General features: G+C 40.6%; 32 protein-coding genes and 4 tRNA genes. 3 read left to right on the forward strand and 33 right to left on the reverse strand.

All coding sequences use genetic code 11. From position 1 onward, the window contains the following. The coding region (locus AC2SLL_RS11215) for an IS3 family transposase (RefSeq protein WP_486531810.1) at positions 1-94 on the forward strand (94 nt) is incomplete at its 5' end. A 223-nt stretch (positions 95-317) separates the two neighbouring features. On the opposite strand, the gene AC2SLL_RS11220 is transcribed toward AC2SLL_RS11215, so the two are convergent. Beyond that, a complete protein-coding gene (locus tag AC2SLL_RS11220) occupies positions 318-695 on the reverse strand; it encodes a hypothetical protein (RefSeq protein ID WP_486531780.1) in 378 nt (125 codons plus the stop codon). A 70-nt stretch (positions 696-765) separates the two neighbouring features. Then, positions 766-3,576: a preprotein translocase subunit SecA gene (gene secA, locus AC2SLL_RS11225; protein WP_486531781.1), complete on the reverse strand. Its 2,811-nt coding sequence runs from the start codon at positions 3,574-3,576 to the stop codon at positions 766-768. Between the two features lie 425 nt (positions 3,577-4,001). On the opposite strand from secA, the gene mutS reads away from it, so the two are divergent. Both mutS and fdxA read left to right on the forward strand, forming a co-directional pair. Next, positions 4,002-7,301 (forward strand): DNA mismatch repair protein MutS, encoded by a 3,300-nt coding sequence (mutS, locus tag AC2SLL_RS11230; protein WP_486531782.1) that lies wholly within the window; start codon positions 4,002-4,004, stop codon positions 7,299-7,301. Between the two features lie 334 nt (positions 7,302-7,635). After that, on the forward strand, positions 7,636-7,959 hold the full coding sequence (gene fdxA, locus AC2SLL_RS11235; protein ID WP_486531783.1) for a ferredoxin FdxA: 324 nt from the start codon (positions 7,636-7,638) through the stop codon (positions 7,957-7,959). A gap of 180 nt (positions 7,960-8,139) precedes the next feature. Here the strand turns inward: fdxA and AC2SLL_RS11240 are convergent, their stop codons facing one another. The 31 genes from AC2SLL_RS11240 to tuf all read right to left on the reverse strand — a co-directional run. Continuing rightward, entirely contained in the window at positions 8,140-8,577 is a 438-nt protein-coding gene (locus AC2SLL_RS11240) for a prepilin-type N-terminal cleavage/methylation domain-containing protein (protein ID WP_486531784.1), read from the reverse strand. 607 nt (positions 8,578-9,184) lie between these two features. After that, positions 9,185-9,676 (reverse strand): type IV pilin protein, encoded by a 492-nt coding sequence (locus tag AC2SLL_RS11245; protein WP_486531785.1) that lies wholly within the window; start codon positions 9,674-9,676, stop codon positions 9,185-9,187. Continuing rightward, positions 9,670-10,203 carry a type IV pilin protein gene (locus AC2SLL_RS11250; RefSeq protein ID WP_486531786.1) on the reverse strand — a complete coding sequence of 178 codons (534 nt, stop codon included), beginning with the start codon at positions 10,201-10,203 and terminating at the stop codon, positions 9,670-9,672. Before AC2SLL_RS11250 ends, AC2SLL_RS11245 begins: the two co-directional genes overlap by 7 nt. A 2-nt stretch (positions 10,204-10,205) precedes the next feature. Continuing rightward, entirely contained in the window at positions 10,206-14,159 is a 3,954-nt protein-coding gene (locus AC2SLL_RS11255) for a pilus assembly protein (RefSeq protein ID WP_486531787.1), read from the reverse strand. 351 nt (positions 14,160-14,510) lie between these two features. Next, positions 14,511-15,332: a PilX N-terminal domain-containing pilus assembly protein gene (locus AC2SLL_RS11260; protein WP_486531788.1), complete on the reverse strand. Its 822-nt coding sequence runs from the start codon at positions 15,330-15,332 to the stop codon at positions 14,511-14,513. Between the two features lie 2 nt (positions 15,333-15,334). Then, entirely contained in the window at positions 15,335-16,453 is a 1,119-nt protein-coding gene (locus AC2SLL_RS11265; protein WP_486531789.1) for a prepilin-type N-terminal cleavage/methylation domain-containing protein, read from the reverse strand. Between the two features lie 3 nt (positions 16,454-16,456). Further along, positions 16,457-17,068: a type IV pilus modification protein PilV gene (pilV, locus tag AC2SLL_RS11270; RefSeq protein ID WP_486531790.1), complete on the reverse strand. Its 612-nt coding sequence runs from the start codon at positions 17,066-17,068 to the stop codon at positions 16,457-16,459. Next, positions 17,065-17,604: a prepilin-type N-terminal cleavage/methylation domain-containing protein gene (locus AC2SLL_RS11275; protein ID WP_486531791.1), complete on the reverse strand. Its 540-nt coding sequence runs from the start codon at positions 17,602-17,604 to the stop codon at positions 17,065-17,067. The genes pilV and AC2SLL_RS11275 overlap by 4 nt, the downstream gene beginning before the upstream one ends. 642 nt (positions 17,605-18,246) lie before the next feature. After that, positions 18,247-19,083 carry a ComF family protein gene (locus tag AC2SLL_RS11280; RefSeq protein WP_486531792.1) on the reverse strand — a complete coding sequence of 279 codons (837 nt, stop codon included), beginning with the start codon at positions 19,081-19,083 and terminating at the stop codon, positions 18,247-18,249. Further along, positions 19,068-20,405, reverse strand: coding sequence for a phospholipase A (locus AC2SLL_RS11285; protein WP_486531793.1), 1,338 nt, complete (start codon positions 20,403-20,405; stop codon positions 19,068-19,070). Before AC2SLL_RS11285 ends, AC2SLL_RS11280 begins: the two co-directional genes overlap by 16 nt. A 196-nt stretch (positions 20,406-20,601) precedes the next feature. Beyond that, the gene (locus tag AC2SLL_RS11290) at positions 20,602-21,201 is read right to left on the reverse strand and encodes a DUF3465 domain-containing protein (RefSeq protein WP_486531794.1); all 600 of its coding nucleotides are present in this window, start codon (positions 21,199-21,201) and stop codon (positions 20,602-20,604) included. A gap of 343 nt (positions 21,202-21,544) precedes the next feature. Continuing rightward, positions 21,545-23,938 carry a cytochrome c biogenesis protein CcdA gene (locus tag AC2SLL_RS11295; protein WP_486531795.1) on the reverse strand — a complete coding sequence of 798 codons (2,394 nt, stop codon included), beginning with the start codon at positions 23,936-23,938 and terminating at the stop codon, positions 21,545-21,547. 292 nt (positions 23,939-24,230) lie between these two features. Further along, positions 24,231-24,677, reverse strand: a complete 447-nt coding sequence (gspG, locus tag AC2SLL_RS11300; RefSeq protein WP_486531796.1) for a type II secretion system major pseudopilin GspG — start codon at positions 24,675-24,677, stop codon at positions 24,231-24,233. 123 nt (positions 24,678-24,800) lie between these two features. Continuing rightward, positions 24,801-26,006 carry a type II secretion system inner membrane protein GspF gene (gene gspF / locus AC2SLL_RS11305; RefSeq protein ID WP_486531797.1) on the reverse strand — a complete coding sequence of 402 codons (1,206 nt, stop codon included), beginning with the start codon at positions 26,004-26,006 and terminating at the stop codon, positions 24,801-24,803. A gap of 165 nt (positions 26,007-26,171) precedes the next feature. Next, positions 26,172-27,170 carry a hypothetical protein gene (locus AC2SLL_RS11310; protein WP_486531798.1) on the reverse strand — a complete coding sequence of 333 codons (999 nt, stop codon included), beginning with the start codon at positions 27,168-27,170 and terminating at the stop codon, positions 26,172-26,174. A 238-nt stretch (positions 27,171-27,408) separates the two neighbouring features. Further along, positions 27,409-27,484: transfer RNA gene (locus AC2SLL_RS11315), tRNA-His, on the reverse strand. Between the two features lie 72 nt (positions 27,485-27,556). Then, positions 27,557-27,633 (reverse strand) — tRNA-Arg (locus AC2SLL_RS11320). 123 nt (positions 27,634-27,756) lie between these two features. Next, positions 27,757-27,833, reverse strand: a tRNA-Pro gene (locus AC2SLL_RS11325). 148 nt (positions 27,834-27,981) lie between these two features. Then, positions 27,982-29,481, reverse strand: a complete 1,500-nt coding sequence (locus AC2SLL_RS11330; RefSeq protein WP_486531799.1) for a 5-methylcytosine restriction system specificity protein McrC — start codon at positions 29,479-29,481, stop codon at positions 27,982-27,984. 103 nt (positions 29,482-29,584) lie between these two features. Further along, positions 29,585-31,036, reverse strand: coding sequence for an McrB family protein (locus AC2SLL_RS11335; RefSeq protein ID WP_486531800.1), 1,452 nt, complete (start codon positions 31,034-31,036; stop codon positions 29,585-29,587). 254 nt (positions 31,037-31,290) lie between these two features. Further along, positions 31,291-31,800, reverse strand: coding sequence for a DUF6586 family protein (locus AC2SLL_RS11340; RefSeq protein WP_486531801.1), 510 nt, complete (start codon positions 31,798-31,800; stop codon positions 31,291-31,293). Between the two features lie 518 nt (positions 31,801-32,318). Continuing rightward, positions 32,319-36,548 carry a DNA-directed RNA polymerase subunit beta' gene (gene rpoC / locus AC2SLL_RS11345; protein ID WP_486531802.1) on the reverse strand — a complete coding sequence of 1,410 codons (4,230 nt, stop codon included), beginning with the start codon at positions 36,546-36,548 and terminating at the stop codon, positions 32,319-32,321. Positions 36,549-36,748: 200 nt separating this feature from the next. Next, positions 36,749-40,867 (reverse strand): DNA-directed RNA polymerase subunit beta, encoded by a 4,119-nt coding sequence (rpoB, locus tag AC2SLL_RS11350; RefSeq protein ID WP_486531803.1) that lies wholly within the window; start codon positions 40,865-40,867, stop codon positions 36,749-36,751. Positions 40,868-41,428: 561 nt separating this feature from the next. Next, complete coding sequence (gene rplL / locus AC2SLL_RS11355) at positions 41,429-41,803, reverse strand: 50S ribosomal protein L7/L12 (RefSeq protein ID WP_486531804.1); 375 nt, start codon at positions 41,801-41,803, stop codon at positions 41,429-41,431. Between the two features lie 91 nt (positions 41,804-41,894). Continuing rightward, the gene (rplJ, locus tag AC2SLL_RS11360) at positions 41,895-42,422 is read right to left on the reverse strand and encodes a 50S ribosomal protein L10 (RefSeq protein WP_486531805.1); all 528 of its coding nucleotides are present in this window, start codon (positions 42,420-42,422) and stop codon (positions 41,895-41,897) included. A 422-nt stretch (positions 42,423-42,844) separates the two neighbouring features. Then, positions 42,845-43,546: a 50S ribosomal protein L1 gene (gene rplA, locus AC2SLL_RS11365; RefSeq protein WP_486531806.1), complete on the reverse strand. Its 702-nt coding sequence runs from the start codon at positions 43,544-43,546 to the stop codon at positions 42,845-42,847. Further along, positions 43,547-43,978, reverse strand: a complete 432-nt coding sequence (rplK, locus tag AC2SLL_RS11370; protein ID WP_486531807.1) for a 50S ribosomal protein L11 — start codon at positions 43,976-43,978, stop codon at positions 43,547-43,549. An 87-nt stretch (positions 43,979-44,065) separates the two neighbouring features. Further along, positions 44,066-44,596, reverse strand: coding sequence for a transcription termination/antitermination protein NusG (gene nusG, locus AC2SLL_RS11375; RefSeq protein WP_486531808.1), 531 nt, complete (start codon positions 44,594-44,596; stop codon positions 44,066-44,068). Positions 44,597-44,740: 144 nt separating this feature from the next. After that, on the reverse strand, positions 44,741-45,214 hold the full coding sequence (gene secE / locus AC2SLL_RS11380) for a preprotein translocase subunit SecE (protein ID WP_486531809.1): 474 nt from the start codon (positions 45,212-45,214) through the stop codon (positions 44,741-44,743). Between the two features lie 123 nt (positions 45,215-45,337). Then, positions 45,338-45,413, reverse strand: a tRNA-Trp gene (locus AC2SLL_RS11385). Between the two features lie 284 nt (positions 45,414-45,697). Continuing rightward, on the reverse strand, positions 45,698-46,849 hold a 1,152-nt coding region (tuf, locus tag AC2SLL_RS11390; protein WP_486530168.1), incomplete at its 5' end, for an elongation factor Tu.

Consider the following 46,849-nt stretch of genomic DNA (forward strand, 5'->3'; position numbering starts at 1 on the left):
TCATGAGTACATTCATTATTACAATCATGAGCGTATTCAGCTTAAACTTAAAGGACTGAGTCCTGTGAAGTACAGAATTCAGTCCTTGAGATAGACTTAAACCGTCCAACTTTTGGGGGTCAGTTCAAAGTTGGGGCTCTTTTTTTATAGCCAATTATTGACTAAAAAACGTATACTTCGATGTAATGGATAAAATTCAATAAAATGGTAGAAAACAATAACCAAACAAAACGGCTCATTAAATTAGGGGCAGAGGCTAGTGCTATAAGTGGCATGAAGTGGCATGTGTATATTTACTGACTTAACTATCCACTTAATTAATTGCTTTTTTCATCTTCCGCCCCTTCTAATGGAGGTACGATAGCCTGCGTCTCTTCTTGCACATCGTCAGTCTGTAATGTTTCAGTCTGAACACCCTCTTTAGCATTAGCGCCCTCTACAATATTGGGAGCATCAACATTGGGAGCATCAACCTCACCGCCTACATTGAGCTGTGCATCGGCAGCATCCAAATCACCAGCAACTATTGCAGGGGTCGTATTCTGCGCAGGTTCAGCAGACATTACTACCTCGTCAGTGTCATCCTTCTCAATATCTGCATCAGCACTTTTCTTTTGACATCCCGTAACACTAAAGCTAGCTGCTAATAAAGCTGTCAATAAAGCTGCCTTCGTCTTTTTATTCAATCCTCGCATTATTGACTTTCCTTATTTTATGGTTAATTTAAAGCATGCACTTATTTGGGTTCTATTGATTGTGATTGATTTATATCTTGCCATGACATTGTTTATATTTTAACCCTGAACCACAAGGGCATGGTGCATTACGGCTAATATTCATATCAGCATATGGGTTCTGTTTAGTAGGATCTACCGCACCTACTGCGCTAGCAGATACTTGTTGAACTTGATTGTTAACTTGCATATTAACATTGCCAACACCTTGATTGCGAGCTTCTACTTCTGGCGCATTGTGGTGCTCACCTGTCAAGCTATCGACCTCATCATGTTCAAAGTGCATTTGCTGGCGTTGGGCTTGTGCTAGTCGCTCCGCTTCCATCGCATCTAATTCCTCACGTGTTGGAATGTGCACACGCGATAAATCTTGCACGGTCTCAGACTTAATAGCGCCCAGCATCATCTGGAATAAATCAAATGATTCACGTTTATATTCTTGTTCTGGATTTTTCTGTGCATAACCGCGCAAATGAATGCCTTTGCGCAGCTGATCCATTTGCGTTAGATGTTCTTTCCAATGACGATCGAGGCTTTGCAACATAAAATGACGCTCAAGCTGAGCTGCATTTTCCTCATTCATTAACTCACGGCGTTCATGATAACGGTCTATGGCTGTCTGGATGATTTTTTCACGGAGCCCTTCTTCATCAAGGCGTCGGTCTTCATCCAGCCAATCATTGATAGGCATATAGTATTTAAATTCACTTTCTAACTCATCTTCTAAAGCATCAATATTCCACTGGTCATCGATAGATCCTGGCGGCACGAACTGACTAATTAACGCATCGTAAACATCACGGTGCATCGCCTCAATAGTTTCTTTAAGATCTGCTTCTGCCAGTAAGTCATCACGCTGTGAGTAAATAACTTTGCGCTGCTCGTTTGCGACATCGTCATATTTAAGTAGATTTTTACGCGCATCAAAGTCACGGCTTTCCACTTTACCCTGTGCGTTCTCAATTGAGCGAGATACCATCTTATGCTCAATGGCCTCGTCTTCTTTAAGCCCCATTGCCCGCATCATATTAACCACACGGTCACCTGCGAAAATACGCATTAAATCATCTTCAAGCGATAAAAAGAAGCGCGACTGACCAGGATCCCCTTGACGACCAGCACGACCCCGTAGCTGGTTATCAATGCGACGTGACTCATGACGTTCAGAACCAATAATATGCAATCCGCCCGCTGCGATTACTTCATCGTGCTTTTTCTGCCAAACCGATCTTAACCGATTCATTTCCTCAGGGCTCACGTTTTCAGGATCAACAATTTGAGCTTGCCAATTACCCCCTAATATAATATCTGTGCCACGCCCCGCCATGTTAGTGGCAATTGTCACCGCACGTGGGCTACCTGCCTGAGCAATAATTTCCGCTTCACGCTCATGCTGCTTAGCATTTAATACATTATGTTTAATGCCTTCCTGATCAAGCAAATAAGACAGCTCCTCGCTGGCTTCAATAGTAGCTGTCCCTACAAGTACGGGGGCGCCTTTCTCTTGAATGCCTTTAATCTCACGGATAATACCTTTATATTTACCCAGCTTGGTTAAAAAGATTTGATCATCTAAGTCAATACGGGCAATAGGCTTATGCGTTGGAATAACCACCACATCAATATCATAAGTTGATTTAAACTCTGCCGCTTCGGTATCAGCCGTCCCTGTCATGCCTGATAATTTATCGTATAAGCGAAAATAGTTTTGGAAAGTGGTGGTAGCTAACGTCTGGTTTTCTGCCTTAATTTCAACTTTTTCTTTGGCTTCAACCGCTTGATGCAACCCATCTGACCACCGACGCCCTGGCATGGTACGACCGGTATTTTCATCAACAATAACCACTTCACCTTCATCAACAATGTAGTGGACGTTCTTGACGAAAATATGGTGCGCCCGAATCGCTGCCTGCACATGGGCGAGTAACGGCAATCTAGCAGGACTATACAAACTTTCATTTTCGCCAAGCTCGCCAACACTTACCAAGAAAGATTCTATTTTTTCGTAGCCTTTCTCACTAATTTCAATCTGGCGGTTTTTTTCATCAATCCAGAAATCGCCATCTTCGTTCTCTTTATTCGCCTCTTCATCGGTTGAACGATCCAGCAGCGGAATAATAGTATCAATAAGCGTATAAGTCGCTGCTGAGTCTTCGGCTTGACCCGAAATAATAAGCGGTGTACGAGCCTCATCAATTAAAATCGAATCAATCTCATCGATAATACAAAAATTTAACGACCGTTGTTTTTTCTCGGCTAGACTAAATACCATGTTGTCACGTAAGTAATCAAAGCCGTATTCATTATTAGTACCATATGTTATATCCGCTTGATAGGCCTCTACTTTTTCGTGTGGAGGCTGCTGAGAGTAAATAACCCCTACTGTCATTCCCAAAAAATTAAACAACGGACGGTTTAGGTCAGCATCACGAGCAGCAAGGTAATCATTTACCGTCACAACGTGCACACCTTTACCACTAAGGGCATTCAAATAGATGGCTAAGGTTGCCATTAGCGTTTTACCTTCACCCGTACGCATTTCGGCAATCTTACCTTCGTGCAAAGTAATACCGCCAATAATTTGAACGTCGTAATGGCGCATCCCTAACTGACGCTTAGACGCCTCGCGGCACACAGCAAAAGCTTCTGGTAACAATGAATCTAAGCTCGCGCCATCATCATAGCGCTGCTTGAACTCTGCGGTTTTGTCACGTAACTGCTCGTCAGATAAAGCAGATATTGCATCTTCTTGCGCGTTAACTTTAGCGACAATTTGACGCATACGTTTTAGTTCGCGATCGTTTTTTGTTCCAATGACGCTTCCAATTATTTTTGACAACATATCTTCGTAAACCTAATTCTCGTGTCAGTGATGCACATCATTGCACACCTACTGTAAAATTTTTTTATGTATTATATATGGTAACAGTATTGATAGATACAAGGGCAAATGAATCAAAATTATCATTTAATCAACTGGCTTATGACGCCTCAGTTTAAACCCTTTTTAGCCGCCTATTGATTATCTTGTTGATACTCTATCTAATAGGTAATCAACAAGATAATCTCAAATTGATGAAACCCAACTAAGCGTGGGTATTAGTGGGTTGACAAAACTGCCACTATAAGCAAAAGCTGGCACTATAAGCAAAGGTTACAACCAACCGTTTAGAACGACTTTGACTATATTCTTCTTTATAATAGCAATATAAATATGCTTATAAATGTTAGAATACATACTCACTTTAATACCACTTGATTTACTCTATGAACCACCCTGTTATGCCTACCGCTACCAACCCCGCACAAACTCAACTGTGTTTAGAAGAAAGCGAAAATAATCCCGACATTATTGATATCGCTGGTACTCAATACAATTTAGCCAACCACACACCTATGATGGTGCAGTATTTAACCTTGAAGGCTAAATACCCCCATGCGCTCTTACTATACCGTATGGGGGATTTTTATGAGCTGTTTTTTGAAGATGCACAGCGCGCAGCCGATATTTTAGATATCACCTTAACCCGGCGCGGTAACGACAAAGCAGGTAACAATATTGCAATGGCAGGCGTGCCGTTTCATGCTGCTGAAAGCTATATGGCAAGGCTTATTGCAGCGGGTCAAACTGTCGTTATTTGCGAACAGATTGAAGATATAGAGGACATTAATAGCAAATTAGACGACACCAGTAAACCTACTGCTAAAGGCATTATGCGCCGTGAAGTAGTGAAGACACTCACAGCAGGAACACTGACTGACGATGCACTCATCGCGCCAAATCATACCCCCAGTGTGGTGGCGATAGATATACATACTAATAAAAAACAGCTTAATAAATGGCAAGCAGGGATCAGCCAGTTAGACCTAAATGCTGGGACTATTCGCACTCAAACCATCAAACTTGCCAATATTAGCCCAAATCAACACTATAAAACCACTGAACAGGCGGCAAAGCTCTTACAACACCACTTGTTAACTGTGCTGACTCGCTTTGCACCCAGTGAGGTCATCATTCCTGAAACGATGAATGATGACTGGCGACACTGGTTACAAACGTGTTTGTCGTGTCCTGTTATTAGTGTTGCCGCTAGTGACTTTCATAGCGAGCATGCCAGCCAGACACTGTGCCGTCAATTTGAGGTGCAAACTCTTGAAGGCTTGGGTATTGCCGATAGTATTCTGGCACAAACCAGTAGTGCAGCATTAATTCATTATGCCCAGCAAACTCAGCAGCGCCACACGCCTCAAGTTAGTGAGCTTATCGTAGAGCGTGAGGATGATTATCTTATTATTGACGATATCAGCAGCCGCAATCTAGAGTTATTTGCGCCAGTTAGCCAAAATGGGACCAGTCTACTGACGGTGGTCAATCATTGTCAAACCCCAATGGGAAAGCGTTTATTAGTAAATCAGCTAAAACGTCCTCTGCGTATTGCCTCAGCGTATGACACATTAGCATTGCGTCTTGATGCGGTTGAGTGGCTCAATCAATTATCGTCATCGTCCTTAACAACACTACAAGAAGCCTTCAAAGACATTGCCGATATTGAACGCATTAGCAGCCGTATTGGCTTAAATAGTGCTAAACCACGTGATTTAAGGCGCTTAGCAGACAGTATTTATGCCAGTGAGCAACTATCACTCACTCTAATAAACTTAGGGCTGGATAATTTGCAAACAGGTTTATTGCCCCTGTTAGCCCTGCAGCTTCCCCACCAGCATACTGAGCTATTACAGATAGCCACCCTACTCGATCAGGCCATTGTACCCGAGCCGCCAGCCCATATTCGAGAAGGGGGCATGATAGCCACAGGCTACGATGAGGAGTTTGATAGGCTGGTGCACTTGCATGATAATATCCAAGAGACACTTGACAGCATGGCAGAGGATGCCCGTCAGCAGTACAGGTTGCCGAGTCTAAAAGTTGGCTTTAATAAGGTCAGTGGATTTTATTTTGAGCTGCCAAAAATGCAGGCCACACAGGCACCTACAGAATTTATCCGCAGACAAACCCTAAAAAACAGCGAACGCTTTATAACAGACGCGCTTAAAACGCTTGAGATTGATTACTTAGATGCTCAAACCAATGCCCTAGCCCGTGAAAAAGCACTGTATCAAGCCCTGCTTACCAAACTAAGTGAGCAACTCAGCCATTTGCAGCGTTTAAGCAGTGCAGTAGCACAACTTGATGTGCTGCTTAACTGGGCAATACTTGCTAAAGATAACCGCTGGATACGACCACATTTAAACCGAAATACAGCGGCCAATTTAGACACGTTAAAGGGGCCTTCTCGTCATGATGAGCACTCTACCCATATTGATATCAAGGCGGGTCGCCACCTAGTTGTAGAGGCGATGTCGAAGCCACAATTCAAATCCAAACCCTTAAATGATCATATAAACACAGAAAATACAAGGGCGACACATCCCACAAGCGAGCATTTTGTCGCAAATGATTGCCAGTTAGGGACAGCGAACTATCCTGAACGGTTATTGCTCATTACTGGACCTAATATGGGTGGTAAATCAACCTATATGCGCCAAACTGCGCTCATTATTTTGCTGGCCTGTTGCGGTAGTTTTGTGCCAGCAGACTATGCCTCTATTGGAGATATAGACCGTATATTTACCCGTATTGGCTCAGCCGACGATTTAGCAGGGGGTAAATCAACTTTTATGGTAGAGATGATTGAAACTGCACAAATATTGAACCTAGCGACCAATCGCTCTCTGGTATTGATGGATGAAGTGGGTCGTGGCACTTCAACGACCGATGGGTTGGCTATTGCCCATGCTTGCGCCCTTCAATTATGCGAGATGGGCAGCCTAACGCTATTTGCGACACATTATTTTGAGCTAACAGAACTTGCCCATCAACCAAACCCATCCAACAGCTTGCAAAATGAGTCAAAAAATCAATTAGAACCTCAATTAGAACATAAATTAAAAAATCAAACAGACAATAAATTACCAAGCCTATTAGACAATCAGCTAGAAAACTCATTAATAGCCAATACAAAAGATGAAGTAACACGTAAAAACGCTAAAAGAGCAGCTCAAGGTATAAGAAACGTACATGTCGCTGCTAGCCATATTGATGGTCAACTGTTATTACTGCATAAAATTAAAGAAGGCGCTGCCAGCTCAAGCTTTGGCTTACACGTAGCAAAGATGGCTGGTATACCCGATAGGGTTTTAAATGCGGCACAGTACTATTTGCAACAACATGCTGCCTTAAATCCGCTAAGCAACGTGACAGACAATCCAAAAAACCATACCGATAATCGTTATGCTCAATTAGAGACAGCTTATGCTGATGAGGACAATAAGCGTAATATTGTAACGGATAAATCGCTCACATCGCTGGTAAAAAATCCGCTTAGCTTAGATACATTTAACTCAATGACTGATGAGACTAGACACTTAAAAAACGATGCTAACCCTAGTAATCATAAGGCTACAAAGATCATTGATCAGCTCAAAGCACTAAACCCAGATGAACTAACCCCCAAGCAAGCATTAGATTTCATTTATAGCTTAAAACAAGGCTTATCAACCGACTAGTTAGATTTGTTAAATTCGGCTTAACAAGGTAAAATACGCCCCTAACTTAAATATTGCTTTAATGTTATGTCTTGCTACTCCGTTTAGGTGGCAGATTTTAAATAACGGATTACTGCGCTGATTAAATTAGAATTTGATATAATTTTATAACTCTCTCATAACACACACTTACCCTAGCGGTTCAGCCACTTAACATTTAATATGACTAATATGACTCAATTTTCCATCTCTAATTCGTATCGAAAAGCGCAGTCATTATTTAATTGTTAAGTAGCCACGGTAGCTAATATCAGTACTGCGTTAAGGTAACTTCTATTAAGAAAGGTAGCTCGCTATGACTTTTGTTGTCACTGATAACTGCATCCGCTGCAAATATACCGATTGCGTCGAAGTCTGCCCTGTGGACTGCTTTTACGAAGGGCCAAACTTTTTGGTTATCCATCCAGATGAGTGCATCGACTGCGCGTTGTGTGAGCCAGAATGCCCTGCTAATGCCATCTTTTCTGAAGATGAGGTGCCTAAGGGTCAAGAAGAGTTTATAGAGTTAAATGCTGAGCTCGCCGAAGAATGGCCAAATATTACTGAAATGAAAGGCCCATTACCTGAGGCGGAAAAGTGGGATGGTGCTGAAGGTAAGATACAGTATTTAGAGCGATAGAGATTTAAATATACCTTGAAAGCTAAAAACAAAAAAGGCTGAGCATTTATTGCTCAGCCTTTTTTACATATTTAAAAAATATAATTCATGAGTAAAATTAGGAAAGCCAAACATTCATGTTTGGCTTTATTAGACCCATCCTTAAAAATTTAGAGGTCTGCTATTACATGGTATTCAATCTTAACGACCAGTAATTGATTTGTTTGTTACTTCACAGTTACCACCTTCAGTAATGTTACATTCAACAAATAAATTACCTGGCGCTTTAGGGGTAAATGCAATTTCTTCAGTTGTTAAGGTTAAAACAGTAGCAGGAAACGTGGTTGCAGGATTATTACCATCTGCTGCTGCACTAATTGTCGCACCTGTACAAGCTGAAAAATTAAAACCTGTGTCTAGCTTCAAAGCACTACTAGCGGTAGCTGGATCTTGTAAATCAACTAATATCTTTCCTGTGGCAGATCTAGCTTCAGCCAAACATGCATTATTAGCAGAGCGCTTTGAATAATCCTGATATGCAGGGATAGCAATTGCCGCAAGAATACCGATAATTGCCACAACAATCATTAATTCGATTAGGGTAAAACCTTGTTGCGTATTTTTTGTAGCATTGTTCATAATAGTGCCTTAAATCTATGGTTAAATTCATAAAATAAATATTTTAGATAAATTGAACTCACTTATTAGTTAGTAGCTCAATTAGTGGTTCAATTTATATTCTTTGCCACACCTATGTATATTTAGCTTGTGTAGCATATATATCCTTAAGTTATGTCCATAATAGTGCATTTGTCATGCCAAGTTTTAACATAGCTTTTTCTCTTAAAAAAATATTCATTGAATACAATAACTTAGCTGGTTTATTAAACATTTTTTTATTAATAGCAGCACTATTATTAAATCCTGATTATACCCTTACTATAATTCTGGTATTTAATAAACCTGATTTGTCAACAATGCTCTTTAATAAAAGTACTTAAGGTAACTATATAAGCTTACCACCTGACAATTTATGTCAAAAACTAACATTTTTTGTCTTTTTTAGTATAGCTTTCTTCTTTCCATCGATTTTTTTGGTTTGTTTACACTCTAAGATATTTACATAACTCTTTGTTTTTAAATAAGAATTATTAATGAATAACACCATACATATTAAAATTATTCATTTATTAGTGTAGCCTGTCACTAATCCTATAGCATATGATATACATCTTAATAATTCATTTTATTGACGCCATTCATCACTTTTACCACATTTATCAGCACGACACCTGACACCGGTATAGTCAAGTGTCATAACGCCATCATTTGCCATACGCTCTGTAGCAATTGGTGTAGCAGATAGCTTCCACCGCTCTCCATTTAGTGTAACTGGGGTTTTAGTTGTATCAATTGGGGCGACACTAATTTGATAATACGCCTTATCAGAAGTAGGAAATTTAATACTACCATCAGCCTGTAGCGTCGAAGAAAATATAGCCGTTAAAGGAATTTTATCATAGCGCTTGTAATTTATTTTCTGCGCTTCAATACGACCTGCAACCTGCTGTAGCTCTGCCATAGCATCTGCTCTAATGGCTTTTTCACGATAGCCAAGGTAACTCGGATACGCAATCGATGACAGAATACCAATCACTGCCACCACAATCATTAATTCAACTAAAGTAAACCCGCTAATACCATTATTTATCGGTTTGCTATGCCAGAAATTTACCATGAGAGTTGCCCCGCACCGCAACCAGCATCGGTAATATCAAACGCCACATTATTAACACATCGTAGCCCCTGACTGTTTAATTTAAAATAGCGTTTGTCTGAGTTACTCTCCTTAGGAGCCGCCATCATTACCCAACTGTTTCCTCGCACTTGACCATCATTTAGCGGGACCACACTCACTGATCCTGAATTATCAATGAGCTGACCGATCGTAATAATATATTGCGGATCAGTGGTGGGGTAATTTACCGTGCCCACAGTTGCTGCATAGCCTGACTTGGGTACAAACCCACTATATGACAAGGCTTTTGCACGCCACTGCTCTAATTCAATTGATAAAGACAGTAGCTTATTTTGTAGCTCCGCTTCTCTATTCTTGATCAAGTACGATTGATAATTCGGTATGGCAATTGACGCTAATATAGCCAGAATAGCGACAGTAATCATCAGCTCAATCAGAGTAAAACCATACTGATCAGATCTCGTATTACTCTGCTGGAACAGGTCTTTTCTGATCGTTATACCCACCACTAAAACTCCATCCACTCAAGTGGGTTAAGGCTTTCATCAGTATTGATACTGGCATCTGTTAAACAGCTTAATCCGCTACATTTATTAAATTTACTACACTCACTACCTTCACACTCAGAATCTACTAAAACGTCTTTACAATTACCGTTTGGACAAGTGAGCGTTGGCTGACACTCTGCCCCTACACAATATGCTTTCATACTTGTAAACAGCGGCGTATCATTAAACTGAGTAATAAAGTTATCTGCAATGCCTATACCGCCCAGAGAATAGGCCCTAGGGGTTGCTTTATTATCATCACAAGCGCCATAAGGTAGGCAAGTTCGCTCTCTTTGTGTACTACCAATTACGCCCGCACTACACTCAGCAGCCGTGTTACCCACATCAGGGTTGTAAGAAGAGGTAATCAGTACACTCGCCAGCGCATCTGGTTCATTCATCATTTTAATCTTGTATTTATTACCAGCAACCTCCTCTCCCATCCAATGGGTAAAAGGGAGATACCACCCCTGCGCCTTATTGCTTTTCATTTTGATCTTTATACCATCAGGCCCAATATCACTGTCACTAAAAGACAATTTAGCCAGTTTATTAGAATCCCCTGTATTTTTACCTACTTGTATCGTAGGCGTACGTAGGCCGATATTATTGGCTCTAGAGTGACTATAGTCAAACAAATCGGTACGGGTCACATCTTTATCGATGATACTGTACAGGGCATCTGGAGTACTCCGGACCGATGACACTGGATTACTGCGATCGCCTGTGCCAACAGTCACGAGCGCCATGACGCCTTTATAACTGCCCTTAACATTATTATTGTCTTGAAACGCGTATTCTCCATTATAAAAAGTCACTAAAGGACGCTCATAAAAACGAGGCAGTGCCTCATTATTACTGACCTGATCACTAACATCTAGTATTTTTTGAACCCGATCAACCTGAAAATTATTGGTGTCTTTATTATTATTAATGTCTACTCGCCAAACTTGACCGCCTAAGTCTGCAAAGTAAATGTGGTCTGTTAAGCCATCATAGTTACGATCAATAACACGCACTTGAGTGACAATACTGTGTTTTAAATCATCTGCCTTGGTATATTGAAGCGTACTGATATTACCATTTGTGCTAGCACCGCGGTTACTTGCCCACCATAATAATTTCCCGCTATCTGAACCGCTGGCGAAATAGGTTTTTTTGTTGGCCCGAGATTGCTCCACCCCTACCTGCACCATATAGATGGCATTACCTTGTGCTTGCGCTTTACTATCGCAACTACTGTTTTTATGACCTATCATATTCAATTTAAAGGCAGGGTCTTCGTAACACGCATCATAACCCCCTGGCAAAAAGTTAACCATAACCCGTTTTCCACCACTTTTGACATAGCCAATGGCAGGTTTTGCCCACGTTTGTCCCATACGAGAAAATGCTGTTTGCTCTGGCGTTTGAGTTGCAGCATCCGTATTAATAACGTCATTTTTCACGCCCTGAGCCGTAGCCGTGAGATTCTCAAGCTTATTGGCATAGGTTGAGCCGACGCTATATAGCATTTTGGGCGAATTGACATCTGTAATATCAAGCCCATAGTACATTGAGCCACCCATACGCAAACCGCCCATTGCAAATATTTGATCAGACTTATAGAGGTTTGTCGTGATGCCGTCTTTAGTGTTTGTCTTGGTGGAGTACGAAGTATAGGTCAACCATGGCCCATCCACACCGTAAGGTATACGCCCACTTGCTGTCGTGCCTGATGTGGTTAGCGCTTTGGACTGTAGATCCAAAATTTGTTTGGGTACAAAGTTGAATACCTCTTTACCCGAGGTATCATCTAACATATGCAATGCGCCATCCATCGAACCATAAATTAAATAATCTTTACGGGTACCATCAATAAACTTACCTTCGCCATCCAACTTGATTTCAGTGGTTACAAGCTGAGGGACAGAATGTAAGACGCCGCCTATGTTTTTAGACCATTTATTATGCGATGACTCGAGAGTAGTGCCATTATTTATATCGTTTGCAGTAGGCTCTGTGTATCCCAAAAAATGCAATAAATTAAGCTTATCTTCATTATCATATCGAGCTGATAACTCAGGCGTAAAGCGAACAGACTTATTTGCATCCACCTTTAGTCTGACCAAACTGCCAGAACTATTGACAAATAAATTGCGCGAGCCAGTAGCACTCGTGCTTGTATTATTCTCAAAAACCTGTTGGAATGCACCACCAACTTGAGGCAAGCCTTGATCAGGTCTTAACGCGTCATTCGGAATGTTATCAAGATTATTACCTTCAGCGTCCGTATTGCTTCTTGAAGTATCTTCAATAGTATTCCAAATATCCCATGTGCCTGTAGAAAACTGTCCTTTATTATCTTTAAAAACTAGGCTGTTATTAGCCCCTTCTAAAGTTGCATTCACGATGTTATACTTTTTTAAGTTACCCAACCAAAGCCCAGATTCATTAAGCTTTGGCTCTAGAATAGGCACATAAGCAAGTTTACGTGATTTAAAAGTGCTCAAGCTATCTAAAGGCACAGACATATTGCCCGTTGATACGGGTTCAATTTTATCACTACCTACTTCGCCAATAAACTCAATGATACTTTGAGCAATATCTTTTGAACTCTGCGCATAATAGAATCCGCCTTCACCAAAACCTTGATTTTTCTCGCCAAGCTTACATAGGTTCTTAGCGTCTTGGCTTGTGATCTGATTGCTATCACAGTCATAAGTATCAACCGTTTTATTCTTCCCTGTTGCTGTTTTAATCGTAGTCGTGCGTTTATCCAAATTTGCAAGTTCTTGATACACACTACCAAACCCAACTGCTGCAGTTTTAATAGGCGTTCCTTTGATATTGTTTGGGTTATTCAAAGCACGTGAATACTCGCCAATACATTCCCAAGCTGGTGGGCCATTTTTCCCAGTCGTCATACCAATCGTATTATTTGAGCTGAGCCAAGACCCACCAGATTTACAGGTATCTGTAATGGCGGAGGCATCATTACCTAAGCTCTTTCGCATTAAGCCACGAACAACGCTTGGGTCATAGGCATTATTAGGTTCGCCATCGGTTAAGAAGTAAACGCCATAACCGTTGCATTGATTGGCATTTGAAGTGGTTAAAGGAGAGTTATAGATGCTACCGGTATAAGTTGCTGGATCTGACTGCTGTAATAACAATCCGCCCCAACCATTACCTCTCCTATCAACATATGCAGTTGTGGTTCCCAACATATAGGCGCCTGCCTCAGCGTATGCATGCGCAGTAGGCGTATTAGCGCTAGGTTCTATAGCAATAACTTTATCGAGTAATTTCTGTCTGTTATCAAGTGTTAAATCCAAGATTGGAACATCGATTTTGCCGCCCCCTTCTTTAGAGCTTTTAAAATAAAATGTACCTAGCCCAATTTTATATTTTGTTAAATCCGCATTCTCTCCAAACGCTTCGTCACTTTTGGGGTTGGTAAATAAAGAGATTAATGCCGTTTTTAATCGTGACATACGATCATAGTACTTAGTACCATCAATATCACAATAATACATTGTATACTGGATAGCTTCGGAGTCCATGATATTGCCATCATCATCGTATAAATTCTTTGTTATCATCTCCTCTTTGACATCATGTTGAATACTGGGATTTTCAGAAGATTGGCACACATGACGCTCTCCTAAGCCTTCAAAAAAACTCTTTTGAACTCTCTTGACCTTAACCTTATCAGGATAATCCTCTTCGATACTAGGTGGCCCCATGCTCCCTGAGTTATCTAACATCATCATTACCGAAGCATCCCCATAGGTTGCCCCTTGATAAATTTCCAAATCTGTCGCAGTAGCCGGCATAGACAAACCTAACACACTGACACAGCCTAACAGAGCAATACCCTCTCCGCTCAAATGGAATATAGGTGTCATTATTTGATTCGTTAACCGGCGCATATTATTACCTTTACTGTTCAGTATTACTTTGGGCTTAATTGGGTATGATTCTTTTATTAAAGCTTATTATCAATAAATAATAAACCTATAAATCAGGGCTATACTTCACAAAAACGGAAAATATAAAAGCTGCTGAATTTTTTATTTCTTTAAACTTATGCTAAACACAAATAATTAACGAAACATGAGGCAACATTTGAAATAAATAGAATAACTATTCAACTCAGTTTTGCCTTGTTTTGTATTGTATCGTCTCATTTTATTCTAAAAACCTCCTAACTTTAGCCTAACTTCAGCTTATGAATATAGGTTCTTACTATCTATCGTCAACATCCATTGTTTAATGCTTCTTCACTCATCAGCTATACAATTCACACCCACCGGCTGATTGCGAAACACCTGTTTATGAGTACTAAAAGGTACCCCCAAAGCTGTTAGACAGGCATCTAATGTTATTGTGGTTGGGGTAAGGGTCTGCCGTGGCTGCTTTAAACAACCTGCCACTGTATCAGTACCTGAACTACGGGCATCGCCCAAATCAACGTTAGACATCGCCGGTAATACAGAAGTTGCATATCCTTCAAACGAGCTACATAAAATACCCCCAGATCCATCATCTTCAGGCTTTTGAAAATCGTTTGAATAAGTACCTTCCACTTCGTTAAAAAAAACGGCCTCTTTATCACTCCCAAGGGGGCGCACAAACGTCATCTGAGTAATCACTCGGCCCTCACTAACATAATCCTCACTGTCACTGGGGTCACAATAACCATTACCCACGCCGTTTAGACGCTCACCGTTTCTATTACGCTCGCTAATCTCCAATACGCTAAACAACCGATCACTTCTAGGTCTCACGCAAAAGCTCACTTCGTGACCATCACGCTGTGAGCTAGACATATAACCCTTTAAGGTTTCCGCACTGCCTCGTCTAGCCCCTAATATTCGGTCTTCTTTTTCAACCTTCATAAATGCCGCATCATTTGATTGAAATAACAGCTTTTCAACTTGCGCTGATGTGGACAGTCTCAAATCCGTAGTGCTTTGCCTGACCGCTAATGTCCCGATTAATGTAATCAGCAATAACACCAGTAGCACAACTATAATAGCAATACCCTGCTGATTAACCGGCAGATTATACCTTCTTTGCTGAGGTGTATTTTGAATCAACACAATTATACCCCTCCACGAGCATTACGAAATAACACCGACATTTCATTCACACTACGCAAATAAGTTGGACCAGCTTGAGCTGCCGTGTTCAAAGACACGTCATCTTTGTCCAAAATACTAAAGCGCAGCTCACTATTTGCTTTGGGGTTTGCAGTCGGCTCATCTGAATGAGTCAATAGACCAAGCTGCACACCCACGATTCTCATGTCATTTAATACAGTGCTAACGGCGCTTGGTTCAGGAATTGGAATATACGCAACACGCAAGTTTTCAGTATCAGTGGCAAATCCAGAAGTATTAGAAACACCCAATAGTACCCGGAAATAATCTGTATTAGGCATAACGATAGTACCATTGCCCTTTAAGTTATTTGCAATTACCTTGGTTTCATTAGGCCGAGTAAACCTACTAATATCTAACCCATCCTCACTTGCCGCCGCTGCTTCGTCATATTTATAAATAGCTGAGGCACACGCTAAACCATTACGATTTGGGGTAACTGAGGTATCATTTCGCACAAAATAGCGCTCAATGACATAATAGCCTTTAGGAATAACTCTCCCCTGACAATCAAATAAGCCTTCTCGCCCAGCTTGGTACTGAACAGTTAACTGATCGCTTTTGGTCGGTTGCGCTAGGCTACTGCTGCTACCACTAAACTCACTGCGTGATAATAAGTCAGCGGAAATAGCAGCACCGCCCCAAACCAATCCATAAAGGTTGCCACTACCCCACTTACTAATGGTGCCTTTGCCGTCTGGCGCTGTTAACACCACACCGCCTTGTGGGGTTAAATGATTCATAAAGTATTTGCTATTGTTTTCGCCGCTACGTGCTCCATAATTGACTCTACGTAGATGTAACTGTAAGTCGGATAACCCAAAAATGGCGTTGTCCTGAATTTGCGAACTCGCTTGCTGAAGACGTGCATTTTGTGAGCTGGTTAAAAATATTTGTAAGGCAGCGGCAGAGATAAGCAAGCCAATAACCAAAGAAATCATCAGCTCAATTAAAGTAAATCCAGACTGAGACTTATCCTTAAAAACCGGCATTGACCTTGTATTGGTCAATAATCTTTTAGAAGCGAGTCTACTTGAAAGCTGTTTATTTGATGGCATCATTACTTATAGCTCCATCATCATACAAGTCGCTTTAGGATGGTAATTGCCGCCGGCTTGAATCACTGTCTCTCCGTCTACCTGACGGTCAGATAGGCAGTCAATAGTTGCATGCTCCGTGTCAACCTCAGCGCTGCTACCTATAGTCGCCGTCGTATTACCCCATGCTGATATCATGCAATACGAAAACATTATATTATTGCTAGCATCAGTACCTAAACCGCCTGTATTTGGACAAGGGTGTATTTGAATATCAAAGTTATAAGTCGCCAGCTCTTGTTTAAACTTAAACACTTCTGCCGCTGCAAGCTCATTTGGCGCGCATAAGTCAGCTGATGTTATCGCACTGCCATCCAGCCCACACTGTTTAGTAGGTGTGCTAACTTCATTGTTTAACCTTTGTTCATATACACTGATTGCAGAAGGATTTGCTCTAATTTTCTCGGCTAAATTGCGCATCATTACCAGCGACTGAGATCGCTCAAAAGACTCATCTGTCGCTTTTATCGCCTGCGTTTGCAGTCCCGTATAACCCAACACAGCGATCGCCAACAGCAGTAGCGAGACCAGCACTTCAACCAGCCCCACACCCTCTTGTCTTGAAGCTAAAATAATCACGAACAATTCCCATTTTTATGTAAAGTTATACGAGCTTTAGCATTAGCGGTAACAACTTTACCCTGCAAGTCAGAAAACCTCTTATCACATACTGAAAATACTAAGTTGATACTGTCTGTTTGGCCAATATTTACAATGCGTTTATTGGGTTCAATCACAAACTCACTTACGTCTGATAAGTCTGCCGTTTTATCGCTTGTGGTGGCTGAGTTAGATTTTGCATTCACTTCAATATTTGTATTATAAGTAAACTTTTTAATAACATTTGCATTTAAATCAGTATTTGTTAGTTGGATTGTGGCTGCTTCTGTGTCAATAGAATATTTAATAGATTGACGACGAATACTACTTTCAGAGATTGCAAATTTGAGTGATTCATTAATAATACTGGCAGTATCGGATATGCGCTGACTCGCTAGCTGTCGGCTTAAATTTGGTGCAGCGATAGTCGCAATAATCGCCAGTATTGCAATGGTTATCATCAGCTCAATTAAGGTAAATCCCCGTGATACCTGAGTACGATTCAAGTGTTTCATCTAACATCAGCCTATTAATGATATACACTTATTATATGCTATTTATATAACTGAGCCATTAATATATCTTGTTAAACCGCAACGTCTACAAATCATGAAGATCTATCAGTCATTACTCATAAAATAAAATAGTGCCTAAGTCAGTTAAAATGCTATCAGCGCTGTGACTGACTGCTTTAACCCAGCTATATTATTTTGCAAAAAAGATAGGGGGTTCACTACTCATTTTACTCATAGACATACTATAAAAAAACATATAATAAATTCTTTACTATAGAGCTTAACACAAATGATTTTGTTACAAGACGACCGATCTCACATAGCACAAGTCGTCACTTCCATAAGGTCTACAGGTTCTAAGACAGACTATAGTCAGCAAGGTAAGTCATAACAAGGTAATAAACTGCAAAAATTATTCCACTAACGTCATTTAGTTCATATCTTATTCTAGACGTAAGCCTATTAACAATCTTTAGAGATGCTTAAAACTTTAAAAAACCGCATGTCTATGTCTAGTCAGGACAATTAAGATATATTTTACGACCGTAAAATACCATTAAACCTTTCATTGAACTTCTATTGAACCTTATATCAATCTATCAATCATAAACTAGGCCTATAATCAACAAGTCTTGAGGTCTGTTATATTGTTAAGCTTTGCCTATTTGCTAGGGCTATAGTATAAGCAGAAAGTTGCAACTGGCCATCAAAAGACTTAAGGCAAGCGGCAAGCGCTTTTAAGGTTGAGCCAGTAGTGAGGACGTCATCAAATATGATGACATGTCTAACAAGTGGAGATTGCTCTATCTGAAACGCATCTTGAATGTTATGACGCCTCTCATTGCGACTAAGCCCCTGCTGACTAACGACATTATCCACTCTACTAACGCCGTTCCAGAGAGGTATGCCCCAATGCTTTGACAAATAATGTGCCAATATGGAAACTGGGTCGAAGCCGCGGTGTCTGAGGCGCGGATTTGTCGTTGGCATAGGTAAAATAACGCTATTTTTGGCGTGGTGTCCCTGTGGCCTATGCAGCTGCCGTATGGCATGAACAAGAACAGGCAGCGCAGTGAGGTTTTCATTGTATTTAAACGCGATTATGGCCGCTTGCACATAACCTTGATAGAGAGTAGACGAGTGAAGGTTGATAGTTTGAGTAGTAGTTTGATTGGATAGCTGAGGTTCGGTAATTGGAATGGGATGATCGTGGACATTAGAGATGTCCAATAAAAAAACAGAAGATAACCATTCAGTGTCATTATGACAATCCTCACATAAAAGTGATGCGGAGTGTAGACACCTTAACTGAGATAGTTTTTTTGATAAGCCTATTTTTGGGTTAGTGTGTACTGCCGAAATAACCGCATCGTTAGTTTGACAGAGGCAACATAGCTTTTGTAAATACTGCACCCGCCACATACCGAGCTGATAGTAAGCTGGTACTGTACTGTGCAGATTAATTAAAGCCCCTTCCAATCACTTAACGTCACACCCACACCTACTGACGTGGTCTCATCATTATAATCAACGATAGACTCGCCATAGCCATGGAAAATCTGCATAAACCCATTGACACTATCGGTAAGAGGATGGGAGTAATTTACCTCAACCCCTCCTTTTTGAGTATCAAAATTATAACGCCCTATCGCATTTATAACCTCTCTTTTACCCAAGTCATATGATAGTTGCAGCTCACCATGACCATAGTAATCGGTAATATCAGGATTATCACTAGGATTGGCATCAGATTCGTTTTTTACATGTGCCCAAATCTTAGGAACAACCGTTAGTTTGTCCCATTCCGCACCGCCCATTAAATAGATACGATTCCATGAGCGTGAAAGGGGATCAGATTGGCCATTAGAGTGATGAATAGCACCCACACCAAGCATTCTTAGCTTGCCATTAAAAGGTAAATCCGCTTTAACAGGTTGAGTTAAAAACACCTCTGGCATATAGTCTGTTGCTCTAAAGGGACGAGAATTGTCTTCGTTATAAACTTGCCAGTGCATCTGCTGTGTATAGCCAAACCATAAATCAGCATTGGTGTCGAATACATCTTCCATTATCTTACTTTTTAAAGATATTTGTGCTTTAAGTTCAAGCGGACGGTATTCGTTTCTAGAATATATATATGGATCTATCGCTGGTGTGGTAGGGTCGGCATCTAAAGTAGGGGTTACTGGTGCTCGATTGGGATCAAAATGTGCATATAAGGGCAATAAATACATTGGATTATGATTTCGTGCTGTCCATAACCCATGATCACTATTTTTATCTAGATCATAAGCCAAACTCAACGGTGTGTATTTACTTACAGCATTTTGCGTCACCCCCACTTTAGCAAGCACTTGAGCTTCTGGACTCAGCGTTTTAATCGTGATTTTTGAGTCATCTTTCAGCCCATCGACAACTTTTGAATTAGATTCAAGTGTCTCATCAGCTAACACTGCTTGGGGTTTCCAGTCTATAAAGGTAGCTTGCAACGTTTTCGCTATATCAAGCGGCTTTTTTGCATTCCCTAAAGTCTTGTCTTGCCCAGTCGCTACCGCATCGTAACACGCTAATCGAGCCGAGTCCTTTTGTAAAGCACCACACTCTAAAAACAAACTACTTGATGGCTGAGTATTGCTTTCTGAAACACCTGCATGGGCAGCGGATACGCCTAAAGCGGGCGCAGTAAAAACTGCCACGGTTATTGACGTTAATGGTAATAACTTTGAAGGTAATATCTTAAAAGGTACTACTTTAAAAGACGTTACGTTTAAAAAATGTTGTGAATGTTGCAAGGCAATCATACCTATTCCTGCTATAAGGTTGAATTGGATAAGTATACTATTAAAGCGTGATAACGACCAAATAATTTGTAGTATGCTAATGGACTATGCAACCCTAACTAACAATTGCTAATGTGAGGGGGTCATGGTAGCACAGCAAAGTTTGAAATATAATGACGAATTAAAGATGCCTATAATTAATGCTATAAAAAACCTATTACTGATAGCGCTGGCCATCCTTTTCGATCCAACCATTTTGGTGTCTAGCCGCGGGGTCGTGGTGTGTCCAATGTATAACACCCACTTTAGGGTTAAACTCATACTCCCCATAAAATATGACACTATTGCCTTTTTGTAAGTTAGCAACTCTTGGCGCTAAGTCAATATTATGAGCAATAAGTATGGTCAGGTTTGGCTCAATATCATCTAGGCTTACAATAAAGCGTTGATGACGACTGCCCTTGTTATCATCCTCTAGCACAGCAATGACCGTACCACATCCCTTAACTTGAAGGTTAGACCGTTCTTCTGCAAAGGCATTGACGATAGCAACGTTATTACAAGCAACCGCGACACCCTCGTCTTGGCTAGTATCTATTTCTTCTTTGATAACGGTTTTTTTGATAGCAGAGCCGTTGACTATAGAATCATGGTCTGCGGCATCTATTTGTGCTGGGACAACCACATCAGATTTGTTTTCATCACAGCCGCAGATAATGAAACCCATCAACATCATAGCTGGCAAAAGTTTTTTACCTTTTCCAAAGAATAATCCCGTCTTTTCGCGCTTACTATACTGATTTTCTATTGCACTCATATTTTTGTACTCATATTTTTGTACTCAGACTGGTTTACTCTATTATTTTATGGGGCTTACGTTTTCGGAACTTAAATTTTTAGAATTTCAACAAGATTAAATAGAGATGCCAACCAGAAATTTTAAGCGCTTGCCCCTTAGCCTTCTAATGAGCTAGACGCAAACCTTACACTATTGTTGACTCTTCCTATTTCTGACTCTTCCTGCATCTACTGTCATTGAGCTTCGCAAATATCAATCTAAAACTGTCTAGTGCCCAGCCTAACACCTAGATTACTAATAAGGCGGATTGAACACTAAAACCTTTTTAAACCCAAAAAATTTGAGAATAGTTTTTGAATAACTACAAACTTGCTAAGGTTTGCTCAAACTCAGTGCGACCGATAGTACCTACTTGTTGCGCTTGTAACCTACCGTTAACAAAATAAAGTAGCGCAGGCGGACCAAACAAACGTAGTTCAGACAAAATGCGCTCTGAATTTGCAGTGGTGTCAGTGACATCAAGCTTAACCACTTGCCAGTTTTGAAGTGACGCAGGCCGATTAGTGAAAAGCGTTTTGTCCATGATACGACATTCAACACACCACTCAGCAGTCACATCAACCAATACCTTATCTTTTTGTTGAATAACAGGTATTAACTCATCTAGACTGGTCATGTACATATCAGTATTATTAATGGGTTGAGTCGCAGGCATCATCGTAGAGCCAAGACTGACGGTGGCATTTTTATTTTCAAGCTGATTGGTTTCAGCAAAGTTATTTTCAGGCACATTATTTTCAATGGGAGCGCTTTCAACCAGCACAGGCTTCGTTTTAAACATACTCAGCGGCTGCCACACATCATGGCTACCCATCGCTGCACCCACCAAAGATATGGCAGACCAAAACGCAAAAATCATGGCTATCGCCTTAGAAAGTATGATGCCCCTTCCAGACCATCGCCAAGCCCAGCTAGCCACTACCATAAACCATAGCGCCCATAGCATTAGCATAATCGGACTAATGAGCACACGTTCAATGAGCAATAACGCCACTGCAAAAAGAAGCAGCGCAAAGCCTTGTTTAATCCAATTCATCCATTCGCCTGCTTTCGGCATTATATTGCCTTGAGTAACCCCTAAAAGCATCAGTGGCGCTGAAAGGCCAAAACCTAGCATAAATAACGCCGCAAAACCGAGTAAAGGATTGCCAATAGTAGAGACAGCTAACAAAGCCCCAAACAACGGGGCAGAAACACAAGGAGAAACCACTAAAGCCGATAAAAATCCAGCAATGAAGCTACCAAATGTACTGCCTAGATGACGATCCCCTGCCCGACTGGCCGACTGCATCTTTTGTTTAAGACTGTTGGGAATGGGTAAGCGAAATATGTCCAACATGTATAACGCTAGCAACATGAATACTACGGCAAAAGCGACTAAGATTACTGGGTTTTGCAACCAACCTATAATACCTAAGGACTGTCCAAATATGGCAATAAGTGCACCCAGTATACCGTAGGCGATAGCAACGCCAAGTGCATAACTGCCACTCAACACTAAGCCTTTTTTTGCTGTTGGGGTATGCTGACGGGCGATAATATTACTCACAATAGGCAGCATAGGTAGCACACAGGGTGTGAATGCTAAGCCAAGCCCCGCTATAAATAGTAACCCTAATGCCAACCAAGGGTGTTTAGCCAACCCAAACGGATCTTGATCTACCACACCGCCTAAGTTTAATCCACCATCGTTTTGGCTAGACGCATTACTGATAGCACTTTGACCTACATTACCTTGGGGTGTAGAACTTTGGTCTAAAGAGCTAAGCGGTAAGTTTAGGTTTACAGCGCTTTGCTCAGTATTTAACAATGTCTCATCAGTGGCATTTATATCGTCATTAAATGCGTTGTTTACCGATGAGGGTACACTCTCCACACCAGCTGTGGTGTCTTCTGATATCTCATTTACTTGATTATCTGAACCCAACATACCTTGCTCAGTAGGGGCACGGCTTGATTTAAGATTAATGTTGTTGTTTTTATTGCTACTAAGCTGGTTTTTATCGGTTTGATTTGCTGTCCGAGTTTCAGTTTGTGATTCTATTTCAGACGTTTTTTGTTTGACTGGTTTTTTGGCTTCAGTATTTACCTGTTGTTTTGGGTTTGACGCAGTTTTTTTATCCACCTTAGTAGAGGGTGCTGCTGGCAAATTTATTGAAACCTTCTGTGTTTGTGGTGGGTAACAAAGCCCCGCCTTAGCACATCCTTGCCATGTTAGAGTCACATCTTGCTGAATTGGATTTGCAGTTGTGTTGGTTAAAGTTGCCGTAGCTGTAACTTGATTTTGATCAAATACGGCAACCTTACCAAAATAGGGATCATCGATAGAATGTGTAGGTTTAGAGAACGTAAATGCACTGGCCGTTACCCCATCGGGTAGGCGTAACTTAAATTTATCTTTATATACATAATGTTCTGGCGTTATATCAATCGATACAGTTAAGGTACTGCCCTGCTGGGTGGGGGTAATACTAAAAGCTTGATCTACTTTTAAAAACTCCTTTTTACCGGTATCTACCTGACTACTGTCAAATAAATCAGCTAAGCCAGCCGCATTAGCTTGTATAAAGCTGGTCATACTCAGCATAAGCACCATTAACAAAGCCATCATAGACTTCATAATTAAATTGCCAATATTTTTTTGGTTAGAGACATCATACTGATTGACGTTTTTAGTACTAAATATATCTTTCACTTATCACACCACACTAAATTTAATAACCGAATAAAAGCCATTGTAGCCGTTAAAACCATCATAACCATCAAAATTAGGATAGTGAGGTAAAACAGGAGCAATGGCTGAAATTTAACTGGCTGAAATTTAAAAAGCACCGCTATCTATATCATCATAGATAGCGGTACTTAATAGCCGTACTGAATAATCAAGCTAAGTAGTTTAGCTGGCCTTACAACTACCTGATAGGTATCTTTTGTTATGAATACTTACTAGTTTATCTATTTTATTCAGCTACTTAATATAGGTCTGCTTACGGTGTTGCATAAATATCGGCATCCAAATCTTCACCACCCTGCTTACCATCGGCACCTAATGAAAATAAATCGTACGGTCTGCCCTCAGTTCCGGGTGCGACATATTGCAAATCATTATCCCAACTATCTTGAGGGTATCCACCTTTGATATACCCTCCTTCAGGGTAGTTTTTAGCATCCGCTGGCGGTGTCACTAAGGCATCTAGACCTTGAGCCGTTGTTGGATAGCGTGAATTATCAACTCGATAGGAATCCAGGGAGTTCGATACCGTCGCTAAGATGGTTTTAGTGGTATCCACTCTTGCTTTATCACTTTGCCCGACTACACGAGGTACTACCAGACCCGCTAAAATGGCTAAAATAACAATCACAACCATAATTTCAATAAGAGTAAAGCCTTTTTGTTGATGGGCAGTCGCATTTTTTATAAAATTTTTATTCATAGTTTATTCTTCTTATCTGACATTAACCAACGCGAAATTTGTGAAAAAATACTATCATAAATCAATTGTATTCGATAGCCTAACATGGTGTCTATCGACAGTAGCCCACTTAGGGTAACCGACCTACTTAGCCAGATCGTTCATATTGACAATTGGCAGCATCACTGCCATGACAATAATCATCACAACCACTCCCATAAAAACTAGCATTAACGGTTCCAATAAAGCCAGCATCGTACTGATAAAGTTAGTAGCTTCTGCTTCTTGCATGTCAGCCGCACGCCCGAGCATATCTTCTAACTCGCCAGAATTTTCACCACTTTTAATCATTTGCACCATCATCGCAGGGAAATATGGCGACTGTTCCAGTTGACTCGACAAACTGGCGCCTTCAGTGACCTTTTCAGCTGCTGATCCAACCGCTTTCTTGATATGGCTATTAGTGATTACCGCAGCGCTAATTTGTAATGCTTCCACCAATGGCACACCGGAACGAACTAGAATAGATAAAGTGCTAGCAAAGCGGGCAGCATTTAAGCTTTTCGTTAATCGAGAAAAAATAGGCAGTCTTAACATTAAGCTATCAAAACTATGACGACCTAGCTCAGTTTTCACAAAGCGCAAACCCATGATAATAGCCAAAATTACAATCGCTATGATTAACCACCACCACTGCGTTATGATACCAGAAAGTCCCATAACCACTTGTGTAACCAGTGGTAGCGCTTGTTCAGATTGTTCAAAAACTTTTACAATTTTAGGCACGACAAAACTCATAAGCCCCATAATGACCACGAATGCCATGACCATTAGGACAACTGGATAAATCATAGCACCCTGTATTTTCTTTTGCAGAGCAAAGCGATTCTCTGTGTAGTCGGCCAGTTGCTTCAAGATTAAGTCTAGGTGCCCTGATTTCTCGCCTGCAGCGACAGTTGCGGTATATAGAGTTGGGAAATTAGTCGCTTTCTCCAAAGCTCTTGCGAATCCATATCCCTCAAGCACTAATGAGCGCACTGATAACATAATGGATTTTACATGGTGTTTTTCGGTTTGCTTAGCAACGGATGCCAAGGCCTCCTCAAGTGGAATTGATGCAGCCAATAATACTGAAAGCTGACGGGTAATTAACGCTAGATCATATGCAGATATTTTTTTGGGCGACCGCTTTTTTTCACGAGTATTATTCTGCTCAACCACATCTACTTCGACAGGCAGTAAACCTTTTGCACGAAGATCCTGTCTAACTTGACGCGCCGAATCGCCTTGTAATACGCCTTTTTTAACCTTACCTAGAGTGTCTAAAGCTTTATAGTTATATGCGGGCATAGCAACCTTAAAATAGCCACCTTAGAAAAACAACCTAAAAAGGTGACAAAATTAGAAGACAATAACATTAAAAAATAAATGAACAGATCAATTCTAATGACTGACCTGAAAATAATCTAAGTTAGATTTAACCTATTCATCATATCTCTATTAATCAGGGCTTTCTTAATCATAATTAGAATGGGTCGGCATATCTGGCATCAAACCGCCAGTTAGTAACGCATCTAAATGAGATATCTGTTGTTTTTTATCAAACTCATTTACTTCAGCGATTAGCATTTTCTCAACCTGCTTGTCCAATCTATACATACTAAGTCTGGCACTGAATATAGCAAGTTGGTAAATACGCCGTTTACAATGCACATCGAGCCCTTGTAACAAACGTACCATTTTTGCCGTATCAAGTGTCGCATACTCATAATCAGCTACTGCACTTTTGGGTAGGGGTGTAACACTATAAGAGAGGGATAAATGTGCCAAATAATAACAGCTAAACAAATAACCCAATACATGCCCAATAAAATATGCACGGTCATAAGTATAGCTCATAACCCCAAAGTGTCCCAATATATAACTATTCAAACTACTTTGATCAGCTACGCTACTTGTATCACGTAACCGCCCTACCGTGGGAAACTTCAGATGATTTTTATTACCAGAAGTAAACTGCCATCCTATCGGCTGTTGTGCTGGCATACGCCGTACAATATCGACAATTAAGTCGTCGATAACGTGTAGCTGTTGCCACATAGTTTCAGTTTTTGCTAAATCTAAAATACCACGCTGGTCTAATGAACGGACAGTTTGAAAACTCTTATGCTCAATAAGTTGTGCCTTTAACTCTTGCATCAAGTAAGTGGGTCTAATCGAAGGCTTAGCAGTATAAAAAAACTTGGCACGGGCTTGCTGCCTATTATATAAGGCAACTCTCTGTTTATTTACCTTTGCAATTTCAGCGCTATTGACGAGATTATTAACCGGTAATGGCTCACAATGATATAATGCCAGCAGCTCTTCTTTGGTTGTAGGAGGTAGATCAAACTTTGTCTCAGTTGTCGAGTTATCCTCCTCTTTGTTTTCAGTTTCAGGAAGGCTCATATCGGCTTTAGCCATTTTAGTTATTGGCAATTTATTTTTGACAATCGTAATTGTTGGCTTTCCCATGATGTCCACTCAAATTTATCTACGATATTACCTCTATAATAACATTTATAAAAAAACTCCACCCTATAACTTTTGCATTACTGAGACATAAATACAAAAAAGCCCTGAACAGAGGATCAGGGCTAAAATATTTGTTAGAAATTTACGTAGAACCAATTTAATTTAACTATCTAAGCGTTAAGAGACTAGAAATTGAATCACTACATGTGAAGTCGCTAGAATTTAATACTCTAAAATGTGGGGCGACTGATGGGACTTGAACCCACGACAACCGAGATCACAACCCGGGGCTCTACCAACTGAGCTACAGCCGCCATATTCAATACAATAGGTGTATCGAGAGTGCGTAGTATCGCTATTACCGCTTTTAATTTAACAGGCTAACGTGGTGCGCCTGGCAGGATTCGAACCTGCGACCACCTGCTTAGAAGGCAGATGCTCTATCCAACTGAGCTACAGGCGCTCATAGAGCTGACATTAACCTTGATAGTATACTATAACTTAAGAAAAGTATAATAAACCATAGTTCGGGTAAAATGTCTTATTTAATGCATAAAAAAAAGCCTGTAAGGCTCTATAAAAAAAGTGGTCGGAGTGATAGGATTCGAACCTACGACCCTCTGGTCCCAAACCAGATGCGCTACCAAACTGCGCCACACTCCGATATCTTTTCTTTTTTCGTATCAATGAAACTGCCCACTAACTTGTGGATTGCGTCACTGCTAACGAGGTGCATATAATAAGCCCAAGTCGTATTTCTGTCAACACCTTTTTTAAATATAAAATCAAACACACACTCAACAGTGTATTATCACTCAGTATCTTCAATGTCTCTTCGGCTCAAATTAAATGGTATAGCAGACATTTTCTTATCAGGAGCTCCTCCTGATACCTCTATTCTTTTATTAAAACCCAAAGTCATCGGAAAAACCAACCACGCATTTTCAGCGTTTAAATGGTTTTGATATACAAAAAGCTGATGCCAGTCAGAACCGTTGATGTCTTGAACTTTATTAATACTTTTATACTTAATATCTATTACATGCGTGACCTGCCCAGTGGCTGATTTTATATAGGCATCAGGGTTCAGTTTTTGAATCACTGTATTGTGGTTTGCTTCTACACTATCTGATGTTTTTCGCGTCGCATGCAGCAACCAATTAAAACTTGGTTGAACAATTAACTGACATCCAGCCATATTTTTGGTAACCCAACCTTCTAGCCTACTGAGCACCCAAGCTTCAAACGCATGATTCATATTAATCATGAGTGCTGGATAAGGAAGAGTTTGTGAGATATTTTCGGATGGATTAGACATTCGCCAATTCGATAGAGGCGCTGATAAATTACTTAGTATCCACCAACACCATGCCAAAGCTTCAGTGATCACGTTTAACTGTACAGGGTTTAACTGGTCTCGCCAGATTTTTTTACTTCTTTGTAAAGCCTGATAACTCATTTGCCAGCGATTTATTGGCAACGTTTTAATACCACTAAACACATTGTTTTTGCTCTGTGTTACCTTAGTATCGTTTAAGCACAGCAGTTGCTGCCAACCCGTTGCTAAAAAACGTTTAAGCCGATCATCATCCTCGAAAAATGCTTGCTCGCTATAAAGATAATGAGGGCGATGCCAATTAGATTTGAACTGCTCACTTAGGTTTAACTTACCTCTGGCTTGAGGATGATTTTGCGAGCGTGTGTGATACTTATTAGGTAGTATATTTTCTGCAGCAGCAATTTTTTCACAGGCAGTATTAAGCAGCCACTCATACCATGGGTCACTGTTATTAATGCCCGTATTATGGGTAGTAGATATGTTGTCTAGCGGTAGATGCAATAAGTGAGTAAATGAACTATCAAAATTATGAGACTTATCAATAGCCGCAGATAAATCTATCGCAGGTATGATTTTTTGCAAATTATACTGGGCAATATCAGCAAGCATATTCCCTACCCACTCCCTAGCAAACTGTATTTCTTTTTGCTCACTATTTACCCGTATAGAGTGGATATTGGATTGCTTTGACGCTTGTGTGTTAATTAAAACGCTTTGAGTTGCGAATATCGCATTCGCACAAATGGCATTAACTTTAGGCAGTATTTCAATAGTAGCACCACTTGGTAATAAGATTTTGGCTAAGTAATGCCTTACCTGTAGATAAGTTTTACCTTGTTTAACACCTACGTTGAAACAAGGTAATTCATGTTTAATCAGGTACTCAAAATCCTGCTGATGTAAAAACACATCTCTACTTAAGCGTTGATGTTCAAAACAGGTAATGACCTGTGCTAAATGGGTGTTTTTCAAGCCATAATACCTATTTACATAATTTATTTACATAGCCTGTTACTTAAGATTAAACGTATATAAACTTACTTAAATGGTCGCTATTGTTGAATTATCAGGATGCTCATGACAACTTATACATTTGACGATAAGGTTCAGCACTTAAAAATACATTAGCTGAACCGTTTTTTTTCAGATCATTAAAGTCGCTATCTACTTCACTATTGGCAGCCTTTATGAATGCAGGTGTAAACGTCACTTGGCTATTATTTTGAGGCGTATGTTGCTGCTTATTAAAGCCATCGTCATTAAAGGTCGGTTTTGTATATCGTTTCAATACACACCCTTCGATGATATGATTATCGTCTACTTCTCCATACAATACTTGCTTTAGCAATGATTCAGTTTGAAATGGCGCGGCGATTTGCTTAATGTGATGCATTATTTGCGGAATGACTTGCCTGTACAATCGTCTTGCTAACTCAGCAATATCCGTTATACCCATAAAGTAAGAGTGTCCTAACTGAGCGTCGTCGCCTACTATAACCGCTATACGTTGATTAAATACGTCTAGCAATTTAGCCACATCAATTTCTACGCCTTGAGTATCGCTTACTACAGCCACTAATGAGCTATCGGGCTGACAGGTAACAAACTCAAAGCGACGCCTAAATGCCGTATCAAGCGCAGCTAACGAGTGATCCTGAGTGTTCATAGTGGCATAGATATCAACATTATTAGGCACACTAAATTGACGACCAGAGTAAGCCAATCGCACACTCATTGGTGTGATACTGCCTGCTCGCTTTGAAGGTTCAATAACACTCATCAGTTCACCAAATACTTGCGCCGTATTGGCTCGATTTATTTCATCAATCAACATTGCATAACGGTGTTCTGGGTCAGCAACAGCTTTATCACAAAGCGCGACAAATGCCCCATTTTGTATGTCGTACTGCATCTGCCCAGTTTGCGAGTTAATGCGCGGTCTAATCCCTTCTACAAACTCATCATATCCATATGACTGATGAAAGCTAACCATGCAGCTACGAATGACTTTGTGTGGCTGTTGCATTTGATAGGAGCTGTTATCACGATACAAAGCAATATGGTCAGCAAGCCGCTGTTGTAAATTCTTTTTAACTTCGTCGAGGATATACCAGTGGCTAGAAGCTGTTTTGTCAAAATAATAATTTGCAGAGCGTTGTGTGTAATTGACCGTTTTTGATTCAGGGTGCGCATGTATATTCAGTTGCACCCAGAGCGTTTGATTAATATTCTCATGACGATTGGTAGCCACCATTTTATCTTTAATAAGCGGATGACGCACCATTTCAGGCACCGTCATCATCCTATCTTCCAATAGTAAAACAGCACATACTACATCGCACCAACTAAGATGCTGGATTTGCTGTACCCGCCACTCAGCCCATGATGAATCAATGACTTCATCATAAAGTTGTTGAATAGCAAGAAGCCGATGGGTTTTACCTGTTCCTGCTACGCCAGTAAAAATTAAGTTTGTTGGCTCAGTAGGTAGGGTAAAAATGGGGTGTTTTAATAACTGATTATTCAAAATAGCCCTTGATCTAATTATTTTGTGACACTGTATTTAATAAGCCATATTCATAAAAGTTCAACCTTGTGATTGAGTTGTGGGGCGTTCTCATTTACAGTCACTTAGATGTTATAGGCTAAAAAGATCTATACCCCCATCAAACTGTGTCTGATTTCCAGCTAATATGTCTATATATTCTTCAAAATCATTCCTGTTTGACGACAATCTGTTCTATTTTTAGCTTAATAATGTAAATGAAGACATACCCTAGTTTAGTACTCAACCATACCGCCCCGCATTTCATCAATGAGTGACATAAACTCGCGTCGCCACTCTCTAATAGTATAGTCATCAGGTAGCCATTGATTTGATAACGTCACAACATTGACAATCAAATCCTGACTTGAGGGTTCGATAGAAACAGTGTCTGGAGACGGGGCATACTGGCAACGCTGATATGCCTTTAAAATATTAGCCAACACGCCTGACTCAACTGACTGCTTTAAACGTTGTATCTCTGGAGATACTAACGTCTTTTTAGATAAAGCCTGCTCAATATATTCAGCCGTTGGCTGGGTAGTATCAAGGGCATAAAAATGTGCTAACTCTTGCAAAAATGCTAAATAAGCGCCTTGCAAATGGTAGATAGCAGTCTCACAATAGGCCTGATAATACTGTTTATCGGTAGTTTCACCCGCCTGTTTACAGGCAATTCGACAAAAATAAAACTTTTGATTAGTGCGATCTGCTTGATAGCGAGCTACGCGCCCTTTGTCTGCCATAAACCCCTCTTTACTGCTAATATAGTGATGAGCTTCTATTCTATTATGATATCGATATAGTCTTGACTTGCCTAGTTGTACTTGCTTACTTACTCACTCTAATAAGATAGCTCATATATACACTGAGTTACCTTATCCAGTATTACCATATATAGCTTTATCTTATATAGTCAAAGTAATTTTAATCGATTGTCGTCTGGCTTTTTATTCAACTGTGCTATAGTCAGCGAACTACTAAACGGTTACGGCGTTAACCTCGTTAAGTCTACTCCAGTAGTACTTGCACTCGGTTGCCTTGTAACCATTTTAGACTTCTTTGACTATATCTGCTTTTGACGGTATTGTAATCATTTTAGACGATGTCGAATCTCGTGTTTTGTTATTAACATTTGTGTTGTTCAATGTACCATAAAAAAAGAAATACTATTATAAACTTGCTGAAATATTCCATCAAAAAAGCCAGCTTAAAGCTGGCTTTTTATGTTTAACAAAAATATTACCTAGATAATCAGAACATATTACTGACCTGGTTTGTCTTGACTCAACTCTTGAGCAAAGGCTTCATCAAAGCTTCTAAAGTCTTGAGCAGATGAACTTGCATCAACATCAAAAGCAGCATCTAAAGCACTATCAACGTCGTAAACAGGTTTACCTTCTTTCTCAAGTTTACGCGCATTATGATATGCAAGACCAGTACCGGCAGGAATTAAACGACCTACCACGACGTTCTCTTTGAGGCCACGTAGTTCATCTACTTTACCAGTAACTGCAGCCGCTGTTAGCACACGTGTTGTTTCCTGGAAAGAAGCGGCTGAGATAAAGCTCTCAGTAGCCAAGCTCGCTTTTGTAATACCCAACAATTGGCGCTCAAACTTAACTGGGAACTTATCATCTGCAATAAGCTGCTCATTGAGTGCTTTAACATCAGCATATTCAACTTGATCACCTTTGAAGTAATTTGAATCACCTGCATCAGTTACTTCTACTTTACGAAGCATCTGACGGATAATGACTTCAATGTGCTTATCATTGATTTTAACGCCCTGCAAGCGATAAACATCTTGTACTTCGTTAACGATATAGTTTGCGAGAGCAGTTTCACCTTGCAAACGCAAAATGTCATGCGGATTTAATGGACCATCCGCAATCACTTCGCCACGGGCAACGGTTTCGTTTTCAAATACGTTAATTTGACGCCATTTTGGAATCAACTCTTCGTGAACCTCGCCCTCATCATTGGTAATGATAAAGCGGTTTTTACCCTTGGTCGCTGTACCAAAGCTAACCACCCCTGACATCTCTGCCATGATGGCATGATCTTTAGGACGACGTGCTTCAAATAAGTCAGCAACCCGTGGCAGACCACCAGTAATATCCTTGGTACCCGAAGTGGCTTGTGGCACACGGCCAAGGATCGAACCTGCTGTTACATCTTCGCCATCTGAAACACGAATGATAGTTTCTGCAGGTAAGAAATAAACCACCTCTTTACCTTCAATCGTATCTAGAATAATCGCTGGACGTAAATCTTTAGCGCTAGTTTGTCTATCTTTTGCGCCTAAAATCTCAAATGAACTCATGCCAGTAGCATCATCAATTTTAACGGTTGCAGTCACGCCATCAGTGATATCACTGAAACGTGCTTTACCCGCAAACTCTGTGATAATTGGGTGAGTGTGTGGATCCCATTTAGCAATAGATTGACCTGCTTCAACCGTATCGCCATCTTTTAAAAGTACGCTAGAACCGTAAGGTACTTTATAACGTTCACGCTCACGGCCTACATCATCAGCAACACCAATCTCAGCAGAACGAGAGACGATAACTAAATGGCCATCCACGTGTTCTACAGTCTTCATGTTATGGAAACGAACTGTACCTGCGTTACGTACGGCAATACTGTTATCTACAGAAGTTGAACTTGCTGCACCACCTACGTGGAAGGTACGCATGGTTAACTGGGTACCTGGCTCACCGATTGATTGAGCCGCCATGACACCAACAGATTCGCCAATATTTACTTTATGACCCCGTGCAAGGTCACGTCCATAACATTGTGAACACACACCATGCGGCACATCACAAGTAATGACTGAACGTACCCATACTTCATCAATACCATTACTGTCAATAACCGTGACGCCATGCTCATCGATTAGCTTACCAGCAGGTAACAGGACTTCATTTTCACTATTTACCACATCACGTGCTACCACACGACCAAGCACTCGATCACCTAGTTTTTCAATGATCTCGCCACCTTGGATATGCGGTATCATGCGGACGCCTTTCTCAGTACCGCAATCATCTTCAGTGATTACTAAATCTTGCGCAACGTCAACTAGACGACGTGTTAAATAACCCGAGTTAGCCGTTTTAAGTGCAGTATCCGCCAAACCTTTACGTGCACCGTGAGTGGAGATGAAGTACTGTAGTACGGTTAAGCCTTCACGGAAGTTTGCTTTAATTGGTGTTTCGATGATTGAGCCATCTGGCTTAGCCATCAGTCCTCGCATACCAGCAAGCTGTCGAATCTGTGCCGCACTTCCACGCGCACCAGAATCTGACATGATAAAGATAGAGTTAAACGATTTCTGTTCTTCTTCTTCACCTTGAGCATTAATAACGATATCAGTAGATAAATTATCCATCATCGCTTTAGCAACTTTATCATTGGTGCGCGACCAGATATCAACGACTTTGTTATAGCGCTCACCTGCCGTTACGAAGCCTTGTTCAAACTGTTGCTCAATTTCACGTACTTCAGCATCGGCTGCTTCAAGTAGCTCTTTCTTCATCGGTGGGATAACCATATCTTCGATACCGATAGACACACCCGATAGAGTTGCTTGAGCAAAACCTAGATACATTAATTGGTCAGCAAACACAACGCTGTCTTTTACCCCACGTGTACGGTAGCAAGAATTCATTAGTTTTGAGATGTTCTTTTTGGTCATCTCAACGTTACACTCTTCAAACTTCATACCTTTTGGCATGATGTTCCAAATTAGCAAACGACCAGCAACCGTGTCTTTCAATGACGTTTTCTCAGTTGCTTCGCCTTCTGGATCGATGACTGTTTCAGTAACACGTACTTTAATCTTAGCGTTAACATGCAGGTCATTTGAACCAATCGCGCGCAGGGCTTCATTGACCGTAGCGAAAATCATACCTTCGCCTTTTGCATTCACTGATGAACGGCTAATGTAGTAAAGCCCCAACACAACGTCTTGCGACGGAACAATAATCGGATCACCGTTAGCAGGTGATAAGATGTTGTTCGTCGACATCATGAGTACACGGGCTTCTAACTGTGCTTCTAGTGTCAACGGCACATGTACTGCCATTTGGTCACCGTCGAAGTCAGCGTTGAATGCAGTACAAACGAGAGGATGTAGTTGAATGGCCTTACCTTCAATTAACACTGGCTCGAATGCTTGCAAACCAAGTCTATGCAGTGTTGGTGCTCGGTTAAGCATAACAGGATGCTCGCGGATAACCATCGCCAACATATCCCACACTTGTGGCTCTTCACGTTCTACCATCTTTTTGGCTTGCTTGATAGTAGTCGCCATACCGTGTGACAATAGTTTTGAGTAAGTAAATGGCTTGAATAACTCAAGCGCCATTTTCTTAGGTAAACCACATTGATGTAGACGAAGGGTTGGACCAACAACAATGACTGAACGGCCTGAGTAATCAACACGCTTACCCAATAAGTTCTGACGGAAACGACCTTGCTTACCTTTAATCATGTCAGCAAGTGATTTTAATGGACGCTTATTACTGCCGGTAATGGCACGACCACGACGACCATTATCAAGCAGTGCATCAACCGACTCTTGCAGCATACGCTTTTCGTTACGTACGATAATATCTGGTGCATTAAGCTCCAATAGGCGTTTTAAACGGTTATTACGGTTGATAACACGACGATATAAATCGTTTAAGTCAGACGTCGCAAAACGACCCCCTTCAAGTGGTACAAGCGGACGTAAATCTGGTGGTAGAACAGGTAGAATTGACATTACCATCCACTCAGGCTTGTTATTAGAGTCACGGAATGCTTCTAATAGTTTAAGACGCTTAGACATCTTCTTAAGCTTAGTTTCAGAGCCAGTTTGTGGAATGGTTTCACGTAGCTCGTCTATCTCAAGATCAATGTCAATATCTTTTAATAAGTCTTGTACAGCTTCAGCACCCATTTTAGCGATGAATTCATCACCAAACTCTTCTAGCGCTTTATAGTAATCCTCATCATCAAGCAATTGATATTTCTCAAGTGAGGTCATACCAGGATCAGTTACTACATAGCTTTCAAAATACAATACACGTTCAATATCGCGTAAGGTCATGTCTAATAACAAACCAATACGGCTTGGTAATGACTTTAAGAACCAAATATGAGCCACTGGGCTAGCTAGATCAATATGACCCATACGGTCACGCCGGACTTTAGCCGTGGTCACTTCTACGCCACATTTTTCGCAGATGACGCCTTGGAATTTACGACGCTTATACTTACCACACAAACACTCGAAATCTTTTACTGGGCCGAATATTTTGGCACAAAAAAGACCGTCACGCTCAGGCTTAAATGTACGATAGTTTATGGTTTCCGGTTTTTTTACTTCGCCATGTGACCATGATTTGATGGTCTCTGGAGACGCTAATGAAATTTGAATGCTGTCAAATTCACGTTTGCCGTTGTCGGCAGGGCTTTTCATAATATCGAGTAAATCTTTCAAGTTGCTTCTCCGTTATATGTGTTCACGGCTTAAGTCACAATCAACACTATCTGAATTTTAATGTTTTTTGGCACTAATACCGTTTGAAGGCAATGAATGTGTTGAGTTAAAGGCTTATTAGAGTTTAGATCTTAAACTCTTAATAAACGAATCAAGCGTAGAGATGAGACAACTATCCTCTCACCTCTACTTTAGCTAGATTAGCTGTTGTCTTTTAACTCAATATTAATACCCAGTGACTTAATTTCTTTAGTCAATACATTGAATGACTCCGGCATACCCGGATCCATGTATTGTTCACCATCAACGATGTTTTTATACATACGAGTACGACCTTCAACATCATCAGACTTCACGGTTAACATTTCTTGCAGGGTGTACGTTGCACCGTATGCTTCCAATGCCCAGACCTCCATCTCACCGAAGCGCTGACCACCGAATTGTGCTTTACCACCTAATGGCTGTTGCGTTACTAGAGAATATGACCCTGTTGAACGCGCATGCATTTTGTCATCCACTAAATGGTTTAGTTTCAACATGTACATGTAGCCCACTGTAACAGGTCTATCAAACTGCACACCTGTACGACCATCATATAAAATCTGCTGTCCAGATTTGTTAAATCCAGCAAGCTCTAATAGCTGATCAATTTGCGACTCATGAGCACCATCAAATACTGCTGTGCCCATTGGTACACCAGCACGTAAATTTTCTGCTAATGCCATGATGTCGTCATCAGACAAACTGTCTAAGTCAACTTGTTCACCGCCAACTTGGTTATAAATCTTATCCAAGAATTCACGTAGTTCAGAAACAGCAGCTTGCGCTTTAATCATACTGTTAATTTTATCACCAAGCCCTTTAGCAGCCATCCCTAAATGTGTCTCCAGAACCTGACCAATGTTCATACGAGACGGAACCCCTAATGGATTTAGAACAATATCAACGGGGTTACCATTTTCATCATAGGGCATATCTTCAACTGGCATAATACGAGAGACGACACCTTTGTTACCATGACGACCTGCCATCTTATCACCAGGCTGGATGTGACGCTTAACTGCTAAATAGACCTTAACAATTTTTTGAACGCCGTGTGCTAAATCATCGCCTGACGTCAATTTGCGTTTTTGTTCAGCAAATTTAGAGTCGATGTCTTTTTGCTTATCCGTTAAGAATTCAGCAATTTGAGTTAAACGCTCCGCAATTTCTTCTTCGACTGGCTGAATATCTAGCAATGTTTCAAGAGACATTTCATTTAACTCAGCTGCAGCCATAGTGGTGCCAGATTTTAGCCCTGCACCACCACTTATAGTTTGTCCATCAAGCAATGTACTGATACGACTACGAGCCGCTTCTTCAAAGATACGTAGCTCTTCTTTTAAATCTTTACGATAATTATCAAGCTGAGACTTCTCAATGGCACGAGCACGAACGTCTTTTTCCACCCCATCACGGGTATAAACTTGCACGTCAATAACCGTACCTTTAGTAGATGAAGGAACGCGCAAAGAGGTATCTTTTACATCGGCTGCTTTTTCGCCAAAGATGGCTCTCAGGAGTTTTTCTTCAGGGGTCAGTTGCGTTTCACCTTTTGGCGTTACTTTACCCACCAAGATATCACCTGCATCTACCTCAGCACCAATGTAGACAATACCTGCTTCATCTAGACTAGATAGGGCGGCCTCACCAACATTTGGAATATCTGCTGTAATCTCTTCAGTACCAAGCTTAGTATCACGTGCAACACATGTTAATTCTTGAATGTGAATAGTAGTGAAGCGATCTTCTTTAACCACACGTTCAGATAGTAAAATTGAATCCTCAAAGTTATATCCGTTCCATGGCATAAATGCCACACGCATGTTCTGTCCAAGTGCCAATTCACCTAAATCAGTCGAAGGACCATCCGCTAGTATGTCTCCTATGGCAATTTCATCGCCTTGATTGACAATAATGCGCTGGTTAATGCAGGTGTTCTGGTTTGAACGTGTGTATTTAATTAAATTATAGATATCAATACCCGCCTCTCCAGCTTGCATCTCATCTTCATTCACACGAACGACAATACGTGAGGCATCAACATCTTCAATAACACCACCACGTTTGGCGATAACACAAACACCAGAATCACGAGCAACGTGACGCTCCATACCCGTACCAACTAATGGTTTATCCGCACGAAGTGTCGGAACGGCCTGACGTTGCATGTTAGAACCCATCAAAGCACGGTTAGCATCATCATGTTCTAGGAATGGGATTAAACTTGCAGCAATAGACACAACCTGACTTGGCGATACGTCCATATGGGTTACTTTATCGCTTGGCATACGTACCGATTCGCCACCACTACGTACCATTACCATGTCTTCAGACAATTCACCATTTTCATTCAATGCTGAGTCAGCCTGCGCGATAACCGTACCTACTTCTTCAATAGCAGATAAGTATTCAATGTCATCAGTCACTTTACCATTAACTACTTTACGATATGGTGTCTCTAAAAAACCAAATTCGTTAGTTTTAGCAAAGGTTGCCAAAGAGTTAATCAAACCAATGTTTGGACCTTCAGGTGTTTCAATAGGACATACACGGCCATAGTGGGTATTGTGAACGTCACGAACTTCAAAACCTGCACGTTCGCGCGTCAAACCACCTGGACCAAGCGCAGAAATACGACGCTTATGGGTAATTTCAGACAATGGGTTGTTCTGATCCATAAACTGAGACAACTGGCTTGAACCAAAGAACTCTTTCACTGCGGCAGCAACTGGCTTAGAGTTAATCAAATCTTGTGGTGATAAGTTATCAGATTCGGCTGAGCTTAAGCGCTCTTTAACTGCACGCTCTACACGTACAAGACCAACACGAAATTGGTTTTCAGCCATCTCGCCAACTGAACGAATACGACGGTTACCTAAATGATCAATATCATCCACTTCGCCGCGGCCGTTACGGATCTCGATAAGCTCTTTTAAAACATCAATAATATCTTGCTTTGATAAGACGCTTTGTTCACGTTTGATATCTGGATCATCTGTATTTTCAAAAGGGCGGCCTAGGCGACGATTGAACTTCATACGACCAACGTTAGACAAGTCATAACGATCTGCATTAAAGAACATACTGTCGAACAGCTTTTCGGCAGTTTCAATAGTCGGTGGCTCGCCTGGGCGCATAACTTTATAAATTTCGATTAGAGCTTGTTCACGGCTACCGGTACTATCAGCTCGTAAGGTATCAGCAATATAGGTACCTTGATCAATGTCATTAGTAAATAGAATCTTAAACTCTTTCACAGAGTCACTGGCTTCATAGCCACTTAATTTAACCAACAATTCATGGTCAATTAACGTATTCGCTTTTGCAACAACTTCATCGCCAACCACAATGTCTTCAGCTAGAATACGCTCATATAAATACTCATCAGGCACGGCAAGTTTGGTCATTCCCGCTTCTTCAATCTGACGAATACGGCGGGCATTAATGCGCTTACCTTGCTCAACTAACACGTTACCTTCAGGAGAAACGATATCAAACTGAGCCATTTCGCCACGTAGACGATCTGCCACTAGATCAATCTCAAACTGCTCTTCGCCTTTATAAACCGTCACTTTTTCAAAGAAAGTATCTAGGATTTCATCAGTTTCCATGCCTAAAGCACGTAAAATAATAGTACCCAATAGCTTACGACGACGGTCAATACGGGCAAATACTAAATCTTTAGCATCAAATTCAAAATCTAACCAAGAACCGCGATATGGAATGATACGCGCGTTATATAGTACTTTACCACTCGAATGCGATTTGCCTTTATCATGATCAAAGAAAACACCTGGTGAACGGTGCAACTGAGACACAATGACACGCTCAGTACCATTAATAATAAAGGTACCATTATTGGTCATTAATGGCATTTCGCCCATATATACATTTTGCTCACGGATATCTTTAATAGCAGCTTTGCTGTTTTTATCCTTACTATCTTTATCTTTAATGACTAAACGAATTTTGACACGTAAAGGCGCCGCATAGGTAGAGCCACGAAGAATACATTCACGCTCGCTAAATTCAGGGGTACCTAAATAGTATTCAACAAACTGAAGCTCAGCATTATTTGAATTACTTTCAATCGGAAAAATAGAAGAAAACGCAGCTTGTAGGCCAGTGTTCTCACGAGCTTTAGGCTTTTTATTTTCCTGTAGAAATTGTTCATAGGAATCCACTTGAATTGCTAAAAGATATGGAATGTCCATGACATTTGGCAACTCGGCAAAACTTTTGCGAATACGTTTTTTTTCAGTATAGGAATATGCCATCGAGAGTCCTTACAGTAGACAGTAAAATAAAAGTGATTCAATTTGAGATTGAGCGATCACTAATCACAGACAAAATGTCTAGAATCATCAGATTGAACAGTGAGATTGACCTTTGCTAACACGCTGTTTTTTTGTAACCCTACACTCAACTATTTCCAATACAGTCGCTTCTAAGCCCATTACAAACACTAAAAGCTAAATGGTTGAGTTGAAAGATTAATAAATTAATTTGATTAAAATTGCCGAATAACAGATACAAAAAAACCCCAAGCACGAATATGCCTAGGTTTTATTATATAGGATAGAAGCTAACAGTGTTTTAAACATGCAAATTGTCTGTCCCTTGGTCTGTATTATCGCTAAACGTTCGTTAAGCCGAATGTTGATGAGTATTAACGTGACGCCTGCCAACCATTTAGGCTAATACAAAAGGTCAAGTGCGGAATTATAGTATAATTAACTTTAAATTGCAAGAAAAAGCCAACAGTGCGGTTATACACTGCTGGCCTACTAATCACGAGACTGTGCTACAGATTAGTTAAGTAGCTAGAGCTAAATCTATTACTTAAGTTCTACAGTTGCACCAGCTTCTTCAAGCTTTTTCTTAAGCTCTTCCGCTTCAGCTTTAGGCGCGCCTTCTTTAATCGATGCAGGAGCACCTTCAACTAATTCTTTAGCTTCTTTAAGACCAAGGCCAGTTGCTTCACGAACTGCTTTAATAACAGCAACTTTCTTTTCGCCGAAGCTAGCAAGAACAACATCAAACTCGTCTTTTTCGTCAGCAGCAGGTGCAGCAGCGCCAGCAGCAGGTGCAGCAGCAACAGCAGCAGCAGCTGTAACGCCGAATTTTTCTTCCATATCACTGATAAGTTCAACAATGTCCATTACAGACATTTCAGCGATTGCGTTCAACACGTCATCTTTAGATAGTGCCATGGGATTTCTCCAGTTTCTGATAAATTAAATTAAAAGTGAGGCTCGTAAATGTAGACTCAAGCTACATTATGATGCCCAAAATCAAAAAAGCTTATGCGGCTTCTTTTGCGTCTTTTACTGCTGCAACCGTACGAACAAATTTGCTTGGAACTTCGTTCAAAGTTTGCGCAAGTTTGGTTACCGGTGCTTTCATAGTTGCCATCAAAATAGATAGGGCTTCGTCGCGTGTTGGAAGTTTAGAAACGCGTTCTAATTCCTCAGGACCAAACAACTCTCCACCAACTGCTACAAGCTTAGTTTCTAAAGCTTTATTTTCTTTCGCGAACTCATAAATAACTCGAGCAGCAGAACCTAAATCTTCAGTAGAAAAAGCCAATAACAATGGGCCTACCATTTTATCTGACATGCACTCAAAGCTTGTACCTTCAAAAGCACGCTTAGCAAGCGTGTTCTTAACCACTTTAAGTACAACACCTTTCTCACGAGCCTTAACACGTAACTCAGTCAATTGAGATACTTCAAGACCATGGTACTCGGCAGCAACTGCTGAATAAGCATTTGCAGCAACTTCAGACACTTCAGCCACAACTTTTTGTTTCTGTTCTAGCGTTAATGCCATGAGTTGACTCCTTAATCTCATCATCAATGCCGTTAAACAATGATGAATAGACATTTCTGTTACTTACAAATCAAAAAGATACTAAGATCTCTTAATTTGAAAGTAACGCTGATTACGGTACCTTTATCAGAATGGACAAAAAAGTTTATTGCCTAAAGACAACCTACTCCATGCACATACTTTTACGGCCACCGTCTGCGTAGGCCAATAAAAACTTTAAATCATTTAAGATGAAAATTTTTATCGATTAACAGCACAAACCAAAAATAGTCATAGTGCTTACCTACGGTCTTAGACAGCATAGCTTTGGCTAAGCTGACCTAATTTTTAAATTCGTTTACTAAATTTAATTGGTAACTATATTTTGTGAACTACGGGAGCCGCTAATGAGCAACTCCCCTTAGATAACTTAAGATAACTAATTACTTAGCGACCCGATATGGGATAGGATCTAATGTGATACCTGGGCCCATGGTACTAGAAATTGTTAACTTTTTAATATAAATACCTTTAGAAGTTGCAGGCTTAGCGCGTTTAATATCGCTTATTAGCGCTTTAACGTTTTGCTCAATTTGATCCACAGTAAAACCAACTTGACCAATAGTGGTATGAATAATACCTGCTTTATCAACACGGTATTGAGCCTGACCTGCTTTAGAATTGGCAACTGCTTCTGCAACATTTGGTGTTACTGTACCCACTTTAGGGTTAGGCATAAGGCCACGTGGTCCTAGGATTGTACCTAGTTGACCAACAACACGCATGGCATCAGGAGCAGCGATTACGACATCAAAGTCCATGTTACCTGCTTTGATTTCATCTGCTAAATCCTCCATACCAACAATGTCTGCACCTGCTTCTTTAGCAGCTTCAGCAGCAGCACCTTGCGCAAATACGGCAACACGCTTAGTTTTACCCGTACCTGCTGGAAGGTTAGTAGCACCACGCACAACTTGATCAGATTTACGAGGATCAACACCAAGATTGATAGCAATATCAACAGACTCTTTAAACTTAAGTGGCGGCAACTCATTTAAAATAGTTACTGCTTCTTCAAGTGTATATAGCTTTTCATTTTCTACACGTTCAGCAATCAACTTTTGACGTTTTGTAAGTTTACTCATTTAAACACCCTCCACAGTGATGCCCATTGAACGCGCGGTACCAGCAATGGTACGAACAGCCGCATCCATGTCAGCAGCGGTCAAGTCAGCTTGTTTTGTTTTTACGATTTCTTCAAGCTGTTCACGAGTAACTTTACCTACCTTCGTTACATTAGGTACACCAGAACCTTTAGCAATACCTGCTGCTTTAAGCAACAAGAATGCCGCTGGTGGCGACTTCATGATAAACGTAAATGATTTATCAGCGTATACTGTAATTTCAGTAGGAATAGGAAGACCTGGTTCCTGATTGGCAGTTGCTGCATTAAATTCTTTACAAAAAGCCATGATATTCACACCTTTTTGACCTAATGCAGGGCCAATTGGTGGTGAAGGGTTTGCTTTGCCAGCAGGCACTTGTAGTTTGATGTAACCATCAATCTTCTTAGCCATGATTTGTCTCCAATACGGGTAGTAGCGCTTATTCATAACTTTTTAAGCTACCTAAGTTATGAAATTAGCTCCCCGGTTAATTCATGTTTAGCTTAGTTTTTCAACCTTACTAAACTCCAGTTCGACCTGAGTTGGTCTATTAAATACATTTACGGTTAATTGTAATTTAGATTTTTCATAATCCACTTTTTCGACAAGACCTTTAAAGTCTGTAAACGGCCCATCAATAACCAGAACTTCTTCACCTGGTTCAAACAATGTTTTCGGACGTGGTGTTTCTTCATTTTGCTTCAGTCGGTTTAATATTCTATCAGCTTCAACTTGCGTAATTGGTGCTGGATTTTCTGGTGTGCCACCAATAAAACCGGTAATACGTGGGCATTCATTCACGATATGCCAAGTAGCATCATTCATTTCCATTTGTACTAAAACATAACCGGGAAAGAACTTACGCTCACTTGTGCGCTTTTTGCCATCTTTCATCTCAACAACTTCTTCAGTAGGTACTAAAACCTCACCAAAGCTGTCTGCATACTCACTACGGTTAATGCGATCCGTCAAATAGCGTTGGACTTGCTTTTCATATCCTGAAAATGCTTGCACGATATACCAGCGCATAAAGTTCTCCATGACGTAAATCTATATTCTACCAATTAAAAAAACAGGCCAAACGCTTATTTAAATAATAATAAGGTTAGCCTAATCATATCTTTATCTAAATATTACAAAAACAATATTAATAAAACTCAATATACTCGGACATTAACCAATAAAAAGTCCAACCAACCAATTAAAGAAATTATCTAAAATCCACACTATTAAGGCCACGATGCCAATAACCAATAAAGATTGCCATGTATATTGAATGGTCTCACTTTTTGTTGGCCATGTTACTCGACGCAATTCAATACTTGCATCTTTAAGTAACACTTTAAAAGCACTACCTTGACTAGTTAAAACCATGCAAATAATAGCGATGATAACTAATACAGCAATAATACCAATACGGATCCAAATATCGCTAGCGGGTTGCCAAACGCCTGGTAACTTATAGTTCACAAATGCGGCCATAATAAGGGCACTTATTGCAAATATCCATAACACTGTATCTTTTACAGAGCGTGGCTTTGCAACTTCAACTACTGAACTGTTAGAACTATTTTTCCCCAGCAAATCATGAGCGGTTTGTTTCGCTTCAGATAACTTGTTATCTAGGTTATCTTTTTGATTGCTCATAATTGGATTGCCTTACGAATCAGACGATAAATATTAAACCGCCTATTTTGTATACTGAAAGGATATTATTAGTGCTAATACTAAATAGCAGGGTAGACAGTCAAGAATTTCTTTTTTAAAAAATGGCAGGCGATGAGGGACTCGAACCCCCAACCCTCGGTTTTGGAAACCGATGCTCTACCAATTGAGCCAATCGCCTTTAGTTAAGGATGGCTATTATACAAGATTTTCTATACTTTGCAAGTTTTAACCGTTGGTCTATATAAATGATTAGACTTGCCTATACGCTTAGTCTATACCGGTTAATTATGAGAATTTTTAAAAAGTAAAATATTGAATTCAAACACTAGAATATTGAAGCTACACTAGATAATCTGCCTTATTTAGGATAGCCTCAATATTTTTGAATAACTAAAAAAACCGCCTCCAAAGGAAGCGGTTTCATCATACTTGTGCAAGAGAACTAGCGGTTCTACTATACTATTAGTCTTTAACAGTAGAGACAACACCAGCACCAACCGTACGGCCACCTTCACGGATAGCGAAGCGTAAGCCTTTGTCCATAGCGATTGGATGGATAAGCTCTACGCCCATCTCTACGTTATCGCCTGGCATAACCATCTCTGTACCTTCTTCTAACTGAATGGCACCAGTTACGTCAGTTGTACGGAAGTAAAACTGTGGACGGTATCCATTTAAGAATGGCGTGTGACGACCACCTTCTTCTTTTGATAATACGTATACTTCTGCGTCAAACTTGGTATGCGGTGTGATTGAACCTGGTTTTGCTAGTACTTGACCACGTTGTACTTCTTCTCGCTTAGTACCACGTAGTAGTACACCACAGTTCTCGCCTGCACGACCTTCGTCTAGTAGCTTACGGAACATCTCTACACCTGTACAGGTGGTTTTTTGAGTGTCTTTGATACCAACGATTTCAATCTCGTCGCCTACTTTTACGATACCTGATTCAACACGTCCGGTTACTACGGTTCCACGACCTGAGATTGAGAATACGTCTTCGATAGGCATTAGGAATGGCTTATCTACGTCACGTTCTGGTTCTGGTATGTAGGTGTCAAGGGTATTGAGTAGTTCTAGTACGGCTGGTTCGCCATAGGGGCCGTCGCTACCGTTTAGGGCTTCTAGGGCTGAGCCTTTGATGATTGGGGTATCATCGCCTGGGAAGTCATAGTCTGATAGTAGTTCACGTACTTCCATTTCTACTAGTTCTAATAGTTCTTCGTCGTCTACCATGTCACATTTGTTCATGAAGACCAAAATGTATGGTACGCCTACCTGACGTGATAATAAGATATGTTCACGGGTTTGTGGCATTGGGCCGTCTGTGGCTGATACGACTAAAATTGCGCCGTCCATTTGGGCTGCACCGGTAATCATGTTTTTTACGTAGTCGGCGTGACCTGGGCAGTCTACGTGAGCGTAGTGACGTGCTTCTGTGTCATATTCGATGTGTGAGGTGTTAATTGTGATACCACGTGCTTTTTCTTCTGGGGCACTGTCAATAGCTGCGTAGTCTTTTGCTTCGCCGCCTGATGTTTTTGCTGCTACGGTTGCTATAGCGGCTGTTAGGGTCGTTTTACCGTGGTCAACGTGGCCGATTGTACCTACGTT

The organism is Psychrobacter sp. CX97 (assembly GCF_057396285.1).

Excerpts from the sequence above, each read along its gene's own strand:
- AC2SLL_RS11290 (WP_486531794.1), bottom strand. The coding sequence starts at position 21,201 with ATGAGTGCAATAGAAAATCAGTATAGTAAGCGCGAAAAGACGGGATTA.
- AC2SLL_RS11245 (WP_486531785.1), bottom strand. The coding sequence starts at position 9,676 with ATGGTAAATTTCTGGCATAGCAAACCGATAAATAATGGTATTAGCGGG.
- secA (WP_486531781.1), bottom strand. The coding sequence starts at position 3,576 with ATGTTGTCAAAAATAATTGGAAGCGTCATTGGAACAAAAAACGATCGC.
- nusG (WP_486531808.1), bottom strand. The coding sequence starts at position 44,596 with ATGCGCTGGTATATCGTGCAAGCATTTTCAGGATATGAAAAGCAAGTC.
- rplK (WP_486531807.1), bottom strand. The coding sequence starts at position 43,978 with ATGGCTAAGAAGATTGATGGTTACATCAAACTACAAGTGCCTGCTGGC.
- mutS (WP_486531782.1), top strand. The coding sequence starts at position 4,002 with ATGAACCACCCTGTTATGCCTACCGCTACCAACCCCGCACAAACTCAA.
- AC2SLL_RS11220 (WP_486531780.1), bottom strand. The coding sequence starts at position 695 with ATGCGAGGATTGAATAAAAAGACGAAGGCAGCTTTATTGACAGCTTTA.
- AC2SLL_RS11255 (WP_486531787.1), bottom strand. The coding sequence starts at position 14,159 with ATGCGCCGGTTAACGAATCAAATAATGACACCTATATTCCATTTGAGC.
- AC2SLL_RS11285 (WP_486531793.1), bottom strand. The coding sequence starts at position 20,405 with ATGATTGCCTTGCAACATTCACAACATTTTTTAAACGTAACGTCTTTT.
- fdxA (WP_486531783.1), top strand. The coding sequence starts at position 7,636 with ATGACTTTTGTTGTCACTGATAACTGCATCCGCTGCAAATATACCGAT.
- rpoB (WP_486531803.1), bottom strand. The coding sequence starts at position 40,867 with ATGGCATATTCCTATACTGAAAAAAAACGTATTCGCAAAAGTTTTGCC.
- gspF (WP_486531797.1), bottom strand. The coding sequence starts at position 26,006 with ATGCCCGCATATAACTATAAAGCTTTAGACACTCTAGGTAAGGTTAAA.
- rplA (WP_486531806.1), bottom strand. The coding sequence starts at position 43,546 with ATGAGTAAACTTACAAAACGTCAAAAGTTGATTGCTGAACGTGTAGAA.
- rplJ (WP_486531805.1), bottom strand. The coding sequence starts at position 42,422 with ATGGCATTAACGCTAGAACAGAAACAAAAAGTTGTGGCTGAAGTGTCT.
- gspG (WP_486531796.1), bottom strand. The coding sequence starts at position 24,677 with ATGAATAAAAATTTTATAAAAAATGCGACTGCCCATCAACAAAAAGGC.
- AC2SLL_RS11310 (WP_486531798.1), bottom strand. The coding sequence starts at position 27,170 with ATGGGAAAGCCAACAATTACGATTGTCAAAAATAAATTGCCAATAACT.
- rplL (WP_486531804.1), bottom strand. The coding sequence starts at position 41,803 with ATGGCACTATCTAAAGATGACGTGTTGAACGCAATCGCTGAAATGTCT.
- AC2SLL_RS11265 (WP_486531789.1), bottom strand. The coding sequence starts at position 16,453 with ATGATGCCATCAAATAAACAGCTTTCAAGTAGACTCGCTTCTAAAAGA.
- AC2SLL_RS11340 (WP_486531801.1), bottom strand. The coding sequence starts at position 31,800 with ATGGCAGACAAAGGGCGCGTAGCTCGCTATCAAGCAGATCGCACTAAT.
- secE (WP_486531809.1), bottom strand. The coding sequence starts at position 45,214 with ATGAGCAATCAAAAAGATAACCTAGATAACAAGTTATCTGAAGCGAAA.
- AC2SLL_RS11240 (WP_486531784.1), bottom strand. The coding sequence starts at position 8,577 with ATGAACAATGCTACAAAAAATACGCAACAAGGTTTTACCCTAATCGAA.
- AC2SLL_RS11275 (WP_486531791.1), bottom strand. The coding sequence starts at position 17,604 with ATGAAACACTTGAATCGTACTCAGGTATCACGGGGATTTACCTTAATT.